Raw genomic sequence first — 56,386 nt, forward strand, 5'->3', positions numbered from 1 at the left:
CGGCCCGAACCCTTCGGGAGGTCGGCGCCATAGGCTGCGCGAATGGCGGCGGCGAGCGCATCCTTCTTGCCCTTGGCGGCGGCGAAGCTCGCCATCGTCAAGGTTTCGCGGGGCTCCACGGTGAAGTTCAGGGCCTTCACCGGCTTCCAATGCAGAAAGGCGGAGGTCGCCAAAAGGGTCTGATTAGCCACGGACTCTCACTCCTTCTGGATCCACGAATACGGGGGAGACGACTTCGACCAACGTATCGCCGCCACGTACCGGATCGTAAGCGCGGACGATTTCACCGATGCGCTCGGGACCACGCTTCAGGAGGCCGAGGCCAACCCAGTGCCCGTTAGACGGCGAGTAGGCGACCGAGGTCATGTAACCCTCGTCGTTTTCGGCAGTCGCTTGCGCGTCACGCTTGAGGAAGTGGGCACCCGAGCGAAGGCGTTGCGAACGGTCCAGCGGGCGGAAGCCGATCAGCGCTGGGCGCTCCGGATCGACTAGGCCCGGACGCTTGCCGAGCACGTGGCCGATGAAGTCCTTCTTGGTCGAGACCATGCCGCCAAGGCCAACGTCGCGCGGCGTCGTCGTGCCGTTGAGCTCGGGGCCGCTGATGTGGCCCTTCTCGATGCGCATCACGCCGAGGGCTTCGGTGCCATAGGCACAGGCGCCGAACTCCTTGCCGGCTTCGGCCAGGCGGCGCATCAGGGCATCGCCGTAGCGAGCCGGAACGCCGATCTCGTAAGCGCGCTCGCCCGAGAACGAAAGGCGGAACAGGCGGGCCTTGATGCCGCCGCACACCGTGATCTCGCCGACGCCGAGATAGGGGAAGCCGGCATCGGTGATGTCGAAGGCGGGGTCGACGATCTTCTGGAGAAGCTCGCGCGACTTCGGACCGGCGACGGCATACTGCGCCCACTGCTCGGTGGCAGAGACGATCTGCACATCGAGCTCAGGCCAGAGCCACTGTGCACAGTACTCCATATGCTGGACGACCTTGACGGCGTTCGCGGTCGTCGTGGTGATGAAGTAATGGTTCTCGCCGAGACGGGCGACGGTGCCGTCGTCCATCAGGATGCCGTCCTCGCGCAGCATGCCGCCGTAGCGGCACTTGCCGATGGGGAGCGTCTTGAGGCCGTTCATGTAGATCCGGTCGAGGAAGGCGGCCGTGTCGGCACCCTGCAGGTCCACCTTGCCCAGCGTCGAGACATCGCAGATGCCGACGGCGTTGCGGACGGTGGTGACCTCGCGCTTCACGGTTTCAAGCCAATCCTTTTCGCCCGGACGCGGGAAGTAACTCGGACGCAGCCAGAGGCCGGTCTCGACAAATACGCAGCCGTTCTCCTTCGCCCAACGGTAGGAGGGCGGCAGGCGCGTCGGCTTGAAATGCTTCTCACGATGGTGACCGGCGAGCGTGCCAAGCGAGACCGGCGTGTATGGTGGGCGTGCCACCGTGATGCCGGTTTGCGGAATGGTTCTGCCGGTGATCTCGGCCATGATCGCGAGCGCGTTCACGTTGGCGGTGCGGCCCTGGTCGGTCGCCATACCGAGCGTGGTGTAACGCTTCAAATGCTCTACCGCGCGGAAGCCTTCGCGCTCGGCGAGTTCGATATCGCTTTCCGTGACGTCGTTCTGCTGGTCGACGAAGGCCTTGCCGTTCGGCGACTTGACGCGCCAGAGCGGGGCGACGGCGTCGCTCTCGTCCGCAGCCTTCGGCACCGGAACGGAGACGGCAGCGTATCCGGCGGCGGTAACCGCTGCCGAGCCTGCGCTGGTGCCGCCGACGAGCGTCTTGCCAAGCGTAAAGTCTCCAGCCACTGCACCCGCAAGCGACATGCCGTGGGGAAGCGTTCCGGGCAGGAAGCAGAGAAGCTTGTCGTTCCAGGTCGGCTTGCTGCCGAGATGGGTCGTGAGCTGGATGTTCGGGTTCCAGCCGCCCGACATTGCAACGAGATCGCAGTCGAGGCGTTCTTCCTCGCCGGTGCGGGTGTGGATGGTCACGCCGGTGACGCGCTTTTTGCCGAGCGTGCCAGTGACAACGGCGCCCAACAGCAGACGGGCTCCTGCTTCGCTCGCAATGCGCTTCACTTCGTCAGAAATCTGCGCGCGGCTGTCGACCAGCGCAACGACCTCGGCACCCGCGCGCTTCAGGGCAGCGACGGTGGATGCACCATAGTCGTTGTTCGTGAAGACAACCGCGCGCCGTCCAGGGAGGACGCCGAAACGATTGATGTACGTGCGGACCGCGCCCGCGAGCATGACGCCCGGGCGGTCGTTGCCGCCGAATACGACCGGCCGCTCGGTCGCGCCGGACGCAAGCACGGTTTCCTTGGCGACGATGCGCCATAGCCGCTGGCGGGGGACACCCTGGGCGGCGACGGCGAGGTGATCGCTCACGCGCTCGACCGCGCCATAGGTTCCGCCGTCGTAAGTGCCAAACGCCGTGGTGCGGCGCAGGATGCGGACATTCGGCGCGCTGGAAAGCTCGGCTTCCACGGTGCGCACCCATTCGTGCGCCGGATTGCCGTTGATGTCGGCGCCATCGTCGACGCCGCGCCCACCGAGGGTGGCGTTTTCATCGACAAGGATCACGCGGGCGTTGGTGCGCGCCGCAGCGAGCGCTGCCGCGAGGCCCGCTGTGCCGCCACCGATGACCAACACGTCAGCGAATGCGGTGGCCTTATCGTAGGTGTCGGGGTCGGCTTCGTCGCTGGCGCGACCAAGGCCTGCGGCCCGGCGAATGGCGGGCTCGTACAACTTCTCCCACAGCGCAGACGGCCACATGAAGGTCTTGTAGTAGAAGCCGGCGACGAATATCGGCGACAGCAGCGAGTTGACCGCCATCACGTCGAAATCGAGCGACGGCCAGCGGTTCTGGCTGCGGGCGACGAGGCCATCGAACACCTCGGCGACGGTTGCGCGCGTGTTGGGCTCGCGGCGTGCGCCTTCGCGCAGCTCGACGAGGGCGTTCGGCTCCTCGGAGCCGGCGCTCAATATCCCGCGCGGCCGGTGGTATTTGAACGAGCGCCCGGTCAGGCTCACGCCGTTGGCGATCAGCGCGGAAGCCAGCGTGTCGCCGGGGTGGCCGGTGTACGTCTTGCCGTCGAAGGTAAAGCGAACGATGCGGCTGCGGTCCACCAGTCCGCCGGTTTCGAGGCGGTTTGGCTGCGAACCCGTGCCGGAGCCCTGTCCTGGCGTGGCCATTAGATGCTGTCCTTCGTTGCAGGCTTTTCGTTGAGAGCGACGTCGCGGGCAACCTCGACCGAGGTGATGGCGTGGGTCGCTATTCCGCGGGTTACGACGAGCCAGGCGTGGCAGCCGGCCGAGTGGTACCAAAGCTCGCGGTGCATGCCAGGAGGATTGGAGCGCTCGTAGGTGTAGCTCACGAACTCATTGGCGGCGGTGGGGCTCGCGAAATCCGGGCGTTTCACCGTTGCGTCGCCCGAGTACAGGAATTCGTCGAGGCTTCGTTCGCCGCAGTAGGGGCATGCGATGCGCATCGCTGGGGCTTCCTATCAGGTTGGATGTCAGTGCAGATTGGGGTGAGGGCCCATGCCCTTCTCGTCGATGGCGTGGCCGGTCGCGAAGCGGTCGAGGCGGTAGGCCTTGGCCACGGCATGGGGTTGGTCGTGCGCGATCAGGTGGGCGAAGCAGAAGCCCGAGGCGGGCGTTGCCTTGAAGCCGCCGTAGCACCAGCCGGCATTGATATAGAGGCCGGACACCGGCGTGTGATCGATGATCGGGCTGCCATCCATCGACATGTCCATGATGCCGCCCCAGTGACGGAGCATGCGGACGCGGCCGATGCGCGGCATCAGCGCCATGCCGCCTTCCAAAACATCCTCCACGACCGGAAGGTTGCCGCGCTGGGCGTAGCTGTTGTAGCCGTCGAGATCGCCGCCAAACACCAGGCCGCCCTTGTCCGACTGGCTGATATAGAAGTGTCCGGCGCCGAAGGTGACGACGCCATCGATGAAGGGCTTGATGGATTCGCTGACGAAGGCCTGCAGCACATGGCTTTCGATCGGGAGGCGGAGCCCGGCCATAGCGGCGACACGAGACGAGCTGCCGGCGACGGCCATGCCGACCTTCTTGGCGCCGATGTAGCCGCGGGTAGTTTCGACGCCGACGATCCGATCGCCCTCGCGCTTGAAGCCTTTGACCTCGCAGTTCTGGATGATGTCGACGCCAAGCCGATCGGCCGCGCGTGCATAGCCCCAGGCAACAGCGTCGTGGCGGACGGTGCCGCCGCGCCGCTGCAGAAGGCCGCCGTGAATCGGGAAGCGGCCGTTCTCGAAGTTGAGGAACGGAACCATCTTGCGCACGGCCGCTTGGTCGAGCAATTCGGCATCGACGCCGTGCAGGCGCATGGCATTGCCGCGGCGGGCGAAGGCGTCGCGCTGGCCGTCCGAATGGTAGAGGTTGAGGACGCCGCGCTGGCTGACCATGGCATTATAGTTGAGCTCATGCTCGAGCCCTTCCCAGAGCTGCATCGAAAGCTCATAGAACGGGATGTTGCCCGGCAGCAGGTAGTTCGAGCGTACGATCGTCGTGTTGCGGCCGACGTTGCCGCCGCCGATCCAGCCCTTTTCGAGCACGGCAATGCGGAGCGGGCCATGATGTTTGGCAAGGTAGAAGGCGGTGGCGAGGCCATGGCCGCCGCCGCCGACGATCACGACGTCATAGTCGGGCTTTGGCTCAGCTTCGCGCCAGGCGGGACCCCAGCCCGTATGTCCGCGAAGGGATTCGCGCAGGACGGAGAAAATCGAATAATGGGCGCGTGACATAGGCGGTGCTCGCTCCTCAGATCCAGGCCTTCATACTTACTGTCGAACGGCGTTGTATGCGATATAAGTATCGCTTATAGTATGGGCATGCGCGATCCTGTTCCCGCCCTGCCGTTCGACCTCAGGTCGCTCGAAATCTTTCTCTCCGTCTGCGAAACGGGGGCCATGTCGTCGGCGGCCCGGGCGTTGGGGTTGACGCAACCCGCGGTATCGCTGGCCGTCTCCGAACTCGAACGAAAACTCGGCTATGAGCTGTTCGACCGTACGGTTCGTCCGCTGGCCGTGACGCTGGCCGGCGGCCTTTTGCGCCAACGCGCCAGCGCGCTGATCGCGGAAGCGCGCCAGATCGGGCCTCTGCTGCGCGAGACGGAGCACGGCAAGCTTCCGCTAATCCGGGTCGGGCTCGTCGATTCGTTGGCGCGGGCGCTGACGGCGCCGCTTGCCGCCTATCTTTCTTCGAAGGCGGACGAGGTGTCGATCCTGTCCGGTCTCACCGCTTCGCATGCGAGCGATCTCCTCACGCGTCGGCTCGACCTTTTTCTGGGCGTCGACGACCTTTCCGATTGGGAGGGCCTGGAGCGTTGGCAGCTCGCCAAGGAGCCGTACATTCTCTTGCTCGCGGCCGGGATGGAGATACCCAAAACCGTGGCGGCGTTGCGGAAATTACTGCAGTCGCGGCCTCTCATTCGTTTCAGCAGCCGCTCGCAGACAGGGCTCGACATCGAAGCGCACATTCGCCGGCTGGGGCTCGAGGCGCCGCGGTCGTTTGAGTTCGATACGCCCTATGGTGTCGCCTCGATGGTGGCGGCCGGGCTTGGGTTAGCCGTTACTACGCCGCTCTGCGTGACTGAGGCCGGCCTTCCTGAAGCCAACTTGGTCACCGCGCCGTTGCCGGGGCCGCAAATCACCCGGAAGCTGACGCTCGTCGCCCGGCATCGGGAGCTTGGTCGCATTCCGCGCGAGCTTGGTGAGGTGGCGCGCCGGGTGCTGCTGGAAGCCGGGGCGTTGCAATAGCCGGGCGCTCGGACGCTTGCGTTCGCGACCGGCGCGGGCGCTCTGGTAATGGCCCTCGATGCAGAGAACTTTTCGGCAATTCGTCCGTTTGGTGCATTGGATTCTGTACGCTGTCTCACCGAGAAAGCATCGTCAATTTCGTATCATCGTTCAATTCTCGCGAGCGGAAAGAAGCGGCGCTCAGTCCAGTGATTTGATGTTTCAATCATATGATCATTTTAAACAATGATCATGTAACGTTGTTTTGTCATTCTTTGGCGAATCGGCAAATCGTTTCATTTTCGTGAATCTTGACCCGGCTCGCGGCATGTTATTTGACTGAAACAATTGAATATTTTTGTTGTCTGCGCGGATTGGTTGATTTATCATCTGTGGGCATCGTGTTTTTTGCGGTGATACGGCAGTCAAAATTTATACGGTAGAGCAACACCATGAAGCGCATTGCTTTTCTGGTGCCGATGTTTGTTGTTGTAATTGGGTATTGTGCTGCGTCCCGGGTTATGGCGGCGACCGACTCGGCAACTTTTCAAGTCACCATTGAAATTCAGGCCGCCTGCGAAATCGCGGCGGCGAACAATCTCGACTTTGGAACACACGGCGTGCTTTCCGCTTCCATCGATGCGGCAACGACCGTCGATGTGCAGTGTTCCAACACGACTCCCTACTCTTTGCGTTTGAGCCAGGGAACCGGGGTCGGCGCTTCGGTGGCTACGCGTCGCATGACGGGGCCGGGTGGCGCCACCATTGCCTACACTCTCTACAGAAATGCCGGTCGCACGCTCGTGTGGGGCGATACGCCTGCGGTCGATGCGGTGGCTGGAGTGGGTAACGGATCGGTTCAAAGCTATCAGGTTTTCGGGCGTGTTCCGGCGCAGACGACTCCCGTCCACGGCTCGTTCCTCGACACGGTTACGGCAACCATCGAATTTTGAAGAGGCCAGACATGAAGGCCTTAAACTCATTTGCTCCTCTCTTGATCGGTGCGGCCTTTGCCGTGGCGACCTGGTCTTCGGCTGCGGTTGGGGGCTCGCTTCGTGTCGCGCCGACGTCGCTGACATTCACTGCGCCGACAAGCGCCGGGACGCTCACGCTACGCAACGACGGCGCAACGCCGATCAGCGTTCAGATGCGCCCGTTCGTATGGTCTCAATTCGATGGAGCGGACGAGCTTCAGGCGACGCGCGATGTGGTGGTCAGCCCGCCGATCGCGACGCTGGAGCCAGGGGTGGACTACGTCGTCCGCGTCGTACGCGTCGTCAAACGGCCGATCGTCGGCGAGGAATCCTATCGCATCCTGATCGACCAATTGCCCGCTGTGGGGCTCGGACAAGGCAACGTGTCGCTGCTCATCCGGTATTCGGTGCCGGCGTTTTTCACGGCCCCGTCCGCGGCCCGCGCGGATGTGACGTGGAGCCTGAAATCGGATCGCAACGGCGTGCGGCTTTCGGCGGTCAATCAGGGCGACAGGAATTTCAGGGTTGCCAATCTGAAGGCTCGCCTTCCGCAGGGGGTGACGCGCTCATTGCGCGACGGGCTCGTGGGCTATGTGCTCGGCCGTTCGGAGGTCGTTTGGCGGCTCCCAGGCAGCTTGCCCGCTCCGCTCGAAGGCGAGCTGGAACTCATGGGTGACAGTAGCGAAGGAAGCTTCGATGACACGGTTGTCGTCGGCAACGTGCGCTAGTCTTGTATTGTTTTCCGCGCTGTCCATTTCAGTGGTCCAGGTTTGCTCGACGGGAGGGGCATGGGCTCGCGCGCCCGCAGGTCCGGCGCTGCCGCCCGGCGCGCACGGTGCGGGGCAAGACCTTTATCTCGACGTGATGATCAACGGTGCGCCGATCGGGCTCATAGCCGCGTTTCGGCAACGGCCGGATGGCACGCTCGCCATCGCTCCCGACGAACTCGGCGAGATCGGGCTCAAGAGCCTGGGCGCGGGAGGATCGACAGATGGGATGGTCGACCTCGACCGGGTGCCGTGCCTTTCCTATCAATACGATTCTGTTCTGCAGCAGATCCGGATTGCAGCGGAGGATGGGTGCCGCAAAGCCCGCAGCTATTCCGCCGGCGCGAGGGAGAGGCTCGACGCCGAGATGGCGGATGCGCCGGGCTCGGGCGCAGTGCTCAACTATTCGGTGTTTGCCTCGTCCTACAGCGACCTCGACAACATTTGGGGGTTCAACGATCATCAGCCGACGCTTTCACTCGGGATCGACAGCTGGGCGTTCGGGCCGTGGGGCGTCTTTTCGCAGTCCGGGACTTTCACCACCAACAGTGCCGACCTCTACGACTCCGTGCGGCTCGATACGCGGTGGAGCTTTTCCGATCAGAGCACGCTGCTCACCTACAGTGCCGGCGACGTCGTGGGTGGCGGGTTGGCGTGGACGCGGCCGATCCGGCTTGCGGGCGTGCAGGTTCAACGCGATTTTGCGTTGCGCCCGGATCTCATCACCATGCCGGTGCCGACGCTTTCCGGCAGCGCGGCGGTGCCGTCCACCGTCGATGTCTATGCCAACAATGTTCGTGTGTTCTCGCAGCAAGTACCCGCCGGGCCGTTCGAGGTTTCGAACTTTCCGGTCATCACCGGCTCCGGCATGGCGCAGGTGGTGGTGCGCGACGCGCTCGGCCGGGATACGGTCACCAACGTTCCGTATTATGCGTCGTCGCAATTGCTCAAAGGGGGCCTTTACGATTTCTCGATCGAGGGCGGCCTTCCCCGTACCTATTACGGCACGCTTTCGAACAGCTACGACGACCGCGCGGCGCTGGTCGGGTCGCTGCGCTACGGGGTGTCGAATTCGGTCACGCTGGAAGGCCACGCCGAGGGTTCGGGCGAACTCGTCAACGGCGGCGTGGGGCTGGTCGGCAGTCTCGCTTCCGTGGGGCTCGTATCCGCGGCCCTGGCCGGCAGCAAGACGGATGACGGAGCGGGCGCGCTGCTTTCCGGAGGTCTCGAATTCCGGCACGGCATGATGGCATTCAATCTGCGTGGCCAGTACACGCTCGGCGACTATGCCGACCTTGCTAGCGTGACGGCACCCCGGCACGGATCCGCGAACTTCCCGGATTTCGGATTGCCGGATCGACTCGTGCAGGCGGTGTTCTCGTTCGTGCTGCCGTTCGATCCCTCGACATTCACGCTGAGCTATACCGAGCTTTCGTCGCGGGATTTCAACCACAGCATCATCGGTGCTTCGCTATCTCGAACCGTGTTTTCCGATTGCTCGCTGATCGTCTCGGCGGCCTTCGACGTCGCGAACAGCGAAACCGGCCTCATCTACGTCGGGCTCTCGCGGCCGCTCGCGCCAGGCTTGTCGTCCAATGTCAGTGCGTCGGCCAACGGCAATGACACGGTAGCCGGCGTCGATCTCGTGAAGTCCGAGCGGATGGAACCGGGTAGCTACGGCTGGCGCCTGAGGGAGCGCGAAGGTTCGGCTCCCGAGCGAATGGCGGCGGCGAGCTATCGTGGCGAGGTCGGTCGCGTGGAAGGACGCGTGCAGCAGTTCGGGGACGCGGTGTCGCTCAGTGGGCAGGTCGAAGGCGCGATCGCCGTGGCCGATGGCAGCTTCTTCCTGGCGCCGACGATCAGCAACGCATTCGCGGTGGCCGATACGGGCATGGCCGACACGGAGGTGTTTCTGGAAAACAGGCCGGTCGGGCGGACGAACAGCAAAGGGCAGCTGCTGGTTACCAATCTCAACGCGTATCAGGGCAATGCGATTTCAATTGATCCGCGCTCGCTCCCGCTCGATGCCGATATTCCCCAAACGAAGACCGTCGTGGTTCCGGGCGCGCGCCAGGGGTCGACGGTGCGTTTCGGGATCACGGCTTCGGCGCCTTCGGCGCTCATCGTCATGACGGATGGAGGCGGAAAGGCTCTTCCGGCAGGCTCGAAAGTGACGCTTGCGGGCCAGGATGAGCCGTTCGTGATGGGCTACGACGGAGAAGTGTATCTGCGCGGGCTTCAACAGGCCAATACTGCGGTCGTCAGTCTCGCCAGCGGCGGAACATGCAGTGCGGCGTTCGCTTTCGAGCGCGTGGCCGGCGAGCAGGTCGTGATTCCAGCGGTGTGCCAATGAGAATGCTCGCCCTTCTTCTCGCGGCTTTCGTTCTCTGGTTACCCTGTTCAGGGGCGCGGGCGCAAAGCTGCACGTTTACGATCGGAGACGTGGATTTCGGCGCCGTCGATGTTCTTTCGGGCGGGCAGGTTTCGCTGGGGACGTCGCTGCACATTTCCTGTAGTGGGCTCTCGCTGAATACGGTGAGGGTCTGTGCCAGCATCGGCTCGGGGAGCGGCGGAGCCGTCTCGGGTGCGCGTCGTCTTTTGGGGGCGAGCGGGACGCTCGACTACCAGCTCTATTCCAGCGGCACGACGGTTTGGGGGTCCAACTACTGGGGGCTGCCCGGGGCGCCTCCGACGATTGATGTTCCGTTAAATCTCGGCGGATCGGGTAGCGCGAACGTGCCGATCACCGTCACGCTGTTCGGCGCGCAGCAGACGGCGCATGTCGGGGCGTATCAATCAAACTTCACGGCTTCCGACAACCGGTTCGTTTACGGATACACGTTTCTCGGCATCGTCGGTTGCCATCTCATTCCAGTTCTTCCGCAACTCGGCTCGACGACTTTCAAGGTCCAGGCGCACATCGACAACACGTGTCATGTGACGGCTCAGGACATCGATTTCGGGACGCGGGGTATTCTTTCGAGCAATGTCGACGCGACGGGGGAAGTTTCGGTTCGCTGTACGAACGGGACGCCCTATTCGATCGGATTGAACGGCGGGCTTGCTGCCGCGCCTCCGACCGCGCGGCATATGACGGGGCCGGCGACCATTCTCTATGGAATTTATAGGGACGCGGCGCGGACGCAGGCGTGGGGCAATACGGTCGGAACCACTATGGCCGGGAACGGAAGCGGGCTTTCGCAACCGCTGACGACATATGGACGGGTTCCGCCGCAGGCTGCCGCGCCCGGCACCTATACCGACAGCGTGATCGCGACGGTGACGTATTGAGCGGCCGAAGTGTTGTTTGTCGCTTTAGCCGCGCTGGGCGCGATGGCGGAGCAGGTGATCGGCCAGCACCAGCGCCATCATCGCTTCGCCGACGGGGACTGCGCGGATGCCAACGCAGGGATCGTGGCGGCCCTTGGTGATGATTTCGGTCTCGTGGCCTTGTGAGTCGATGGTCTGGCGCGGGGTCAGGATCGACGAGGTCGGTTTCACGGCGAAGCGACACACCACGGGCTGGCCGGTCGAGATGCCACCGAGGATGCCGCCGGCGTTGTTCGACAGGAAGCGCGGCTTGCCGTCCGGGCCGATACGGATCTCATCGGCGTTGGCTTCGCCGGACAGCTCGGCTGCGGACATGCCGGCGCCGATCTCGACGCCCTTCACCGCGTTGATGCTCATCATGGCGGAGGCAAGATCCTGATCGAGCTTACCGTAGAGCGGCGCGCCGAGCCCGGCGGCGACGCCCTCGGCAACCACCTCGATGATGGCGCCGACCGACGACCCGTTCTTGCGCACGCCGTCGAGATAGTGCGTCCACTCCGGCACCATGCCCGGATCGGGGCAGAAGAACGGATTGCTGTCTACGGTCTCCCAGTCCCAGCGGGACCGATCGACTTTCAGTTCGCCGACCTGCACCAATGCGCCGCGGATGACGACGTCGGGGCCGAGCACTTTTCTCGCAACGGCGCCAGCGGCCACACGCATCGCCGTTTCGCGCGCGGACGAGCGCCCGCCGCCGCGATAGTCCCGGATGCCGTACTTGGTCCAGTAGGTGATATCGGCATGGCCGGGGCGAAACGCATCCTTGATCTCGCCGTAGTCCTTGCTGCGCTGATCGGTGTTGTGGATCAGGAGCGAGATGGGCGTACCGGTGGTGACCTGCTGGCCTTCGGCGTTCGGAAACACGCCCGACAGGATCTCGACCGCATCGGCTTCGCGGCGCTGGGTCGTGAAGCGGGATTGGCCGGGCTTGCGGCGGTCCAGGTGGACCTGGATCTCTTCGGCCGTCAGCGGCAATCCAGGGGGGCAACCGTCGACCACGCACCCGATGGAAGGCCCGTGGCTCTCGCCCCAGGTGGTTATGCGGAAAAGATGGCCGAAGGTGTTGTGTGACATGGAAGCCGCGGTTGAGGTCGGTGCGCCGTGGGATCGACGGCCGCCTTTTGACGATTCAATCAGATAGCATCGGCAACTTTTCCCGACGCAGAATACCTTGATCTCTCATAAGAGGCGGGGGCGTTGGGGGCAAGGGGACGCGACCTATCGGTTTTGGTTTGCATGCGCCCGCGACGCAGTTAATCAGGCAGAGTGCCTGCGTGTTGCACGCCTTTGAAAGGAGGCAGCATGTGGCGTGTCGGGAGCGCTCGGCTTGGCCGAGATCAGCGCTCTCTGTACGTTGATTTGTGAGTGTTTCCTGCGTTTAGCGGATGGCTCTTTACGGTCTGAGCAACCGTGGTCGAGGTATCTGCCCTTATGTTCATTTGCATAGAAGGGAGCTGGAGCGCCGCTGCTCTGGCTCTCTTTTTTTATGAGCCGGCGTCTGCGAGCAGATGGCTCATAACCAGCGCATGGCGCCGCCGGACAGGATCAGCACGCGATCCTGCGGGCATTCGAGCTCCGGTATCAGTTCCGGCGCGAGGCCGAGCAGGTGGGCTTGCAGGCAGCGCGAGACGCCGCCGTGGGAGACGACAACGCAGTCCTGCCGGATCGCACCGCTCCAGAGCTTCACCCGGGCCAGGAGATCGGCGTAGCTTTCGCCGTTTTCGGGACGCCAGCGGAATGGATCCTGGCTGCGGGCGGCAAAGCCGTCGGGATCGTGCTCGGCGAGGTCATCCTGCAGGGTTCCCTCCCAGGCGCCGTAGGACAGCTCCATCAGCCTTGGATCGATGTCGTAGCGGTCGGCGGGGAGCCCAAGCTCCCGGCGCACGATCTGCATCGTCTCGCGCGTGCGGCCGAGCGGGCTCGCCACGAAAGTCGCTTCGGCGATGGACGGCAAAAAAACCCGCAGCGCGAGGCCGTTGCGCTGGGCCTGGGTACGGCCGGTCTCGTTGAGGGGAACGTCCTGCTGGCCCTGGTAACGCCGGTCCCGGTTCCAGTCGGTCTCGCCGTGGCGAATGAAATAGATCGTCGGGTGGTCCGGCATGGGATGATCTTGGCATCGACGCGGGCAAGATCAGGCCGATCTCGCCCCGGGTTCAGCCCTCGCTCTTGACGACCGAGATGTCGGGTGCGTCCTCGTTTTTCATGCCCTGGACGTGATAGCCGGCGTCCACATGATGGACCTCGCCGGTCACGCCCTTGGAAAGGTCGGACAGGAGATAGACACCTGCGCCGCCGACGTCCTCGATGGTGACGGTCCGGCGCAGGGGCGAATTGTACTCGTTCCACTTGAGAATATAGCGGAAGTCCGAGATGCCGGCGGCGGCCAAGGTCTTGATCGGGCCTGCCGAGATGGCGTTGACGCGGATCGCGTTCTTGCCAAGGTCGGCGGCGAGGTAACGCACGGACGCTTCGAGAGCGGCCTTGGCGACACCCATCACGTTGTAGTGCGGCATCACCTTCTCGGCACCGTAGTAGGTGAGGGTGATGATGGAACCGCCGTCGGTCATGAGCTTCTCGGCGCGCTGGGCGAGCGCGGTCAGCGAGAAGCACGAGACCAGCATGGTCTGGGTGAAATTTGCTTCGGTGGTGTCGACGTAGCGGCCGTCGAGCTCGTTCTTGTCGGAGAATGCGATGGCGTGGACGAGGAAGTCGAGCTTGCCCCAGACGCGGGAGAGCTCGGCGAACAGCGCGTCGACGGAGGCCTTGTCGGAGACGTCGCACGGCAGCACGACCTTCGAGCCAAGCTCGGCGGCGAGCGGCTCAACCCGCTTTTTGAGGGCGTCGCCCTGATAGGTGAGTGCGATCTCGGCGCCCTGGGCGACGGCGGCTTTCGCGATGCCCCACGCGATCGAACGGTTGTTCGCGACCCCCATGATGAGGCCGCGCTTCCCGGCCATCAGAGTGCCGGTAAGCGTTTCAACGTCCGGCGCCTTTTCCGTCATGTGCTCGCGTTCCCTTAGTCTCTCAAATTTGCGCGCATCCTACACAAAAGGGGATGCGGGTCCAGATGGCGACTGCAGCGCGCCCACCGGGATGATCGCCGCATGCACAAATACCGCCCGGGGACTGTGATCTCCTCGGGCGGAAATTAGGTAAATTCTCGATGTTTCAGAGTCTTAGATTTGGCTTTCGGCGCGGTTAGACCTTGGTAGTCTGTGCTTAACCTTCGAGCACCCAGCGGCGGTCCGGGCTCCGGCAGGCGATTCCCTCGGCGGTGCGGGTCTTGAAGCCGGTGGTCAGCAGCACGACCACGTGGCGGCACAGGTTGCCCTTGGCGTTGCGGAACGAGGCGGTTGGGCGGACGATGCCGGACAGCTTGCCGTTGGCACGGCGCCAGACGAACGGGGTCCCGTCGTCCATGCGCGACAGGCCCATCTGGATGCTTTCTAGGGCTGCGACCTCGTCAGCTTCGTCGAGGCCGTACATCTTGAGCTCGGCGAACTTCGGGCGCGCCGACTTCTTGCTCGCGTCGGGGCAACTGCAACGGCTCTCCTCGGAAGAAGCCGAGCCGGGATCGGCCCTCACATCCGAAAGAAAAACCGAAGCCACAAGCAACACCCCAGTTGCGGCGGCAAGGATCCAAGTCTCCAATACGGGGACGTGACGCATGACAGACCAACTCCAGGACACAACGAACAAATCCGGACGGCTCAAACAGGCCGACCGGTTCATTGTGGTCCCTCAGGGTTAAAAGGTGCTAAAGGAGCGTCCCGAATTTGATGGGTAGCAACCAACAGGCAGCAGTGACGTGACGGACGAAGAAAGCGAAAGCGGTGCGTTCGAGGCAGCGGCAGCCGCAGATTTCACAGCTTCCGACGATCCATTCGCCCTGTTCGAGGCTTGGCTCGAGGAGGCGACGGCATCGGAGGTCAACGATCCGAACGGGATGGCGCTCGCCACCGTCGATGCCGCGGGCATGCCGGATGTGCGCATGGTGCTGCTCAAAGGGCTCGATGGCGCCGAGCATCCCGAGCGCGGTTTCGTTTTCTACACGAACCTGGAAAGCGCCAAGGGCGAGGAGCTTGCCCAGTCTCCACGCGCGGCGTTGCTGTTTCACTGGAAGAGCCTCAGGCGGCAGGTGCGTGTGCGCGGGCCGGTTACTCCGGTGACGGCTCAGGAAGCTGACGCCTATTTCGCCTCGCGGCCCCGCCTGTCTCGCATCGGGGCTTGGGCCTCGGATCAATCGCGCGCACTCGAGAGCCGGTTCGCGCTCGAAAAGAAAGTTGCGCGCTATACGGCGCAATTCGGCATCGGCGATATTCCGCGCCCGCCGCACTGGTCGGGATTTCGACTGACGCCCGTTCAGATCGAGTTGTGGCACGACCGACCATTCCGTTTGCACGACCGGGTGGTGTTTCGGCGCGCCGATGCCTCGCAGGCTTGGACCAAGACGCGCCTCTATCCTTGAGGCGTCACCCCTTTGGTTCACGTTGCGAAGTGTTGCGATGTCTGCGGAGACGGTGATGTGTGTCAAAATTGGCGCTTAACTTCGTCATTTGTGCGCCAAGATCGCGTGCGTCGCAGCAACGACTGTGTTTTCCGTCAAACGTCATGGTTTTTTCTATACTGCTCCGGTGGAATTTGATCTGAGCCACTTGCGGAACAAGAAGCAGCCTGCAAGTGTGCCTCGGCAACCAATTGGGGAGTCGCCTCGGCGGGCGCGCTCGACCGGGAATTTCCACGGGGGGTCACTTGGCTCAGACTTTAGCGTCCGGCGCATCTGCGTCCGGGTCGTCGGCGCAGCCTCAGAAGGCGCGCGATTGGATCGAGATCCTGCAGCGTTACCGACATCCCGACCCGGCGCGCAGCGTTTTCGAAGTTTTCATCACCTTGGTTCCGTTCGTGGCTTTGTGGGCCGCGGCCTGGGCGTCGCTCTACGTCGGATACTGGCTGACGCTGCTCATCGCGGTGCCGGCGGCGTTCTTCCTGGTTCGCCTGTTCCTTATTCAACATGATTGCGGGCACGGCGCGTTGTTCCGCAAAAAGCTGACCAACGATTGGGTCGGCCGGGTCATGGGCGTCTTGACGCTCACGCCTTATGACGCGTGGAAGCGGAGCCACGCTATCCACCATGCGACGCACGGCAGCCTCGAAGATCGCGGCACCGGCGACATCGATACGTTGACGGTGCGCGAATACGCAGCGCTGTCGCCCTTCCGCCGCTTCCTCTACCGCGCCTATCGCCATCCGGTGGTGCTGTTCGTGATTGGGCCGCCGCTGCTGTTCATGGTGCAGCACCGTCTGCCGTTCAGCATGTTGCGCGGCGCAGACTGGCGCTCGTGGGCGAGCGTGATCGGTACCAACATCGGTCTCGTGATTTTGAGCGGCGTGCTGATCTGGCTTGTCGGTTGGCAAGCCTTCCTGGCGGTGCAACTGCCGATCGTCGCGATCGGCTCGTCGATCGGCGTTTGGCTGTTCTACATCCAGCACCAGTTCGAGGATACCATCTGGGCAGAGAAGCCCGAATGGAACGTGCATGAGGCCGCGCTGCACGGCAGCTCGCACTACGATCTTCCCGGCTTCCTACCGTGGCTCACCGCGAACATCGGCGTGCATCACGTGCACCATCTCTACAGCCGTATTCCCTATTATAATCTGCCGAAGGTTCTGCGCGACTTTCCCGAGCTGGCGGAGGTGCATCGCATCACGCTTTGGGAGAGCTTCAAGTGCGTGAAGCTGCGCCTGTGGGACGAGACTGAGCGTCGATTGGTTCCGCTCGCGGAAGCCCGCGCCACGCTTTAGGTCCTTTGAGTTGCGCTTGTGGATTGCGAAGAAGGCCGCCCTTTGTGGGGCGGCCTTCTTCGTTTGACATATCAGGCGCTTGATGGATCAGGCGCGCTCGACGGATTTGATCGGACCCCGCGAGCGGCCGGAGCGCTCGGCGATCTCGCGGTCCTGCGCTTCAATGGCCTCAAGCGCCGGGCCATCGCCATCGAGGCCGCCGAGAAGCTCGCTCGGTACCTTGCGGTTCGAGGTCTGCGATCCGTCCTCGTAGAGCACATTGAACAGCACGAATTCGGCTTTGGGGTTCGGTTTCTTGCGAGCCATCGGTGTGGTCCTTTCACAAATGCGAAGGCGGCCGGTCGCTAGAACGGGATTGCGCTTCGGTCGCAACCCCGCTTCGGATCGATAGGGTCCGGGTCTAGACGCTGACCGCTCGTTTCGACTGCTTCGATTTCAATCGTGTGAAGCGAAGCCGCGCCACAATTGTGGGCGCGGCTTGCTCGATCAACCCGCGTCGCGGGTGCGGGGGGCGCCTTGGCGGGCGGGCTTGTTAAAGCCACCCTGGCCGCGCTGGTCCCGGTTGCCGCCGCCGTGGCTGCGGCCATGGCCGTTGTGGTCGCGATGGCCGTGCGGACGGTCGCCGTGTGCGCGGTCGCCGTCGCGGCGTGCGCCGTGAGTGGGACGGGCGAGGAAGCCGACGTCATGCAGCGAGCCGGTATCCGAGTCAAGCGCGCGATCCTGATGCGGGCGCTGTTGCGACCGGCGTGGTTCGCCCTGGCGAGAGGCGTCTTCTCCGTGGCGTGCCGAAGACTGCTGGCGTCCGCCGCCGGCAGCGTGGTCCGGACGGCTACGGCCACGTTCCGCGTGACCCTGATGGCCGCGGCCATGACCGCGCTCGTCGCGGCCGCCGCGGTGTTGTGACTGGCGCTGGCCACGATGCGGACCCGAGGTGCGCTCGCCGTCATCGCGACGCGACGGCGTGCGATCGGCGACGATTGCCGGATCGTTGCGGCGATCCTCGTGGGGGATCTGCTGGCGGGTCAGTCGTTCGATGGCGCGGAGCAGTTCGCGCTCCTCGGCGTCGCACAGCGAAATGGCGATGCCCGAAGCGCCCGCACGGGCCGTGCGGCCGATACGATGGACGTAAGCCTCGGGGACTTCCGGCAGCTCGTAGTTCACGACGTGGGTCACGAGGTCGACGTCAATGCCGCGGGCAGCGATGTCGGTCGCCACAAGCACGTTGATGCGAGACTGCTTGAAATCCTCAAGCGCGATCTCGCGCTGACGCTGGCTCTTGTTGCCATGGATGGCCGCGACTTTCGTGCCGCCTCCTTCGAGGTGGCGCGCCACGCGGTCGGCGCCGCGCTTGGTGCGCGTGAAGACCAGGGTGCGCTTCATCTCGGGATTGGCGAGCAGTTCGGCGAGAAGTGCGCGCTTCTTGCCGGCTTCGATGTGAATGACCTGCTGGCGGACGCGCTCGGCCGTCGTGGAGACGGGTGCCACGGAAACCTTGACGGGATCCTGCAGCAGCTCGTTGGCGAGACCCGCGATCTCGCTCGGCATGGTGGCCGAGAAGAACAGGTTCTGGCGGCGGTGCGAGAGGTGAGAGACGATCCGGCGGATCGGCTTCACGAAGCCGAGGTCGAGCATCTGGTCGGCTTCGTCGAGTACGAAAATCTCGGTCCCGGAGATGTCGCAGGCGCGCTGCTCCATCAGATCGAGCAGGCGGCCGGGGGCGGCGACGAGCACGTCGACGCCGCGCGACAGGGCCTGGATCTGCGGGCGGTGTCCGACGCCACCGAAGACGACGGCAACGGTCACGCCGAGGTGGCGGCCGTAGGCGCGGAAGCTCTCGGCAATCTGGGAGGCGAGCTCACGGGTCGGCGAAAGCACCAGCACGCGGCAGCCCTTGCGGGGCGCGGGACGGCGGTCTGCTGCCAGGCGGGTCAGAATCGGCAGCGCGAAGGCCGCGGTCTTGCCGGTTCCGGTCTGAGCGATGCCGAGCAGGTTGCGGCCTTCCATGACGGGTGGAATAGCCTTTGCCTGGATCGGGGTGGGCGTGTTGTAGCCTTCTTCGGCGAGCGCTTTGAGGATCGGCTCGGCGAGGCGAAGATCTGCAAAAGTTGTCAAAGTAACAGTCTTTCTCATGATGCCGCGCGTATGCGGCTGAGCGTCCGCGCCAGCTCCCTAAGGGAGCCCGGGCGAGGTGCAGCTCGTTTTTCGATGACGCCCCGCGTGGCCTGGGCAGTCGGATGGGGATTTTTCAGGGCGCTCAACAGGGGGACGAATTGGACCGACATCTGGTCATAATGACCTAGGTCCGAGACATGTCCCTTCACGCGGCTGGAGCACCGGAAGACGCTCGACTTTTTCGAACGTTGGAGCGGCTTGTCTCATGTTGCGGCTGCTAAGTCAAGGATATGGCTCGGAGCGCGGAGTCGCAGCCGCTTCGGGTGGGTTCTCGTTAACGCTCAGTTGCACTGGCCTTGGCTATGGTCGACATTCGGACCATGCATCCAGCTTCGACCGAAATCATCGATCTTTACGAGCGCAATGCGCAGGCCTTCGACGAGGCGCGCGGGCGCTCGTTGTTCGAGCGGACTTGGCTCGACCGTTTCCGTGCAGCCATGGGCGCCGATACATCCGTTCTCGATATCGGTTGCGGGGCCGGAGAGCCGATTGCGCGCTATTTCATCGACGCGGGCTCTCGTGTCACCGGCGTCGATTCTGCGCCTTCTCTGATCGAGATCGCGCGTGCGCGCTTTCCCGATCACGCCTGGACGGTTGCGGATATGCGAAGCCTGGACCTCGGCGTGCGCTTCGGCGGAATTCTCGCCTGGGATAGTTTCTTCCATCTCCGGCATGAGGACCAACGGCTGATGTTTCCGATTTTTCGGAAGCATGCGGCGCCGGACGCGGCGCTCATGTTCACGAGCGGGCCGTCGCATGGGGAGGCTATCGGCTCGTTTCATGGCGAGGCGCTTTATCACGCGAGCTTGGCGCCTGAGGAATACGAGGGTCTGCTGACGGCGAACGGGTTCAACGTCGTCGACCACGTTGCCGAGGATCAGAGCTGCGGTGGACACACCGTTTGGCTAGCGCGTCTCGGCTCGAAATAGAAAAGCCGCCGGCTGCAGCCGGCGGCTTCGCGGGGCCCTATCGGACCCGAATCTCTGCGCTCTCTGCGCTGAAATCAGACGAGCTGGACCTGGCCGGCCTGCTTGCCGCGACCCTTGCGGTCATCTTCGAGCACGAAGCTGATCTTGTCGCCTTCGTAGATGCCGTTGATGCCGGCCCGCTCAAGAGCGGAAACGTGAAGGAAGACGTCCTTCGAGCCGTCCTCAGGCTGAACGAAGCCGAAGCCCTTGGCGGTGTTGAAAAACTTCACGGTGCCCGTGATGCGATCCATAGTGATGTTCCTTCGATTGCGTGCAAAATAAGTAATCAGCCAGTCCCGGACGGCACGCCGTACGCCCGAGATCTCAGTCAATCAGGAATAAGGCAAACGGCCGGTGGCACGCTCTCTCATTTCAAATTCGTGAGGGTACGATCCACCTCGGAGCGCACCGGCACCGGGTATATGCAAATAGTCTGTGGCGAAAGCAAGGTTCATTATGGCGGTGCAAATTCGGCACACTGTGATGCGCATGCCTCCATAAACATTACCACCTAGGTATACATTGCGCCTGACCCCTGATATTGCAGCGGATGAATGAGCGAGCCAGCCCGCAGCGTGACGCTGTCAGCCAGCCAGCCAACAATCAAATCTCGCGTGTGATGTCGGCCATCCCCGGCGAGATTTTTTCATTGGGGGTTGATGGGAATGGCTAAGCGTACGTCTGTATACCTGCTTGTGGTTGCGGGGTTGGCTCTGACGGCAGGGCGCGGTTGGGCACAGGAGGCGACCGGCGCCCAGCCGGCGACGCCAGCGGCTCCTGCGGAAGGGACGGTCGAGCTTCCCAAGATGACCGTCGAAACGACCACCGCGAAGAAGGTGGCCAAGAAGCCTGCACCGAAAAAGCAGGCGCAATCTGCAAGCACGGCGACTCCGACGCCGCAGCTTCAGACACAGCCCTCTGGCGCGTCGCGAGCGGAGACGGCGACCGGACCGGTGAGCGGCTACAATGCCACTCGCTCGGCCACAGGCATGAAGACCGATACGCCGCTCAAGGAGACACCGCAGTCGATTACTGTGGTTGGTGCCGAGCAGATCAGGGATATGGGCGCGCAGTCGGTACAGGATGCGCTGCGCTATGTGCCGGGCGTCGTTGCGGATGCTTATGGTCTCGACAGCCGCAGTGATGGTTCCTTTATCCGCGGTACGGATCCGGGCGAATTTCTGGACGGCCTGCGCCGTACATCCAATTATTACAGCTACAACTACCGCATCGACCCCTATTTCATGGAGCGCGTCGAGGTGCTGCGCGGGCCGGCTTCGGTGCTTTATGGCCAGGCGCCGGTTGGCGGCATCATCAATTCCGTTTCCAAGCGTCCACAGGACGTGCAAAGCGGCGAGATCAGTGTCGAATACGGCACGTTCGATTTCAAGCAGGTCAAGTTCGATACCACCGGCCTCGTTACGTCAGACGGCAAGTGGTCGTATCGCCTGACGGGTCTTGCGCGCGATTCCGAGACGCAGGTCGACTACGTCGATGATGACCGCTACGCCATCCAGCCTGCGATCAGCTTCCGTCCCGATAGCAATACTTCGATTACTCTATTGGGCCATTTCCAAAAGGATCAAACCGGCTCCAGCTCGCAGTTCTACCCCATCGTTGGCACTCTATTTCCCAACGTCAATGGTCGGACCATCCCGCGTGACCGTTTCGTCGGCGAGCCAACCGATCACTACGATACAGATGTCGCGTCGGGCACGCTGATCGCGGAGCACAGGTTCAACTCGGTGTTCAAGTTAAGTCATGTGTCGCGCTATGCGGATATTCACAACGACTATGACAGCACCTACGCCGTTTTTTGGGGTGGCTATACTGACCCGGGCGTGGAGGAAACCGTGAATCGCACGAGGTGGAGAGCGATCACCGACACGCAGATTTTCAACCAGGACACCAATCTCGAAGCCAAGTTCTCGACCGGCATTCTTAGTCACAAGGTTCTAGGCGGTGTCGATCATATGAATTTCAGGGCCAGCCAGGGCACGGCTTCCGCATACGATCTCAGTGGTTTCAACGTCTACAACCCGGTCTATGGCCAGGGAATGTGGGCGGGAAAGGATTGCAGCGGAAATACCTATGACGGCATCAGCACGTCGTTGCCTAGTCTGGAAATCTGCTCCTTCGCAGATCAGAAAGTCACTCAGACCGGCCTATATATTCAGGATCAGATTAGGCTCGGAAACTGGATCGCAGTTCTTGGTGCGCGCAAGGATTGGATCGAAAACGAGGCGGATGGGACCGCTACGCAGAAGGACGACGCTGTCTCTTACCGCGCTGGTCTGATGTATGAGTTCGCGTCTGGTTTTACACCTTACGCAAGCTATGGAGAGTCGTTCGTTCCAGTGGTCGCGGCGGGCGGTCCCTTCGATCCGCAAAAGGGTCGCATGTATGAGCTGGGCTTCAAGTATCAGCCGGTTGGCGCGAACTTCGCTATCAATAGTGCCATTTACGACATCGCTGAGAGTAACCGACTTGAGTATTTCCCCGGCTACGCTGTGCAAACCGGTGCCGTTGCTATCAGGGGCTTCGAGATCGAGCTGACTGGCAAGATCACGCAAAACCTCAAAGTCGTGGGCGGCTATTCCTATACCGACGCGCAATACGATGGCGAAGAGAACAAGGGGAACCAACTCGAGTCGGTGCCGAAGCACCTGGCCTCGATGTGGGGCGTCTGGGAGTTCGACCAGCCGTATCTCAAGGGCTGGTCGGTCGGAGCGGGTGTCCGCTACGTTGGCGAATCCTGGGATAGCAGCAACAAGATCGAAGTGCCCGATGTGACACTATTCGATGCGATGATCGCCTACGAAGAGGACGACTGGCGCTGGTCGATCAACGCCAAGAATCTCGAGGACAAGGAATACATTTCGACGTGTCTGAATCGCGGCGACTGCTGGTACGGCAACGCCCGCACCATCACCACGGGCCTGACCTACAAGTTCTAAGCCCTGCTTTGCCAATGCGCTCCGGGCGGCTTCGGCGGTCTGGAGCGCGTTGCGTTTGTGTGGACGTCAAATTTGTATTCTTTTAGGGTCATAATTCTGAAGCGCGATGCGACCGCGAGCTCGGGGAACTGAATGCGAGCGACGTTCACACTCATTCACCGCTGGGCGGGCCTTTTCATCGGCGTTTTCCTGTTCATCGCGGGGGTGACGGGCGCGGTGATCTCGTGGGATCACGAGCTCGACGAATGGCTCAACCCGCATCTGTTCGATGCCAAGAGCACAGGCGCGCCGCTTCCTGCGCTCGAGCTTGCGCGGCGCGTCGAAGCCGCGGATCCGAAGATCCAGGTGACCTACTTTCCGTTGTCGTTCGAGGACGGTCACAACGCCGACTTTTTCGTCGAACCTCGGGTCGATCCCAAAACCGGCGAACTCTATTCCGTCGACTACAATCAGGTGTTCATCGATCCCGTCAGCGGCGAGGTGGCGGGCAAGCGTTTTTGGGGTGCGATCTCGCTCAACAGCGAAGACATTCTGCCGTTCCTCTACAAGCTGCATTACTCGATGCACATTCCGGACTTTTGGGGCATCGACCGGTGGGGTTATTGGTTCATGGGGCTCGTCGGCATCGTCTGGATGTTCGACTGCTTCGTCGGTTTCTACCTGACACTGCCGCGGCGAGCGGGGCAGGGCACCAGCGAGCCCGGCGGCGGTCCGGTGGCGGCAGTCGCGGCGCCGCGGCGTACATGGTGGGAGAGGTGGAAGCCCGCCTGGAAAATCAAGCGCGGGGCGAGCACGTACCGCCTAAATCTCGATCTGCATCGGGCCTTCGGTTTGTGGCTGTGGGCGGCCCTGTTCATTCTCGCTTTCACGTCGATTTCGATGAACCTCAACAACGAGGTGGTGCGGCCGATCCTGAGCCAGCTATCTTCCCTCACGCCCGACGCCTTCGATGATCGTGCTCCGGCGCCACTCAACGAGCCGATCGATCCCAAGCTGACATACGCGCAAGCCATCGATGTCGCGAGCGCGGAGGCGCGCCGGCGCGGCTGGGAAGAGCCGGCGGGCGCGGCTTTCTACGGGCGCCTGCACGGGCTCTATTCGATCAGCTTTTTCCATCCCGGCGAAGAGCATGGCTCCGCAGGTATGACCAAAATGCTGTTCCTCGATGCGGCCAACGGCTCTCTGCAGGGCGGGCGGGTGCCGTGGGAAGGCACGGCCGCCGACGTCTTCATGCAGCTTCAGTTCCCACTCCACTCCGGGCGGATTGCCGGGCTGCCGGGGCGCGTCTTCCTGTCGTTCATGGGGCTCGTGGTTGCGCTGCTTTCGGCGACGGGGATCTACATCTGGTTCAAGAAGCGGGCGGGGCGCCTCGTCCGGCAGACCGCTTCCAAGGGCACGACGCCGGGTCTGGAGCGGCTGGCGCCTTAGCGAACGTGGTTTTGCGATCCAGTCCACATAAAGCGGGTTTGAGATATTCAGGGGCTGGTGATAGTCCGCCGTCCGTCATTGTGGGAGCATGTCCGGCTTGTTACTCATCTAGCCGGCGGGACATGTTTTCGATGAACGGGGAGCGGGGCGGGCATGCAGACGGGAACGCGGGCGGCTAGGTGGGCCGGGCTTGGTGTGCTGGCGCTTTCTCTCGGAGGCTGCGCGGACGGTATCGCGGGGCTCGATACCGCGTCGATCAAGCCGGCTGCAGAGAACGTTTCGGCGGGCTTCGTGCCGGGGGTGCCAAAGGGCTACCAGTGCCCGCTGGTCCCGAATGGGTTCGATCCCGCGGGTTCGATCTACCGGCTCGAAAAGGACGGCACCTATTTCCGGGTCAAGGATTTCACGACCGATCCGGCAATCACGGCGCTCGGCAGCGTCAAGCGCGAGGTTCCCATCTCCAACTACGTGCTGTCGGACACGCAGCAGGCGAATGCCGGGCTGTCGTTCGACCTTTTGCAGAAGGTGGTGCCAGGCCTCGCAGCGAGCGGCGCGGCCGACTACAAGAAGGCCATGACTGTCGACATCGCGGTCGAGGATATGGTGGGTGAAGTGATCGACGATCATGTGGCCGACAAGATCGTCGATCTGTTCAAGGCGAGCATGACTCCGAAGCGTGGCAGCAAGTATTTCCTTGTCCGCGAGACGGTGCGGGCCGGGGCCGTCAGCTACAAGCTGAAACACACAGATCTCGCCAAGCTCGGGGGCAAGGCGGAGGTCGAGAAGCTCGCGCAGGGCGCGGCCAACGTGACGGTGCGCGACAACGACGGCGTGTTCGAGATCAAGCAGACTTTCAAGCCGGATCGGATGGCCATCTGCATCAAGTCGGCGGAGATCGTGATCGAGGGGCCCGCGGCGGCCAGCACGGTTGCGCTCAAAAGCGCGGACGAGACGCCGGTTCCGCAAATCAAGCGGATCGGCAACCAGTAAGGCGCCACGCCTTTCTGCCGGTTTTTCTTCTTTGTTGCCGTCTCTCGCACTCGGCTGTCCGTGTTGCGTCGCAATATTGCGTGCGATCAAACGCGTAGCGTGAAGTTTCTGCAATGCTTGTTGTCGAGATCTGCTTCGGGACTTCTTGTCCAAAAGGCGACGTCGGATTATCTTCAAAGAAAACGCTGAAGAATTCGAGGAAGCGACAAATCTGAAGGTGGGTGCGATGGCCGATACGCTGACCCGCGACATTACCAAAGCCGACGTGGACAAGTTCCTGTTCGGCAAGCATCTGACGAGCTGCGCCGTTTGCGGGCGGTTTCGCTCCAAGTGCGATCTCGACGTCCATACGCTGAGTTGTCAGCGCGGTGAGACCGCCGATTGTTCGTCCAGCTCGACACTCAACGTGTTGATGATCGTTTGCCAGAACTGCGGCGCGATTGAATTCCACGACCGTACGATCATCGCAAAGTGGCTGGACAGCCAAAAGTTGGTGCCGGTGCGCTAACTCTTTGCTGAGACCGAGGATTTGCGCTTCAGGGCTTTCCTGCGCTGCCGATTCACGCCGCGTCCGATAGGGGCCGCGACGATCGGAGCGCGTGGGCCCGAAGCGATCATGGTGGTTTTTAGTGAGACCAATGATTCACGCTTCGGGCTGGTAGGGCCCGAAGCGATCATGGTCAGCTGTTGCGTTTCAGCTCGGACAGCAAAACGCCGACGAGGGTCGATGCGTCGTAAGGTTTCCTGATTACGGGGACTTCGGCCATCGCATCGGGGATGATCGCGTTGTCGCCGTAGCCAGTGGCGAAAACGAACGGAATGCGAAGCTTCGCAAGCCTTTCGGCAATCGGCATGGATGTGCCCACTCCCAAGTTGACATCCAGGATGGCAATCGAAGGTGCCTTGCGCGCGAGCACACGCAGCGCTTCGGCGGAGGTTGCGGCCGTGTCGATGACGCCGGCGCCGTGCTGCGCCAGGATGTTTTCGACATCCATCGCGATCAGAAGCTGATCCTCGACGACCAGCACCGATAGTCCGGCCAGTGCAGCCGGCTCATCGAGCGACGTCTCGGCTTTGTGCGCGGGCCCGATCGGCTTTCCAGGCACGAGGGCGGATACGAATTTGGCGGGAATGAGAAAGTGGGCAACAACGCCGGTTTTCTCGAATCTGAGGTCGCTCTCGCCGCCGAGATCGAAGGGTACGCTGCGGTCGACGAGGACGACGCCGAAACCGCGCCGGTGGGGCGGAGAAACGCTTCGCTCGCTGGTTTCTTCCCAGATGACGGCGCAATCCTGATTGGCCGTGTAAGACCAACGCACAGCGAGCTTTCCGTTTACGCCCGAGAGAGCCCCGTATTTTGCGGCGTTGGTTGCAAGCTCGTGGAAGACGAGCGCCATCACCGAATACGCGCGGGAGTCGAGGCCAGTATCAGGCCCTTCAAGGGAAATTTCGCCTGTGCGCCCGCTGTAGGGTGTCAACTCCGCTTCCAATAGCGTGCGCAGGTTGCCGCCGCCGTCGTTGCGTACGACCTGATCATGCGCCAAGGCGAGTGCCATGATCCGCCCTTTCAGTGTCGCGACGTAGTCGTCGATCGATCGTTCCTCGGCCGGTTGCGAGATGATGGATTTGATGAGCGCGAGGATGTTCTTGACGCGATGATTGAGCTCCTCGTTCAGCACCTTGAGCCTGAGGTCGGCCTTGCGCCGTTCGGCCGATAGCAGCTCCGTCTGGCGCATGATGACTTCGAGAAGGGCCGTGCGAATGGCCTCGGCGGTTTCACGGTCCTCGGCGGTCCAGGGTTTGGATTGATGCTGGACCGTTTCCTTCCAGATGGCGAAGCTCCTGCGCGGCGTGAGGCGCTCGCCAAGTGGTCCGGTCGCATAGGTTTTGGCGGGGTTTCCTGCCCATTCGACTGTTTGGATGACTTCCTTGCGGAAGAAAATCAGATAGTCGCGGGGGATTTGCGACAGGGGGATGGCGAGCACGCCTGAAGCGTCGGCGCTGAACTTCTCGGTGCCCGGCAGATGCGTGGCGAGTTCGTGCGTGGCCCAGACGCGGTTTTCGGATGCTGAAACGAGAAAACGCGCAAGGGCCGGGATGTCGTCCTCGGGCGGCGCGTGGCCAAACGCCGTCCATGTGCCGTTGATCCACAAACCAATGCCGTCGCACGGCATCAGCTTGGTGAAGGTGCCGATTTTCTCGCGTAAGAACGACTGAATGTCGTTGTGGTAGGTGATTTCACGCAGAAGCCCATCGAGCGTACGCCGCGCCATGATCGCAGCTTCCAGGCGGGTCTTCTGATTCATGGCCTGCAGATGCAGCGAAAAGAACTCGCCGAACATCTCCGCGGCGACGCGCTGGGCCATCGACATGGTCTTCGGCGCGTAGTGGTGACATGCAATCAGCCCCCATAGCTCGCCTCCGACGATGATCGAGATCGACATCGAGGCCGCGACGCCCATGTTGCGCAGATACTCGCAATGGATCGGCGACACGCTTCTCAAGTGCGCAAAGCTCAAATCCAACGGCTCGCCGGATTTGTCGAGCTCGGGTTCGATGGCAATGCGCGGGCAGGAGGCATCGGAAATGATGCGGATGGTGTTCTTGAGGTAAAGCTCGCGTGCTTGCTTCGGGATATCGCTTGCCGGAAAATATTGGCCGAGGAAGCTCTCGAGATCGTTCTGCTTGGCTTCGGCGATGACCTGGCCTGCGCCGTCGTAGGTGAACCGGTAGATCATCACGCGGTCATAGGCGAGGAACGCCCGCATCAAGCGAGGCGTCTGCTTCAGCATTTCATCGACGTTCGCGTAGCGCTTCAGCCGCGCTATGAGCATGCGCGAAAGGGCAAGCGGATCTACGTTGCGCTCTTTCGTGACGGGCTCGAATTCAATGATCGCGTTGCCCTTGTGGTGGTGAACGGCGACGTCAAACGCGCGGGAGTCATCGAGCGCGAGCTGCATGATGATACCGGGCCGCGAGGCATCCGTCGCGCCGGTCAGCGCGTTGCGCAAACTGTGGACCGCGCTTCTGCCGATGACTTCGTCGAGCAGCTTGCCGATGAGTTCCTCGTTCGCGAGCCCGAGCGCTTCTGCGGCATTCACAGAATGACGCCGGACCGTGGTTAGCGTCGCGTCACAGGCAATGAGGAAACCGTGAGGCTGGATGCTGCCGGGAATGTGAATCGGCTCGCGGTCGCAGTTGGTAAGATTGACGCTTTCGGTGCGCTGCATCGAGTGCTTTCAGAGGTTTCGGTGCGGCTTCGGTTGTTCGTCAGGCGGGCCGGGGACTTCATCGAAATGACGACCGCCGGTGTTGCTCCGTGCGGAAAGACGGGGAACACAACGTCGCAGAGGCGCTCCGGGTTCCCGCCATTTTCCGGGGCGTATCCTTTTGCACCGGGACCATTCTATCCGATCTTTCGCAGCGTGTGCGGAGCGTGGTCAATTTTCGGCACACCAGAGCCATCAATTCGTCCCGTTGGAAAGGCCCACTTCGTGAGATCGAGTCTCACTAGTTTCACGCCTTTGTGTGTGGGCGCGCCAATCCGACGCCGCGCCCGATCTGAAACCAATCCTCTGCTTCCAAGTTAATTCAGGCGATGGCGGATCATATCCGTTCATCACGGGTTCAGAGACGATGTGAGATATCGACATCATGCGTGAGGGCCCTAAAAAGGAACGCGACCTGCGGATCGATTTTTTCCGCGGACTGGCGCTCGTCTTCATCTTCATCGATCACGTGCCCAACAACACGTGGGCGCTGGCGACGCTGCGGAACTTCGGATTCGCGGACGCAAGCGAAGTGTTCGTGTTGCTCGCCGGTTATTCGGCGGGACTTGCCTACTGGTCGATCAGCGAGCGGGAGGGCTTTCGGGCGACCGTCAGCCGGGCGAGTCGCCGCGCGCGCGAGATCTATCTTTGGCATCTGGGCGTGTTTGTCGTGTCGGCCGTTCTGCTCTATTCGGCAGCGCGTGTGTTCGGAAACCCTGACTTCGTCAATCACGTGGCGCTCTCGGAACTCGCCAAGGATCCGATGCGCACGCTCGCCTCGGCTCTGGTCCTGTTCTATCAGCCCAACATGATGAACATCCTGCCACTCTACGTGGTGCTAATGCTCTGGCTCCCGTTCGTCGTCGCGATGTTGAGGCGCAGCGTTCTGCTCACGCTCGGCTTGTCGTTCGGGATCTGGCTGATCGCGACGTCGTATGGCTTTAACCTGCCGACGCATCAGCGCACGGAGGGCTGGTTCTTCAACCCGTTCGCCTGGCAGCTTCTGTTCACGACCGGGGCGGCGGTGTCGGTGTTGGCTCGGCGTGTCGAGGCGCGCCCTCGGGTCGAAATTGCAGTACCGGCCGGTCTGTATGTGCTCTTCGCGTTCGTTGTGGCTGCGCCCTGGATTCCGGTTCCGTGGTTGCCTAGCGAACCTTTGGTGTCACGCGATATCGTCGGTTCGATCAACAAGAACGACCTTTCGGCCTGGCGTTTCGTGCATGTTCTCGCACTCGCCTATCTGGTGGCGAGTGTGGTGCCCAAAAATGCACCATGGCTTAAGAAGCAGTGGGCGCATGTTGTTGAGCTTTGCGGAAAAAATTCGTTGGAAATTTTCTCGCTTGGCACACTCTTGTCATTTTTAGGTTGGATAGCCCTGGTTCAGCTCGGGTCTAACCAAATGACAGTGCTGGCGGTCAATGTGACCGGCATCGCGATTATGAGTGTGACCGCATGGCAGTTGTCCAAATCCAGACCGATCCGCGCGTTGCCGCAGCCGCGAACCGCTGCGCCCGTTCTCGCTTCCTAGTTTCGTTGGTTGGCGCGGCGTTGCTCGGCATCGCCGCAACGGTTCCCGCATCGGCCGGGGGATGCACGGCGCCCCCCGATCTCGTCGATCTCGGCGCGCCGCTTCCCAAATTGCTGACGGCGGTTCGCACGAACAGCCCGGTACGCATCGTGGCGCTCGGCTCGTCCAGCACGTGGGGTGCTGGCGCGAGCAGCCGTGCGCACAGCTATCCGGCGCGGCTCGAGCGCGAGTTGCGCGTCACTTGGCCCAACAACGATGTTCGCGTGATCAACGCAGGCGTCAACGGGCAACTTGCGCGCGATATGGTGGCGCGTATCGACAAGGATGTCGTGCCGCACAAGCCGCAGCTCGTCGTGTGGCAGACCGGCGTCAACGACGCCATCAAGGAGGTGCCGCTCGACGCCTATGGGCAGCTGCTACAGACAGGCATCGAGCGCTTTCGCGCTCTCGGCGCAGACGTCGTACTTATCGACCAGCAGTTCTATCCGCGCTTCGCGAAGCTCAAGAACGGCGCTCTCTATATGGCTGCAATGCGGGAAACGGCGCTCAAGCTGAAGGTGCCAGTCGTGCAGCGCTACCGCATCATGCAGCATCTGATCGCGAGTGCGCAGTTCACGACTGCCACCTTGCTCGCGCCGGATCAGTTCCATCTGAACGATCAGTCCTACGATTGCATGGGACGGCTACTCGCGCAATCGTTGCGGTCGGCGGCCGCGTTGCCACCTGCGGCACCCGCTGTCGCTCCGGCTGTAGCTGTGCCAGCGGTCTCCAAGCACGAAGCGAACATGTAAGCGCCCTACCCAGCTTCCGGCCATGCCTGGAGCTTTGGGCGGTGCCCGCTTTCGGTGCGATGAACAATAATGCGTATTCGAGGGTCTTTCGCAGAACGGGCTATTGAATTGGCGCGCTTCTCGACGCACTTCAAATGTAAGGCGCTCTCGATGCGTCTGCCACGCATTGCGGGTGCGCCACCAGGCTGCTCACTCCGAGTCGAATGGATGTGAAAGTCCGGCTTTTTTTGTTCGCCGTCGCATTTTCTGCGACGAACCGGTTGCTCCGCTGGCCCCCCGCGCGTTCGGAGGAACGTGCGTTCTGCGCGATAGGGGCGAGCTGAAAACGTGCGGAGCATGGCTCTGTCAAAGATGCCTCGGTGCCAATTCAGGAGGCACGGCCATGGCGACCACTCAGGGCATTTCCAACGCGCACATTTCCATGCATCAACCCGGCGTCGATTTGAGATGGCCGGCGTCCGCGATCTGGCGCTCTGGCGAGCCGGCGGTTCGCAAGATCGGTATCGGGGACTTGAAGGATGCGCTCGCCAAAGGCTTCGCCGATTTCATGGCGGTGCCCACGCACGTGCTGTTCCTGTGCGTGTTCTATCCGATCGTCGGTCTGATCCTGTTCAGGGTCGCCTTCGGTTATCATTTGTTGCCGCTGGTGTTTCCTCTGCTCGCTGGTCTGGCTCTGATAGGGCCGGTGGCGGCGGTCGGGCTTTATGAATTGAGCCGGCGCCGGGAACAGGGGCTCGACGTGTCGGCCAGTCAGTTGTTCGAGGTGTACCGCTCGCCGTCGATCGGGGCCATCGTCCGGCTCGGGCTCGTACTGTTTGCGATTTTCGTCGCCTGGATGATGACCACACGCGCGCTTTACATGCAGACATTCGACGGTGCGTTTCCGGCTTCCGTCGCGGATTTTACCCATCAGATGTCGACGACCCCGGCTGGCCGGGAACTCATCCTCACGGGCAATGCGATTGGGTTCTTGTTCGCACTCGTTACGCTGGTCATCAGCGTCGTTTCGTTCCCGATGCTGGTCGACCGGAACGTCGGCGTGGCGACGGCGGTGCGCACCTCGGTGCGGGCCGTTCTCGAAAATCCCGTCACAATGGCGGCCTGGGGGCTACTTGTCGCCGTGCTGTTGCTGCTCGGGGCGCTGCCGTTCTTCTTCGGGCTTGCCGTGGTGTTTCCGGTGCTCGGGCACGCCACGTGGCACCTCTATCGCAAGGTGGTGAGTGCCGACGAGGTCATTTGAGCTCTGAGCGAGAGGGCTCATCTCGGTCCAGGCTATTGCGGCTGAAGGCCGAAGCCGCCGCCCAGCCCGCGCAACGTCTCGAAGCCCGCGGGCTCGTTTGCGAGCGTCGTTGTCGGCGGAGGCGTGAACGTCTCGTTGTTCCCGCCGTCGTCCGAGAAAGATGCCTTGGGGGTCGGTGAGGATGCCGGGGCAGTAGCCTGCTTGGTTTGGCCCTGGAACATTTCCAGGAGGGTTGCCGGTGGCTTTGACACTTCGACCGCCTGTACAGGCTGCGGCTGGGGCTTCACCTTCTTCTGCTGGCGTACCTTCGCCTTGAGCGGCTTTGCTGGCTTGGCAGGCGTGGTCGCAGGAGCAGCTTCCTCGTGTTCAGTCGGCGGCGTCACGCTGGTCTCCTCGATCTTGTCGTCCTCGAGTGTGACGATGGGATCGATGGGGGCCATCGACAGCAGCGGGTCGGCTGCAGCCGGCGCGGGCGGCGCTTCGCGTTCGATCGTAAGGCCGAGCGAGGCAATCGGCTCGCCGGCGGCTTTCCGGATTTCGATGTTGGCGCGGACCGGCCCGGCGTGGTCGTTCGGCACGACGATGGCGATATCGTTCAGATCGCCGGCCGCGAGTGTCCATTCGGTGTCGGAAGTTTTCTGGCCGACAGAGAGCCGGACGCTGGGCGGAAGACCGGTCACGGTGACCGTGTCGAGAGGGTTCACCGTGGTGGGGTCTTCAGCAGACGTGCCGGGATTGGTTGCGAAGACGATACCGGGGCCGACACTTTCGGCGGATTCGATCGGCATGCTCGCAATGGTGCGCGGGATCGCCGTTGACAGGGCGTCGCACGGGGACTGGTCGCAGTGCATTTCACCGAGGAAATTCAAACGGACTTCCGGAGGCGTGGGCTCGGCGACGCTGATGACAGTCTCCGGCCGCTTTGGAACGGCACGCTCAAAGTCATAAAGTTCGAGGCCAACGAGGAGCGCGGCGGAGCCCATGACCGTTGCAATGAAGAACATCCATTGCGCGCGCTCATGGCCGCTTAACACGTTGAGGGTTTCACGCCACGTCGTGTTGGTGTTCGTTTCCACCGGCAAGGCGTCTCCGGCCCCGTCGCCATCCAGCAGGAACTTGGGCATGGGGACTTGGGGGGCGACATCGGGTGCGGTGGCTGTCTCGGGCGTAGGAGCGAATGCGGGATGCGGTTCAGCGCGCGAGGCGTCGAGGAGTTCTTGCAGGGCTTCCAGCCTGGCGGCCAGATCGGGAGCATCTGGGTTGGGTGCGTCGTAAAGCAACGGTTCTGCCTGCGCGCCCATGCGCGAAGACACCCAGTGGGAGGACTTTCCAAGTGGTGCCGGAGGCCAATTATCCCAATGCGGCGCAGCGCCGTTCTCAGCGCTTTCGTGGGATGGGATATCCCCCTGATGGTCCGACATTATCGAGGCTCCGCTCGCGCAAACGATGCGAGAAGTTCAAAAATTCCGTGACGTCCCGCCCGATGAAATTATGGGCATGTCCGGGTTCACGATATTTGGACCGCTGGTTGCAAAATGCACAAGCTTTGGAAGCGGTTGCGGAGTGCTAATCGAATTTCATAGTTACGATCGTCGCTACGGGACGTGCCATTTCCTATCGGTGCGTCGAGGTGCGCTCTTTTGCTCGATGAGAGGTGAAGGCCGATCTGCGACGATATCTGCATCTCGCACCGCATGTTTGCGCGTGCACGATGGGGCAGGCGTCCTTAACTAAGTTTCGACGCAAGGGGATGTGCAACGAAGCGATCGGCGCGATCCTTGTTGCGCGATGACTCAAGCTCGGAATGGGCCGTCCCGCCGTGGCAGGCGGGACCGACCTCGGGTGAGCGCTACCGGACGGCTTCTCAGAAACCGATCCTCAGGCCGAAACGAGGGCCATAGAAACCATACCCGTAGCCGTAATAGCGCGGACCGTAGTAGGCGCCGTAGTACGGGTAATAAGGCCGGTAGTAGTAAGGCCGATAGTAGGAGTAGTAAGATGGCCGGTAGCGATAGCGCGGATAATAGGCGTAATAGCCCCGGCGCCAGCGGCGATGAACTTTCTCGACAAGGCTGTTTTCCGCCTTGTTCGCCGCGGAAGGGCCAACCGGGCCGATCGCGTTAGCCGGATTCCAGGCTGCGACAACGACTATCGCGCCGACCATTGTTAAAGCAGCAAGTGCATATTTCAAACGCATGGCAACTACCTCACAGGTTCAGATCGCTCGTTCCCCCGGGTCGTGCCCAGCAAATGTAGCACGGACTTCGACCGTTGTCCGTGCGGGCGTGCGGCGCCGGAGCTGGAGGCGGCATCGTGCGGTCATGGAACCGACCAGAAGCGTGCACGTTTCCGCGAAGGCAAGGAGCCTCGCCGTGCATCCGCTTCTCATGCGATTTGCCAGTCTCTCGATTTATCTGGTGTTCGTCGCCGGGCTCGGGGCCGCGTGCTTCCAACTTTCGCGGCATGTCGGCGTCGAGGCCATGGCGTTTGCTTTGACCTACGCCAAGCCACCAGCCCAGGCTCAGGTTCAACGTCGTCTTACGCTCGTCGAGCGGCGACAAGTCGAGCTTCCGTCGGTTAATTCAACCGCGCCTGCCATTACGACAGCGACTTCGGTGCCGCCTGCTCCCGAGACCCCGCTTCCAGCGTTGGCCGCTCAAATGGATCTGGCCGAGGCCAGCCGCCTCGAAGATCTCACGCCTGCCGTGCGGCGCGCGGGCCGCTCGCGCGCGTTGGCTGCATCCAAGGCGGCCGGGCGATCGGCGGGCGAAGTGTTCGGCAGAAACTTCGGCGTGTTGCTGGTGGCGTCGCGTTAGGCGGCGTTGTGCCGGGCGCGGCGCTACTTGAACAATGACGTCAGTGAGAACGATGACGCGACGATCACGGGTGGGGCTTCGGCCACCTGCGGGTGGGGCTCGTCGATGTAGACATTGATCCCGGTGGCGCGGCCGTCCTTGATCAGGGAGGCGACATAGGCCCACCCCTTCGGCTCCAATCCGATGCAGGCTTCCGACATCTCACCCTTCAGGCGCACATGGATTGCGATATTGCCGCGCTTCAGGATGGCGGCGGTGTGCTGAGGGCTGAACCGATCCTTGTTCCAAAGCTTTTTCAGGTAGATGCCGGCCACATGCCGCTTGGTTCTAGGCCCCCAGCTCACGCGTTGGCTTTTATCGCCCGCGAAGGCGTATTCGCCAGGCGGTAAGGGGCCGATCGCGCGTGCCGCAAAGCAATCCGGATCTGGATTGTTCCGGCAGACGTCGCGTCCCGATAGGCCCCAGGCGACGGTTTGCCCATTCAGCTCCGAGCCTTCGGCGATGACGAAGAGGCGCCCGGTCTTGATCGTGTAGCCAAAGCGGAAGCTTGGCAGCGAAGCCGGCACCTCGCGCACGACATCCTGGAACGGATTGCAGATTTCGCCGCCGGTCAGCTTTCTCGCGTAGCCGTTCAAGTGGATGGTGACGTAGTCGACGCCGTCAGCGCAATCCCACTGCGGGAGCCCCTGCTTGCCGGCGAGGGTGATGACGGGCGGCGGCTGCTCGGGCACGGCTTTTGGGGCTGCCGCGATCACCGGCTTTTTCGGGATTTGGACTGTCGTGGTCGTCCAATCCATTGGCGGCGGTTCGGGTTTGGCGGGCGGTGGTTCGATTGCCGCGACTTGCTTGTCCGGGGCCGGCTGCGCTTCGGGTGCAGGCTTCGTTCCCGGAGAAGCCTCTTGGACTTCCGGCGCGGCGTCCTGTGGTTCAGGAGAAGCGACTTGGGTGTCCGGTTGAGTTTCTTGTGCTTCTGACGAAGCCTCTTGTGTTATCGGCGAAGCCGGGGGCTCAGGCGCGTGTCTCACCTGCTCGCACTTGGCCGAGAGCTTGGGTGGCTGGATCTGGGCCGCTGCGAGCTTCCGCGCGGCCGGTCCGCTGGCGCCCTGCTGGATGTAGGCCTGGATCAGCGCGGCCTGGACGTCGACCTGCTCTTGCGAGAGTTCAAAGATGCAGTCCTCGTAGAGCTGATCGCCGAGCTCGCTGAAGATGTCGGCGATCTGGTCGGCGGCCGTGGCTGCGCCAGCTGCGGCTTCCGGCGGCACTGCTTCCTGGGCGTGGCTCTGGCCTGGCGACAGGATAAGCAGGCTCGCCGCTGCCGCGAGCAGCGCCTGTTTCACCTTTTCTGCGCGTGTATTGCCAGCCACGTGACGCCTTTGCCGGTTCGGGCTCCAGATCCCGCTCATGTTTTATCACGGCATTGGTATGGCGAGAGTCGGGGCGAGAGGAAGGCGTTACGAAGGCGCATCGACGGGCCGTGTCGCAAAGGCGTCGCCGCGCGGGGCAAAAGCGTGAACGCTTCGGGCCGGTTCCGCTTTGGGTTGCGGCCTCTCCCGCTGTTCCCCACGGCGATAGATCGCATCGCCGTAATGCTGACGCGCAGCCTATCCTTTCGCGCTGGGCCGGTATGCTGATCCCGTTTTCTTAGCCGGACTGCTTCTTATCCGGACTTCTGGGCCAGCGCCCTGGGACGCGCCGATCCAAAATACTCCTTGAGCGGGATCACGCGCGCCGAGGACAGGCCGACTTCCTCCGCGCTGAGCGCGCGCACGGCAAATACATGCTCGCCCGGCTCGGCATCGTCACGATTGCGGACCGCCTCGACGGCGGCCTCGCGATCGGCAATGCCGACGCTGAGGAAGATCGAGGAGTTGAGGTCCGTCTCGCAGAACTGGGGACGCACCTGGATGCGCCATCCGGCGATAGCAGTCATTTTTGGATCTCGCACTGGAAGTGGGGTTTGACCGGAGTCTTTCAGGTTCCAGCCCCCCACGCCATCAAGTCCGCCGCTAACTGTGAATGTCGGTGGGCCTCTGCAACACGTGGGTTTGGTTGAGGGACGATGAGGGGTGGCGTGACGCCAGGATTTGCGGGCTTCCGGTGCGATTAACCAAGTGGCGGAGGTGGGGAAGCGGGATGCATGGGGAGCGCGAAGGTTAATGGATGGAGGGGCAACAGGAGCGGGCAGGCGGCAGCGGGCAGGTGGCAGCAGGGCGGCAGCGGATAGGCCGTCCGCTTTGGAGAGGCTGCCACCGTTCCGAGAGGCGAGGATAAGTGATGTGCGCGGGGGCGCTCGAGGTGCTCTAAGAGCGATTGGCGCTCCAGGTGCCCGAGCAAAGACCCGAGGGTCCGCGACCTTTCCACATCCCGCTGGCCTCGGTGTGCCTGAAGCGCCCGGTTCCGTTCGCGGTGCGTGGGCCTGCCACGGCATTGATGCGCGCATTGCCCGTGGCAGAAACGCGGCCGCCCAGCCTGATCGCGTAGAACGCGAATGAACCGCCCGTCGCGTAGATGCGGCCTCCCTTAATTCCGAGACCCATCGGGATGGTGCCGCAATGGCCGCGGGTCGTCACCGCGACCATGCTCCAGCTGCCATCGAATTTGGCTGCGACTGCGGGTGGAGCGAAGCAGGCCATCGCGGAAGCCGCCGTCAAAGCGAGAACGCACATTCGATTGCTCGTCATGGGTTCCTCCTACGTGTTGAATGCTCGTCACGTCGAGATCTCGCAATGGAGAAGCATGTGCTGATGCCTGCCGCATTTCGCAATGCTCCGTGCCTTGACGGCAAGAATTGAACGGCATTCCCGCGACGGCGTCGTTCGCTTGCCGGTTATCCCAGCGGTTCGCAGTCGAGTGAGAAGCCCATGGCCGGGTCGGTGGGCGTGTGGCGCTTCACGCAGCTTTCCAGCTGGTCCGCCGGGGTGAGGCCGGGCGTGCCGGCGCAGAAGACATCCTTGCGCGTCGTGACCGAGGTTGCGACGCTGTCCGCATTCAAGGCGCACCAGAAATTCGTCGTGTCGGCGGGGTGCGGACCGCAGGCTGCGTAACAGGTGTCGAAGGTCGTACGGCAAGGCTCCAATTCGGCGGAGTGGTTGGTGTTGCAGGCCCTCAGCGCCGTGGTCAGGCACTTGAATTTCTCCGCAGCCACCGTGTTCGCGCATTGCTTGTTCGCTGCGGGCTTGCAGGCATCGTACTTCGCGTGGGATGCGCCCATGCAAGTCTGGGCGGTTGCTTCACATGCGGTGATGCACGCGGTGCGCGGGTCGGCCTGTGCAGGGCAGGCGAGGACTGCTGCGGCGAGTGTGACCAGTGCGATTGTGACCAGTCGTGACAGGGCCGTGCGCATGGGAGCCTTCCAGCGGAACGTGTCGCGTGTGAGATCAAGCAAGTCTTCGTATGTCGTTCGGGCGAATACATCGCGAGTTCGGCGTGTGCGTTCTGACGTGCCGAAAACGTGAAGGGAGAGTTCCGGCCGGGAATAAACCAATGCTTTTGCGGCCGGCTCGCTCGCGGTATCGTTCGCCGACTGACAATTTATTTTGAAGGACTGACGTTTTCAATGATGTGTTGATGATGGAGTGCAGCGATGCGTGTGTTTCTCCTCGTCCTGGCGACCTTGATCGGCGCCGCAACCTTGGCTCAGGCCGGCTCCGATGCCGAAGTGCCAGCCCAATACAAAGAGTTCTTCGCCGATTTTTCGGCGCTCTCAAAAAAATATCCCGAAGCTGCCAAACGGTTTGGCTTGTTCGATCGGGAACCCAAAAGCTCTCCGGCTTTGCGGTCCGCCTTTTGCACCGGGCCTGGCCAATGCTGCCTCAAGTATGTCGACGAGGGTGGCCCGTTCCTGCGCTGCGTCGAGTGCGGGACGTGTCTGCCGTAGCGGTTTCGTCGTTCGGATCGGCATGACGCATTGAGGCTTCGTCACTTCTGCAACGTGGCGCGGCTCGATAGCCGCGCGGCGCGGGGCCTGCGGCTGGACTGCCGGAGCATGTCAAAGAGCGGGCTTAGAAGTGAAAACTCCGGGGAGCGGAGCGGCAGGCCGTGGGTAGAACTCGGGGATGCGGCCAGGCCGCTCCACTGCTGCTGCGCATCACCGCGAAATTGATGCCGGCGCGCTGGGTATGACGCCAGCACGGGGACGGCCCCACGGTGATGCAACCTCACCGGCGCGAAGGCGCGTGCCCGAACATCCACCGTGCACGCGTTGGCTTCCCGGTCCATCAAACCGAGAGTCCGCTCCGAACCTTTCCAGCCTAGCTGATGGTACCAGTGTTGAGGGAGGCGCAGCTCCTGCTCACCAAACGCCCAGCTCGCGCCGGCCCCCGGTTGAGCGGGATGCGGAGAGGATAAGTGGGCGGCTGGGAGCGGGGATAAGATTTTCAGTGGCCAATAGTAGGGTCGCCGGTGACCGCCGTCCAGAGCGCGCTCCAAAGTTGGACGCCAACACCATGAAAAATTCCAGCAACAATCATTCCAAGCACAGTCACAATCGTACCGATGCCTAGGAGGCGACCGCTGTTATTTGGCTTTTCTTCCTGTGCTTCGAGCGGCGGCAATGGCGGAATTGGAGCTAGCGCTGGCAGCGTTGTGAAACTAGTTGTCGCCGGTGCAGGTTGGCTGCCGGTGGGCGGATGTAGAATGTCAGCGAAGCGGACTTTGTGAGGGCGCCCCCGTCCTTCTTTCAGCTTCACATTCAGTGTGTTGTCGTCATTGTACCGTGTGACCTTGCCGGTCCGGCGAACTTCAATTTCTGAACCGATGGTGGGTGGTGACATACGCGGCCCCCCGAATACGCGACATCGTAATAGACTACTATCGAATCCGGTTGTGCCTTTGGCAAGGCGCGACAGTTGAAGACGGCGCGGAGCAGAAAGACTTCAGCGAAGTCCGCGATGCTCACGGAAGAATGGCTGAGGTCGGGGTGTCTAAGTCGGGTCGCCTATATTCGGATGGGATTGCATCGCGTTGGGGTATAGCCGTTCAGGCGGTTGGCTCCCCCGCCTCTCCTTTTCGGAGACGTTGGAGAATGATGTTTAAAATGGGCGCGGGACCGTTGCTATCCTGCAGTTTCGCGTCCATCCGTTCGGCAGGATTAAATGCAAGCTGTTCCAGGACTGTCGCAGCTACTTCAGAAGCGTACTCAGGTGCCTGTTTTTTGAAGCCTTCGACCGAGACGGCCATTGAATATTTGTAAGCGTAGTGCTCGCGAAGTTTAAACAAGGAGGCATGTCTACGAGCAGAGAACGATACGAACCAAGCAGCCGGAATTAGGAAGGCTATCCGTCCGATCAATTGTACAAGGTGTTGTAAATGGCTGGGCTCAGGCTGGAGGCCGAGTTGCTCGCCTGCTCCGATGGTGTCAGGAAAGAATAAGTTTAGAATTGGGGCTAGAATATATATGGCCAATGGAATTGCAGACAAAGCCAGCATGGCAATTGCGAAGTAGAATGCCCTCCGGGCGCCCCTCAGTTCGCTAGCGATTTCGTTTTTCAATAGAAAAAAGTGTTGAGCTAGTCCTGCAACGGTGGCGGACGAAAGCATTGCCTCAGATCTGGCAATAGTTTCATCAACTGTCAGGATGGTTCCCTCCAGTCGCTGAATCAGTTCCTTGACGGACGCTTTTCCTTTCCTGATTTCATCCTTTTGACCATTGAGTGTGGTCTGAAATTCTTTGAAGGTCGTTTCATACTCGCCAACGATTCCCTCCAGAGAAGAGGCGCTGTCATGTGTAGCTCGGATTGAAGTTACTTTTTCCGTGCTTTCCGATGTGTACTCGGTGATTGTTTTTCTATCGTTTGCGGCTTGATCTTTTAGGCGTGCGATCTCGTCCTGTTCGGACTTCATGGTGGTTAATATGGCGGCCGCTCGCTCTTCTGATTCTGCCAGGGATTGCCTTATTTTTCTCGCCTCGTCGGTGTCGAGAGAAATTGTTTGAACCAATTCGGAAAGTGATTTTGTTGCTGACTGGAATGATTTTGCGCCGCGAATCCCAAGTGTGCTGGCTAATTGATGGTATGATTGCAGCAGTGCCTCTAGTCGCTTGTTCAACGTTGAAAACGGTCCGTTGAGGTCCGCTGCTTGACCGCCGTTAGTGACTGCCTGGAAATCATCGTAATTGATTGTTTTTAAGCCGCCGTGTTGCAGAATGGTGGTTTCAATGTGACTCTCGACACCTTCCAGCGCAGATATGGCGCTCTGTAGATTGGATTTGTTGGATTCTAAAAAGCTTTTTGGGACGAGATCAATTACCTCTCCGGCCTCAAGACCTTCTATAAGGCCTGATACAACAATTGCGCGGGTTAGTAGGTCGGAAACGGAGTCGTTGAGTTGAGGTGGCTTCGCTTTTAGGTCAAATGAATTATCGTCTTCATCTGCTATGCTGGATAAGAATTTTTGGGTTTTTGCGGTCGCGACGCCGAGCGCGCCAGCCAGGGTGTGTATTTCGGATAGGTCTTCGGTTCTCATTGTGTCGCCAATGTCAAATGATGAGAAAACGCGCGGAAGTAGTGCGCACGAAGAATTTTCGACTCAATGCAGTTTAAGGTTGAATGGTGAGGCGTACTGAAGCGGGAAGGATCTATCCACAGATTAAGCCGATAGTAGTTGGTGCTTTTAAACCAACCGGCTCCACTCAACGGCTGCCGCGATGAAGCTGCGGAGCAGGGGATTCGGCTCGAACGGGCGGCTCTTCAATTCCGGGTGGACCTGGACGCCGATGAACCACGGGTGATCCGGGTTCTCCCCCGTCTCGCGCAGCGGGCCATCCGGCGAGGCGGCTTTGGCGCTCGCACCCACGTTGCGAGCTTTGCTCCTCACTCGCATGTCTCGCAACGTCGCGCGGGATTGCCGCCGAACGGTAAGGCCGGAGCGCGCGTGTTCGATTGGGCAATGATCGTCTGAGCGCCCAGAACCGCGCGCGTGAGCTTGACGACGTCCACGCAATAAAAGCCTTGCCGCTCCAGCTCATCGAACAGGGCGGCGTGGGTGCGAGCGAACTCCGGCACGATCTCCGGCACAAATTCCGACATGGGGGACCTCCGTTGTGGATTGCGGAACTTTTGTGTTCCTGTTTTGTTCTTATTCCGCTACATAAGTCAAGCCGCTCGCCAACGGTCTCGACTGCCGTTACCCCGCCCCTCAAGTCCTGACCTCGTTGGCGAGCGGCAAAGATCGTCGCGAGGTGTGGACGTGCGTGAGGAAACTCTGAGCAATTATCCTGCAGCGGTCATCGAGGTCGCGTGCCGCTACTGCAAGCGCCGCGGGCGCTACCGCCGCGACCGGCTGATCAAGCAGCATGGCGGCGGGCTGCCGCTCGATCGCTTCGTCCGCATGATCTCGGCCGATTGCGGGTTCGCGGAGGTGCGCAGCGGTCGCAAGGCCTGTCTCGGGCCGTATGTCGTGCCGCCCGAGACGCGGCCGCTCCAAGTTTCCAAGGAGTGCATGCTGATTAAGGAAAAGAAGCTGTTCTGAGAGCGCTTAAACCAACCGGCTCTGCTCCACGGCCGCGGCGATGAAGCTGCGGAACAGGGGATGCGGCTCGAACGGGCGGCTCTTCAATTCCGGGTGGAACTGGACGCCGATGAACCACGGGTGATCCGGGTACTCCACCGTTTCGGGCAAGAGGCCGTCCGGCGAGAGGCCGGCGAAGCGGAGGCCCGCGTTTTCCAGGCGTTCGCGATACTGCGTGTTCACTTCGTAGCGGTGGCGATGGCGCTCGGAGATGTCGTTGGCGCCATAAATCTCAGAGATGCGGCTGCCCTTGCCGAGGTGCGCCGGGAAAGCGCCAAGCCGCATGGTGCCGCCGAGGTCGCCGCCCAGGCGGCGGCTCTCGAGCTCGTTGCCTTTCATCCACTCGGTCATGAGGCCGACGACGGGCTCCTGCGTGGCGCCGAATTCCGTCGAGCTGGCGCTCGCGATGCCGCAGAGATTGCGCGCGGCTTCGACGGTCGCCATCTGCATGCCGAAGCAGATGCCGAAGTAGGGCACGCGGCGTTCGCGCGCGAATTTGGCGGCGAGGATCTTGCCCTCGGAGCCGCGCTCGCCGAAGCCGCCGGGCACGAGAATGCCGTGCACGCCTTCGAGATAGGGCGCGCTATCCTCGCGCTCGAAGATCTCGCTCTCGATCCATTCGAGCTTGACCTTCACGCGGTTGGCGATGCCGCCGTGGACGAGGGCTTCGATCAGCGATTTGTAGGCGTCCTTGAGGCCGGTGTACTTGCCGACAATGGCGATCGTCACCTCGCCCTCGGGGGAGGCGATGTTGCGCGAGATGTTGTCCCAGCGGGTGAGATCGGGCTTCGGCGCGCCGGTGATGCCGAACGCTTCCAGTACCTGCTCGTCGAGGCCTTCGCGGTGGTAGGCGAGCGGCACATCGTAGATGGACGGCGCGTCGAGGGCCTGGATGACGGCTTCCTCGCGCACGTTGCAGAAGAGGGCGATCTTCTTGCGCTCGCCCTTCGGCACTTCGCGGTCGGAGCGGCACATCAGGATGTCGGGCTGGATGCCGATCGAGCGCAGCTCTTTGACCGAGTGCTGGGTCGGCTTGGTTTTGAGCTCGCCCGCCGACGGAATGTAGGGCACGAGCGTCAGATGGATGAAGATCGACGAATGGCGGGGCAGCTCGTTGCCGAGCTGGCGGATGGCTTCGAAGAACGGCAGGCCTTCGATGTCGCCCACCGTGCCGCCGATCTCGACGAGCACGAAGTCGATGCCCTCGTTGCCGGTGACGACGAACTGCTTGATGGCGTCGGTGACGTGCGGAATGACCTGCACGGTGCCGCCCAGATAATCGCCGCGCCGCTCGCGGGCGAGGATGTCCTGGTAGATGCGGCCGGTGGTGATGTTGTCCGACTTTTTGGCCGGAACGCCGGTGAAGCGCTCGTAGTGGCCAAGGTCGAGGTCGGTCTCGGCACCGTCGTCGGTGACGAACACCTCGCCGTGCTGATAGGGGCTCATCGTTCCGGGGTCGACGTTCAAATAGGGGTCGAGCTTGCGGAGACGGACGGAGTATCCGCGCGCTTGCAGAAGCGCGCCGAGGGCGGCTGACGTCAGGCCTTTTCCGAGGGAGGAGACCACGCCGCCGGTAATGAAGATGTACCGTTGCATGGGCTTTAACATTACAGCTCTACCTTCGTGATTCGAAGCGGTTTTCTTGTCTCATCCACGATTGTCGCGGAGATCGGTGCTGGAGGGCGAGCCCACTTACCGCACCGGATGGAGAAAGTCTCGTTTCATGAGCGCGCACGCCCAGGCGGAGGGGCCGGCTCGGGGATTTCCCACAGCGGAGACGCTTAACGGGTTTGGCAGCGTCGACTTAACCGCATTGGGCGGTCGCGGGATCGACAGGGAGGCTGCCGGCCTGGGGCTGGTCGAGCTGGCTGCGGTATTGGTCGAAGGCGGCTTTCGATTCGACGTAGCTCGGGTCGGGCGTGTCTTTCGTGTAGACCACGTTGGCGTTGAGGACGGCAAAGCCGGTTTGCTTTTTCTCGGCACCCGAGCCGCCCCGCTGCCCGCCGGCGATGTACTTCTGGCACGTGGTCGCGTGCTCGAAGCCTTCGATCTTGAAATACCTCAGGTGGTTGTCCTTGCCGATTTCGGCAGCACGCGTCGTCGCGACCATTTCCATGCGCTCGCGCGGCGTGTTCAACGGACCTTTGACCTGGATACGGTAGCGGTCCGGCCCGAGCTGGGTTTCCGAATAGCCCGCGTTCATGATGGCGTTGGAATGCTGATAGGGCAGCGCGCCGGTGCTGCCGAGGCTACCGACGTTGCCGATGCCCGTGGAGCAGCCGGCAGCCAGTAGAGCGCCGATCGCTGCAAGCGCGCCCGCGGCCGTGTCGCGCAACCGTGTCATGGCTTTCTCTCCGCTCCTGAACGCAGGGACGCTAGCAAGTGCAAGCGTCCCTGGCCAGTTGCGGCCGGGCCACATCCTCAGCTCTCTGAAGCCCTCGAAAGCGTTATTGCAGCTTGTCGAGAATGCCGCCGCGCGGAGCGTTGTCAGCCGGTGCGGCGGGAGCCGCCGGAGTTCCTTCCGCAGCAGGTGCCGAGGCCGGGGCCGTCGTCGACGCAGCCGGTGCGCGATCGAATGCGGAGCCGGTCGGCGCCGAGCGCTGGGAGACCAGCGTCAGCAGGATGCTGGTGAGGAAGAAGCCAGCGGCAAGGATTGCCGTGGTCCGCGTCAGCAGGTTGGCAGTTCCGCGGCCGGTCAGAAAACCGCCACCGCCGCCGCCGCCAATGCCGAGCGCGCCGCCCTCCGAACGCTGCCAGAGAACGACCGCGACGAGCGCGGATGCAACCATAAGGTGAATGACGAGTAGAACCGTGGTCATGATCGGATAGGCTCCATGCCCTTCCCGGAGGGCGAAACACAGGGATTTTGCTGGGCTTCTACACCACCGTGCGTCCGAGAGCTAGATGGGGCGTGGTTTTGAGGGTGGTGAGCGCCGCGCATAGCTTTTTTCAGGGGGCTTTTGGGGCGTCGGCGCCCGCATTCTTGTTCTTGCGGACCGGAGGGGGGATCGAGCTGATCTTGCCGGCCCCTGCCTTGTTCGATCCGGTGCCGGCTGCGGTGGCATCGGCATTCAGGACCTGAGGGGGCTTCGGCTGCTCCTTGAGGGCGGGGCGCGCGGTCAGCACCTCGCCGCAACGGAAGCTCAGTTGCTCCTCGACCGTGATCAGACGTTCGATGGCGCCGAGCCGGTCCGGCTGCAGGTTCGATTTAGCCCATTGCGGGCCCTTTTCCTTGTCGGATTTGGCACCAGCGGCGACGAGGCTCTGGTACTCCGACTTCAATGTGGTGCAGGCCTGGGGATCGAGCGGCGCGGCTGCTGCGGGCGAGGCGGCCAGTAAAACGGCTGCCAGGACCGGGAGGCGGTCGACCCGCTTGCCTCTCACTGGGTTCGTCGTTGTTGCCAAACGATAGGCCTTCATGGCGGGCGATCCGGGCTGATGCAACACAGGATGCGGTTTCGTTCGATCTCCTAGAGCCGCGGCTCTAGGTCTTTGTTTGATCGTGCTTCTTATCGGACTGGGTTACTCGCATGGCTCTGCCATGACCAGTCCCCATCCCGGATCATGTCCGGGACAGGCTTTTTCCGGAAGCACGCTAGCCGCGTTTGGCGGATTTGGGAATTCGAATAAGGCGCCAGCCGTGAGCCTCAGCCGTAAGCCCGGATGATAGCGAGAAAGTCGACCGCCTTGAGGCTTGCGCCGCCGACGAGCGCACCGTTGACGTTGGGCAGAGACAGAAGCTCGCGGGCGTTGGTGGGCTTGACGGAGCCGCCGTAGAGAATGCGGATGCCTTTGCCCGCGGGGCCGAAACGGCTCTCCAAATTCTTGCGGATCGCGGCGTGGATCTCGGCGACGTCCTTCGCCTCGGGCGTGAGCCCGGTGCCGATGGCCCAGATCGGCTCATAGGCAACGACGGTGTTGTGCGCGGTTGCCGTATCGGGCAGCGAGGCGGCGAGCTGGCGGTTGACGACATTGAGCGTGAGATCGGCCAGGCGCTCGCCCTTGGTTTCGCCGATGCAGACGATCGCGGTGAGCCCGGCGCGATGGGCGGCTGCGGCCTTGGCTTTGACGATGCGGTCGAGTTCGCCGTGGTCGGCGCGACGCTCGGAATGTCCAACGATCACGGCCGTGGCGCCGGCATCCTTCAGCATTTCCGCGGAGATATCGCCGGTGTGTGCGCCGGAGGCGGCCGCGTGACAATCCTGGCCGCCGACCGCCAACGCCGACCCCTTGCTTGCCGCTGCGAGCTGGGCGACCAACGTCGCGGGCGGGCAGATCATGACGTCGGGGGCGCTTTTCCCAAGGGCGGGAAGGGCGTCGCGGACCTCGGCTGATTCGCCGAGGGCGGCGCTCAAGCCGTTCATTTTCCAGTTTCCGGCAACCAAAGGGCGGATTTCGCTCAAGGTTTCGGTCATTGGCGTGGCAACTCCCCGTCAAAAAATCGTTATGTCCGTTGCGCGCTACCGGCCGCGGCCGGAGATAGCTCCCCCTGCTTAAGAGGCTGACGGCGCTATCGGAACCTTGTTTACCCTCGCGGCCTCACCTCGGCCTTGCATTCACGAGCCGGGTGGGCTTCATATCAGCCCCGTGCGTCCCGTCATGGACGGGATAAACGTTTTCTGCAAGCGGTGGCGGCGGAGCCTGAACGACCCGAGTGCTCGCCGGCACGCATTTAACAGGAAGATCACTTTCTATGCTCGACGCCCTCCGACGCGGCGCCCAAGGCTGGCTGGCCAAGCTCCTCTTCGCCATTCTCATCGTGAGCTTCGGCGTGTTCTGGAACGTGGCCGACGTATTCCGCGGCTTCGGGCGCGGATCGATCGCCAAAGTCGGCGACACGGATGTGACGGTCACCGATTTTCAGCGCGCCTTCCAAAACAAGATGCGTTCTCTGACGCTGCAGGATGGCGGCCGTCTCACGACCGAGCAGGCGCTGATGCTGCGGCTCGACCGGCAGGCGCTCAATGAGCTGATCGCGCAGGCGGCCGTGAAGAGCCACGCCGAGAAGCTCGGGCTTTCGCTTTCCGACGAGACGCTGGCGGAAGGCGTGCGCAACGATCCCAATTTCCATGGCGCGGACGGCAAGTTCTCGAAGCTGGGCTTCGATGGGCTGTTGCGTCAGCTCGGCCTCAGCGAGCAGGGCTTCCTGGCGATCCGGCGCGACGACGAGGTGCGCGGGCAGATCTCGGATGCGCTGTCGTCGGCGGTGGTGGTGCCGAAGCCGGTCGTCGAGGATCTTCACAAATGGCGCGAGGAGACGCGTACGATCGAGCAGGTGCAGATCGATCCGATGAAGGCGGTGGTGCCGGATCCGGACGAGGCGAAGCTCCAGGAGACGTATGAGGCCCAGAAGGCCGACTTCATGACCCCCGAGTATCGCAAGGTTGCGCTTCTCGTGCTTTCGGTCGATGCGCTCAAATCGGACATCAAGCTCACCGACGACGAGCTCAAGTCCTATTACACCGATCACAAGGCGACCTACGACACGGCCGAGCAGCGGCGCATCCAGCAGATCGCCTTCAAGGACAAGGCGGCCGCGGAAGCTGCCCGCAAGGAACTCGTCGAGGGCAAGAAGAACTTCTTCGACGTGGCGAAAGCGGCCGGCGCGACGGAAGCGGACGTGAGCCTTGGCATGATCTCCAAGAGCCAGCTGATCGACCCGAAGATCGCGGATGCGGCCTTCAGCCTCGAGCGCGACAAGATCTCGGACGTGATCGAAGGACGCTTCGCAACCGTGCTCGTGCGTGCGGTCGAGATCGCGCCCGGCAAGGAAAGCACGTTCGAAGAGGTCAAGGAGAAGGTTCGCGACAAGCTCGCGGGCGAGCGCGCCGAAGCGCTGATCCAGGAGAGGTTCGACCTCGTGGAAGAGGGCCGTAATGCCGGCAAGACGCTGAAGGAGATCGGCGAAGAGCAGAAGCTCCGCTTCTTCGATGTCGAAGCCGTCGACCGGGACAACAAAACGCCCGACGGCAAGACCGCGATCGACATCCCCGACGCGGCGATCACGCTCAAGGAAGTGTTCGCAACGCCGGTCGGCACGCAGCCCGAGGCTGTCGAGCTTCCGGGCCCGGCCTTCGCCTGGTTCGACGTGCTTTCGGTGACGGAGCCGAAGCAAAAGCCGTTCGAGGAGGTAAAGGACCAGGTCAAGACGGTCTACATCGACAAGGAGAAGTCGCGGCTCCTGAACGAGCTTGCGCAGAAGTTCGTCGATCGGCTCAAGACCGGTGAAGCGTTCGAGAAGATCGCGGCGGATGCCGGCGGCAAGGCCGAGGTTTCCGAGGGGATCAAGCGCAACCACTCGCCGCCGGGATTGACCACAGAGGCCGTCAAGCAGGCGTTCTCGCTTCCGAAGGAAGGCGCAGGCTACGCCGAGACCAGCGATCGCGGCAGCCGCATCGTGTTCCAGGTCAAGGACATCACCGCTGCGAGCGCTGCTACGAAGGAAGAGGCCGACAAGCTCTCGAAGGAGCTGGCGGAGCAGATCGCCAACGACGATCTGATGGCCTACGTCAATGCGCTCAAGGCGGACCTCAACGTCCAGATCAATGAAGCGGAGCTGGCGCGCGCAACCGGCGCGGCTGCGGGAACGGACCAGTAAACGGGAGGGCCGTTCTCTTGAGCACGCTCTCGCAGAGAACAGCGGAAATCGAGACGTTGCCGTCGCTCGACGCTTTCACGCGGCGCTATCGGGCCGGCGAGCCGCAGGTCGTGTGGACGCGCCTCGTCGCGGATCTCGAGACGCCGGTCTCGGTCTATCTCAAGCTCGCGACGGGGAAGCCGTTCTCGTTTCTGCTCGAGTCGATCGAGGGCGGGGTTTCGCGCGGGCGCTATTCGGTGATCGGGCTCAACCCGGACGTGGTGTGGCGGGCAGCCGGCGAAACGGCGGAAGTAAACCGCGATCCTGTCCGCAAGCCCGACGCGTTCAAGGCTGAAGCAGAGCCTGCGCTCTCGTCCTTGCGCGGGCTGCTTTCCTGCTCGCGGCTGGCGCTGCCGCCGGAATTGCCGCCGATGGCGGCGGGCGTGTTCGGCTACATGGGCTACGATACGGTGCGGCTGATCGAGAAGCTGCCCGATGCCAAAGACAACGAGCTTGGCGTGCCCGATGCCGTTCTGATGCGGCCGACGGTGATCGTGATCTTCGATTCAGTGAAGGACGAGATCAGCATCGTCACGCCGGTGCGCCCGGACGGGAAAACCGAGGCCGACAAAGCCTACAAGGCTGCGATCAAACGGCTCAAGACGACGGTCGAGGCGCTGGATCAGCCGTTGCCGCACAGCGCGGCCGTGGCGTCGAAGAAGCTCGCGCAGCCGGAGCCGCGCTCCAACACGACGGCGCGCGAATACAAGACCATGGTCGAAAAGGCCAAGGAATACATTCGCGCAGGCGACATCTTCCAGGTGGTGCTGTCGCAGCGTTTCTCGGCGCCGTTCGCGCTGCCCCCGTTCGCGCTCTACCGAGCGCTTCGGCGCACCAACCCTTCGCCGTTCCTGTTTCATCTCGATCTGGGCTCGTTTGCCCTCGTCGGATCGAGCCCGGAAATTCTCGTCCGGCTCAGGGACGGTGAGGTCACGATCCGCCCGATCGCGGGTACGGCGCCACGCGGCGCGACGGAAGCTGAGGACAAGGCGCTGGCGGATGCGTTGTTGCGCGATCCCAAGGAGCGCAGCGAGCATCTGATGCTGCTCGATCTCGGGCGCAACGACGTGGGCCGCGTCGCGGAGGTCGGTACGGTTTCGGTGACGGCCAAGTTCGTCATCGAGCGCTACAGCCATGTCATGCACATCGTCTCGAACGTGATCGGCAAGCTTTCGGGCAAGCACGATTCCATCGATGCGCTGATGGCCGGTTTTCCGGCTGGCACCGTCTCGGGCGCGCCCAAGGTGCGCGCGATGGAGATCATCGACGAGCTCGAGAAAGCCAAGCGCGGACCCTATGCGGGCTGCGTCGGTTACTTCACCGCCGATGGCGAGATGGATACCTGCATCGTGCTGCGCACCGCTCTCGTGAAAGACGGCCAGCTCTACGTGCAGGCGGGCGCGGGCATCGTGTTCGACAGCGTTCCTGAAAAAGAGCAGCAGGAATGCATCAACAAGGCCAAGGCGATCGTGCGGGCGGCCGAGGAAGCGGTGCGCTTCGCGGCACGCGGGACCAAGAAGGCGCGCTAGCCAAGCCCTGATGAGACGATCATCGTAGGTAGGCCTCGGCCTGCGGCTGCGCTTGTCGGATCATGGAGCTAACTCTGTCCTGCCTGTTCGGGAATTTTTGGTAGGGATCCACGCGTCCCTGTCCGTCGGTTTATTCCCCGTATTCGTGCGCAAGCGCACTTTCCATCGCGTGATTCCTTCGGCTAAAACGCTTCTGCCGTGAACGCGGATAGGACGTCGGGGGACGGGGATGAAGACGAAAAGCGCGGTGCTTTGCGCCGTAGTTGCACTTGCGGGCTGCGCTTCGTCCGGTCCCACAGGTCGCGAGCTGCTTACCGGTAGCATCAATCCTCAGGTTGCGAGGCTCGTCATCTACCGGACGAACGCAATGGGGCTTGCGGTTCAGCCCGACTACAACGTCGACAACAAAAAGGTCGGCGCAAGCACGCCGAATGGTTTCGTCGTTTGCGAGCTTCCTCCGGGTCCGCATCGGGTCTCGGTTGGAAACTTCGCGCTCAACGTCAACTTGGGTGGCGGCACCGACTCGTGGGAGCTCGACCTCAAGCCCGGCACGACGACCTACATTCAGGCCGAACCGAAATTCGGGCTCACAATTGGCGTCATCACCCTCAATCAAGTGACCGAGGTGCAGGGCCGCAACGAGACTGCGGGGCTCCACAAGCTGGAAAGCAACTGCTGAGGCTAGCCCTCGTCCAACGGTGTATTTCTTGGAGCAAAGCGCGCCGCGCCTAGTTCGTTAGGAGGCCCGAGTGCGGGGCCTCGTTTTAGAGCGGCGCGAGAGGAACAGAACGTCTCGGAGCACCGGCGTTCTTGTTCAGGGCAGTTCGAGGTTGCCTTTCTTTCTGCCGCCATAGAGCGTCGTCGTCAGCTCGTTCGTCTTGTACGTTCCGCCGCCTTTCGCGCCCTTATATTTTCCGGTGCCGCCCGTGTACTCGTACTTGTAGTCCTGGAGGTGAGATCCCTCCTCCCAGGTCAGAGATATCGTGTCTCCGGCTTTAAGATCGACGCTACAGGTTCCGGCGCCCTTCCAGCTTCCGTCAGGCATGTACTCATAGTTTCCCGCGCAGTCCTCGACATAGTTTTTTGCGTTGGAATCGTTGGGAATGACGACGCATCGGCCGGCGTATTCGGCCAGCTTGTGCCCTTTCTCAGGTTCCGTCTCGTTCCACTTGTCGTTCACGCAGGCCATCGTGGCCGCGACGTCAATCGTCTGTCCGGCATTTGCCATACCGTGGCCGAGAACGAGTAACGGCAGGGCAAAGATGATAGATTTGAACATTGCTTTCCTCCTCGGTTTCGACTGTCCGCGAGCGTGGTGCAGCGATGCGGATGCTGGAGGGAGGTCGAACAAGGATTTCGGCGGTATGACCACCCACGGCGGAAACGTGACAGTTCGGGCCGGTCAATCGTAGTATGTTACGGTATGCGACTGCCCCGATGCCGGCGTGAAAGGCCCCGTTCCGGCTCGTTCGGAGTGATGCATGACGGACGCCGCACACAGTGATACCGGCGGGAGGCCGAACGAGTCCGACGAGACGTCCGTTCGCGCGCAACTCGACCGCATCCTCAACAGCGGACCGTTTCACACGTCGAAACGACGGCAGCGGTTTTTAGAATACCTCGTCAACGAAACGCTGGCGGGGCGCGGCGAGAAGCTCAAGGCCTATACCATCGCGTTGGAAGTCTTCGAACGCCCCGCATCGTTCGACCCGCTCGTTGACCCGATCGTGCGCATCGAGGCGGGGCGCCTGCGTGACAAGCTTCGCGAGTACTATGAGGTCGAGGGGCAGGACGATGCTGTTCGCGTCGAACTTCCGAAAGGCAGCTACGCGCCGAAAATCGAGTTCCGACAGGCAGCGAGCTCTGCGCCACAACCTGAGCAGGCGGTCCGGACCACTCCCGATCGACACGTGGAGTTTCTTCAGGCGCGAGCAACACCTGAGGATGAGCAGCAGGCCAAGGATATTTCCCGTTCTAAAACTGGCTGGATGTCGGCGGGAACGGCAACCGTTGCCGTACTGCTGATCGCTGCGGCAAGCTTTCTATGGATGAACGGCTCGTACTTCCGTCCGGCTCTTCCGGAAAAGCCATCGATTGCCGTACTTCCGTTTGAAAACATTGGGGACGATCCCGAGTGGGAGCGGTTTGCGGATGGCGTCACCGAGGACATCATCACAGATCTCTCGCGCTCCAAGGATCTCGTCGTCATCGCTCGAAATTCGACCGAGGTCTACAAGAACAAGCCGATCGATATCCGCCAGATCGGCCGCAACCTCGGTGTGAAATATGCGCTCGAGGGCAGTATCCAGTCGATGGGCGAAAGGATGCGGGTGACGGCACAGCTCATCGAAGCCGCCTCCGGTCGTCACGTCTGGTCCGAGCGTTATGACCGGCCTGCCGATGACCTGTTCGAGGTCCAAAACGATGTTACGCAGCGGATCGTCGCCACGCTCGCCGGCTACGAAGGCGCCGTCGCGGAGGCCGAGCGAAGTCTGCTGAGGCGCAGGCCGCCCGCAAACCTGACCGCTTTCGACACGTACCTGCTCGCCATGGAGGCGAAACACAAGGTGACGAAGGAAGGGCTGATCGAAGCGGAAGGCCTGTTTCACAAAGCGCTCAGGCTCGATCCGCAATTGGCACGCGCGTACGTCGGGCTAGCGACTGTCCAATTCTATTTGATTGATCTCGGTTTGGCGCCCTCTGTCGAGGAGGCGGTGTCAAAGATGAGGGATGCGGCCGATCACGCGGTCAAGCTCGATCCCCACGATGGCCTGACGCACCAGGTTCTTGGCATGGCCTACGGCTATCAAGGAAAGCCGGAGCAATCTCTCGCCGAGTTGAACAGGGCGGAAACGCTCGCGCCTTCCGATGCCGACCTGCTTCTAAGCATCGCCTGGTCTCTTCCGGCGTTTGGTGAATCGGCCCGCGCAGTCAGTTTGGCCGAACGGTCTCTTCGGCTGAATCCTCACTATCCCGACTGGTACAATCAGGGGCTTAGTTTGGTGTTTTTCTTTGGGGGTCAGTACGACCGGTCCGTGAGGTACAGGCTGCTCGTGAAAGAGCCGCTGGCCCTCGACTACGCATTCCTGGCAATGGCCTACGCGTATATGGGTCGTGCTCCGGAAGCAGAAAAAGCCGCGGCCATCGTTGAAAGTCTCGATCGCACGTGGATCGCCGAGAAGTATCTCGGCGAGGCGGGCGGCTTCGCGGATAAGGAGGCTGACGTGTTTGTCAGCGGGGCGAGGAAGGCTGGGCTTCCGGATTGCGTGCCTTCCGACAAGCTGAAGGACTTACCCAATCTCATTCGCGTCAAGTCTTGCGACCAGAAACGTGCTGGGATGGCCGGATAGCCGCGGCACGTCCGCTGCGGCGCGCCCAGCCGATCCGGCTCGATGGCTGTCGATGATCGTTGTTGAGCTTGGAGCCGCGCTTAGTGCGCGAGGAGCGGGAGCAGCGCCTTGGTGATGGACTGGTTGCCGGCGAGCACGTTGCCGCTGTCGAGCGCCTTGTCGCCGCCGTTGACGTCGCTGACGAGACCGCCCGCTTCGCGGACCATCACGATGCCGGCTGCCAGATCCCATGCCTTCAAACCGCGCTCCCAGTAGCCGTCGTAACGGCCGGCCGCAACATACGCGAGGTCGAGGGCGGCCGAACCCGAACGGCGCAAGCCTGCGACTTCCGTCATCACGGCCTTCATCTCGTCCATGAAACGCGGGTGTCCGGGGCGTCCTCGATGAGGAATACCGGTGACGACCACGGCGTCGGCCAGCGATTTGCGGGCGGCCACGCGGAGACGGCGTCTATCGTTCAAGAAGGCGCCTTTGCCCTTCTCGGCGGTGAACAGCTCGTCGCTCGCCGGATTATAGATGACGCCCGCTACCAGCACGCCCTCGCGCTCGAGGCCGATCGAGATCGCGAAATGGGGAATGCCGTGCAGGAAGTTGGTGGTGCCGTCGAGCGGATCGACGATCCAGCGATGGGTTTTGTCGTCGCCTTCGATCTCGCCGCGCTCTTCCATCAGGAAGCCGTAGCCGGGGCGCGCCTTCGAAAGCTCCTTGAAGATGATGTCCTCGGCCTTGTGGTCGGCGGCCGAGACGAAGTTGGCGGGGCCTTTGACGGAGACCTGCAGGTTCTCGACCTCGCCGAAATCGCGGGCGAGCGAACGGCCCGCCTTGCGCGCGGCGGCGACCATCACGTTCATCAGGGCTGAGGCTGGCATGATCGGCGCGATCCGAGGTGAGGGGCGGGTTTCTATCGGGGTTCGTTGGCGAGGCTCTGACGGGTTCGGGCCGGAACGTCAACCCTTTTCGCCGCCGATCGCAGCGAGGTGCTTAACGGAAAGCGGGCCAAGCCCCGATCAGGGCATGATCTGCTTTCTTTCGCGCCATTCGGTCGCGGAGGTCTCGGCTTTGGTGCGGTCAGCGTCGGGGAGGGCTGCGACGTAGAGATCGAACTTGTCGTCGACGATGCCGCCGGCCTTGGCAATGTATCGCCATTTGGCGGCCTCGACGGGATCGGCGGCAACGCCCGCGCCTTCGGCATAGACATGCCCGAGCCGGTTCTGGGCGCCGGCGACGCCCTTCTCGGCTGCGGACGTGAGGTAGCTGATGGCCTTGCCCTCGTCGGCCTTGAGACCGCGCCCCTGCAGCAGCATGACGGCATAGTCGTACTCGGCGGCGGTCAGGCCTTGAGCCGCGGCCTTGGAACTCCAGCGGGCGGCTTCGAGAGCATCGTTGGTGACGCCTTTGCCTTCGAGGTAGAGGGCGGCCAGATCATATTGGGCGGCGGCGATGCCTTTCTGGGCCGCGTATTCGATGTGCTTTGCGGCGCGATAGAAATTCTCGGGCTTGCCGGTGCCGCGCAGGAACATCAAACCGAGATTGTAGTTGGCGAGCGCGTCGCCGGTGACCGCAGCCTTCTCGAACATCTCGGCGGCGAGGTTCATATCCTTGGCGACGCCGCGGCCTTCGGCGAGCATCGTCCCGAGCGCGCGCATGGCGGCGATGTCGCCCAGCTCGGCGCCGCGTGCGTACCAACGTGCTGCGGTGCCCTCGTCCTTCGGCACGCCGAGGCCTTCGGCGTAGATGCGGGCAATCAAGGTGTGGGCCTGCGGATCGTCGCGGGTGGCCGCTTGCTCGGCAAGCTCGAGCGCGGTGAGGTAGCGGCCTTGATCGAAGGCGGCGTAGGCGGTGTCCTCGGCGGGAAGAGTTTTCGGCTCGCTTTGCAACGTGGGCGAGGCGGTGTTGAGCGCGCCGGGCAGATAAGGCGCGAGCGAGCCGGTGGCGAATAGCGCGCCGAGAACGCCAACGACCAGGCCGAGAATGCCGAGGATGATGAAATGGCTCGTTTTCACGGTCGTCTTCCTCAGGCGGCGTCGGCGGGCGCCCGCAGGGCAGCGCGCAGGTCCGCGGCCCAAGCCGGGATCGTCGTTGCGCCGGTGGCGTCGTCGGGCAGGCGCACGGCGATGAAATCGGCGCCGGCGCGGGCGAGCTGCGCGACGTCGTCGAGGCGGTTCGCTCCGAAGGCTACGACGGGCACCACGAAGATTTCCGCCCACCACGTGACGAGTTCGGCACGTTCCTCCGCTGTGTCGGTTTCAGCCTCGGCTGCTGGAGGCTCTCCGAATGCGACGTAGTCGGCACCTGCTTCGCCAAGGGCCATGGCGTCGTGGCGCGAGAAACCTGCGTCGGCGCCGACGATGGCCTCGGCTCCGAGCGTTTTGCGGGCGGCGACGTAGGCTTCGTCGATCTCGGGACGCCACGAGAGATGAACACCGTCGGCTCCGATTGCGCGGGCGGTGACGGCGTCGTCGACGAGAAGGGCCGCAACTTTCTTCTGCTGAGCCAGCTCGACGAGCGGGCGGGCGGCGGCCTGATCGATCGTGGTGTCTTGCGGGGCGCCGAGCACGAGCGTC

General features: G+C 62.4%; 52 protein-coding genes and 1 pseudogene (2 of these 53 running past the window's edge). 22 read left to right on the forward strand and 31 right to left on the reverse strand.

Translation table 11 applies throughout. The annotated features are described in order from the left end of the window. The 4 genes in view from RCO24_RS18360 to RCO24_RS18375 are tightly spaced (at most 27 nt apart) and all read right to left on the reverse strand, a layout consistent with a single transcriptional unit that may run on beyond the window. Positions 1-191, reverse strand: partial view of a sarcosine oxidase subunit gamma family protein gene (locus RCO24_RS18360; RefSeq protein WP_308964136.1) — the beginning only. 385 nt of this gene lie to the left of the window's left edge; 191 of the gene's 576 nt are visible here — the first part of the coding sequence; the start codon lies at positions 189-191; the stop codon falls past the left edge of the window. After that, positions 184-3,192, reverse strand: a complete 3,009-nt coding sequence (locus RCO24_RS18365) for a sarcosine oxidase subunit alpha family protein (protein WP_308964137.1) — start codon at positions 3,190-3,192, stop codon at positions 184-186. Before RCO24_RS18365 ends, RCO24_RS18360 begins: the two co-directional genes overlap by 8 nt. Further along, positions 3,192-3,488 (reverse strand): sarcosine oxidase subunit delta, encoded by a 297-nt coding sequence (locus RCO24_RS18370; protein WP_308964138.1) that lies wholly within the window; start codon positions 3,486-3,488, stop codon positions 3,192-3,194. Before RCO24_RS18370 ends, RCO24_RS18365 begins: the two co-directional genes overlap by 1 nt. A gap of 27 nt (positions 3,489-3,515) precedes the next feature. Further along, positions 3,516-4,775, reverse strand: a complete 1,260-nt coding sequence (locus tag RCO24_RS18375; protein WP_308964139.1) for a sarcosine oxidase subunit beta family protein — start codon at positions 4,773-4,775, stop codon at positions 3,516-3,518. Between the two features lie 87 nt (positions 4,776-4,862). Here RCO24_RS18375 and RCO24_RS18380 point away from each other — a divergent pair, with 87 nt between their 5' ends. From RCO24_RS18380 to RCO24_RS18400, 5 genes are all read left to right on the forward strand, one after another. After that, positions 4,863-5,789 (forward strand): LysR family transcriptional regulator, encoded by a 927-nt coding sequence (locus RCO24_RS18380; RefSeq protein ID WP_308964140.1) that lies wholly within the window; start codon positions 4,863-4,865, stop codon positions 5,787-5,789. Between the two features lie 431 nt (positions 5,790-6,220). Beyond that, the gene (locus tag RCO24_RS18385) at positions 6,221-6,721 is read left to right on the forward strand and encodes a spore coat U domain-containing protein (RefSeq protein ID WP_308964141.1); all 501 of its coding nucleotides are present in this window, start codon (positions 6,221-6,223) and stop codon (positions 6,719-6,721) included. Between the two features lie 11 nt (positions 6,722-6,732). Next, entirely contained in the window at positions 6,733-7,470 is a 738-nt protein-coding gene (locus RCO24_RS18390) for a fimbria/pilus periplasmic chaperone (RefSeq protein WP_308964142.1), read from the forward strand. Continuing rightward, complete coding sequence (locus tag RCO24_RS18395; protein ID WP_308964143.1) at positions 7,439-9,862, forward strand: fimbria/pilus outer membrane usher protein; 2,424 nt, start codon at positions 7,439-7,441, stop codon at positions 9,860-9,862. The genes RCO24_RS18390 and RCO24_RS18395 overlap by 32 nt, the downstream gene beginning before the upstream one ends. Positions 9,863-9,864: 2 nt before the next feature. Then, positions 9,865-10,800 (forward strand): spore coat U domain-containing protein, encoded by a 936-nt coding sequence (locus tag RCO24_RS18400; protein ID WP_308964144.1) that lies wholly within the window; start codon positions 9,865-9,867, stop codon positions 10,798-10,800. A gap of 24 nt (positions 10,801-10,824) precedes the next feature. On the opposite strand, the gene aroC is transcribed toward RCO24_RS18400, so the two are convergent. The 4 genes from aroC to RCO24_RS18420 all read right to left on the reverse strand — a co-directional run bounded on the left by aroC (position 10,825) and on the right by RCO24_RS18420 (position 14,508). After that, the gene (gene aroC, locus RCO24_RS18405) at positions 10,825-11,913 is read right to left on the reverse strand and encodes a chorismate synthase (RefSeq protein ID WP_308964145.1); all 1,089 of its coding nucleotides are present in this window, start codon (positions 11,911-11,913) and stop codon (positions 10,825-10,827) included. 439 nt (positions 11,914-12,352) lie between these two features. Next, entirely contained in the window at positions 12,353-12,940 is a 588-nt protein-coding gene (locus RCO24_RS18410; RefSeq protein WP_308964146.1) for a histidine phosphatase family protein, read from the reverse strand. 52 nt (positions 12,941-12,992) lie between these two features. After that, complete coding sequence (gene fabI, locus RCO24_RS18415) at positions 12,993-13,841, reverse strand: enoyl-ACP reductase FabI (protein WP_308964147.1); 849 nt, start codon at positions 13,839-13,841, stop codon at positions 12,993-12,995. Between the two features lie 217 nt (positions 13,842-14,058). Continuing rightward, positions 14,059-14,508: an SWIM zinc finger family protein gene (locus RCO24_RS18420; RefSeq protein ID WP_308964148.1), complete on the reverse strand. Its 450-nt coding sequence runs from the start codon at positions 14,506-14,508 to the stop codon at positions 14,059-14,061. A gap of 139 nt (positions 14,509-14,647) precedes the next feature. Here RCO24_RS18420 and pdxH point away from each other — a divergent pair, with 139 nt between their 5' ends. Then, complete coding sequence (gene pdxH, locus RCO24_RS18425) at positions 14,648-15,307, forward strand: pyridoxamine 5'-phosphate oxidase (protein ID WP_308964149.1); 660 nt, start codon at positions 14,648-14,650, stop codon at positions 15,305-15,307. A 284-nt stretch (positions 15,308-15,591) separates the two neighbouring features. After that, positions 15,592-16,641 (forward strand): fatty acid desaturase, encoded by a 1,050-nt coding sequence (locus RCO24_RS18430; RefSeq protein ID WP_308964150.1) that lies wholly within the window; start codon positions 15,592-15,594, stop codon positions 16,639-16,641. An 87-nt stretch (positions 16,642-16,728) separates the two neighbouring features. On the opposite strand, the gene RCO24_RS18435 is transcribed toward RCO24_RS18430, so the two are convergent. Further along, the gene (locus RCO24_RS18435; RefSeq protein ID WP_308964151.1) at positions 16,729-16,947 is read right to left on the reverse strand and encodes a hypothetical protein; all 219 of its coding nucleotides are present in this window, start codon (positions 16,945-16,947) and stop codon (positions 16,729-16,731) included. A gap of 180 nt (positions 16,948-17,127) precedes the next feature. After that, a complete protein-coding gene (locus RCO24_RS18440; RefSeq protein ID WP_308964152.1) occupies positions 17,128-18,753 on the reverse strand; it encodes a DEAD/DEAH box helicase in 1,626 nt (541 codons plus the stop codon). Between the two features lie 380 nt (positions 18,754-19,133). Between RCO24_RS18440 and RCO24_RS18445 the strand changes: the two genes are divergently transcribed. Then, positions 19,134-19,742, forward strand: a complete 609-nt coding sequence (locus tag RCO24_RS18445) for a class I SAM-dependent methyltransferase (RefSeq protein ID WP_308964153.1) — start codon at positions 19,134-19,136, stop codon at positions 19,740-19,742. Between the two features lie 74 nt (positions 19,743-19,816). Here the strand turns inward: RCO24_RS18445 and RCO24_RS18450 are convergent, their stop codons facing one another. Beyond that, complete coding sequence (locus RCO24_RS18450) at positions 19,817-20,032, reverse strand: cold-shock protein (RefSeq protein WP_308964154.1); 216 nt, start codon at positions 20,030-20,032, stop codon at positions 19,817-19,819. Positions 20,033-20,446: 414 nt separating this feature from the next. Between RCO24_RS18450 and RCO24_RS18455 the strand changes: the two genes are divergently transcribed. The 4 genes from RCO24_RS18455 (at position 20,447) to RCO24_RS18470 (ending at position 25,664) form a co-directional block, all read left to right on the forward strand. Then, positions 20,447-22,738 (forward strand): TonB-dependent siderophore receptor, encoded by a 2,292-nt coding sequence (locus RCO24_RS18455; RefSeq protein WP_308964155.1) that lies wholly within the window; start codon positions 20,447-20,449, stop codon positions 22,736-22,738. 132 nt (positions 22,739-22,870) lie between these two features. Next, the gene (locus tag RCO24_RS18460) at positions 22,871-24,166 is read left to right on the forward strand and encodes a PepSY-associated TM helix domain-containing protein (protein WP_308964156.1); all 1,296 of its coding nucleotides are present in this window, start codon (positions 22,871-22,873) and stop codon (positions 24,164-24,166) included. Between the two features lie 153 nt (positions 24,167-24,319). Further along, positions 24,320-25,156, forward strand: a complete 837-nt coding sequence (locus tag RCO24_RS18465) for a hypothetical protein (protein ID WP_308964157.1) — start codon at positions 24,320-24,322, stop codon at positions 25,154-25,156. A 226-nt stretch (positions 25,157-25,382) separates the two neighbouring features. Next, on the forward strand, positions 25,383-25,664 hold the full coding sequence (locus RCO24_RS18470; protein WP_308964158.1) for a hypothetical protein: 282 nt from the start codon (positions 25,383-25,385) through the stop codon (positions 25,662-25,664). Positions 25,665-25,836: 172 nt separating this feature from the next. On the opposite strand, the gene RCO24_RS18475 is transcribed toward RCO24_RS18470, so the two are convergent. Then, positions 25,837-28,386: an HWE histidine kinase domain-containing protein gene (locus RCO24_RS18475; protein ID WP_308964159.1), complete on the reverse strand. Its 2,550-nt coding sequence runs from the start codon at positions 28,384-28,386 to the stop codon at positions 25,837-25,839. A gap of 424 nt (positions 28,387-28,810) precedes the next feature. Here RCO24_RS18475 and RCO24_RS18480 point away from each other — a divergent pair, with 424 nt between their 5' ends. The 3 genes from RCO24_RS18480 to RCO24_RS18490 all read left to right on the forward strand — a co-directional run bounded on the left by RCO24_RS18480 (position 28,811) and on the right by RCO24_RS18490 (position 31,984). After that, positions 28,811-29,953 carry an OpgC domain-containing protein gene (locus RCO24_RS18480; protein ID WP_308964160.1) on the forward strand — a complete coding sequence of 381 codons (1,143 nt, stop codon included), beginning with the start codon at positions 28,811-28,813 and terminating at the stop codon, positions 29,951-29,953. Further along, positions 29,878-30,744 carry an SGNH/GDSL hydrolase family protein gene (locus RCO24_RS18485; RefSeq protein WP_308964161.1) on the forward strand — a complete coding sequence of 289 codons (867 nt, stop codon included), beginning with the start codon at positions 29,878-29,880 and terminating at the stop codon, positions 30,742-30,744. The genes RCO24_RS18480 and RCO24_RS18485 overlap by 76 nt, the downstream gene beginning before the upstream one ends. A 382-nt stretch (positions 30,745-31,126) precedes the next feature. Further along, complete coding sequence (locus tag RCO24_RS18490) at positions 31,127-31,984, forward strand: DUF2189 domain-containing protein (protein ID WP_308964162.1); 858 nt, start codon at positions 31,127-31,129, stop codon at positions 31,982-31,984. 32 nt (positions 31,985-32,016) lie between these two features. Here the strand turns inward: RCO24_RS18490 and RCO24_RS18495 are convergent, their stop codons facing one another. Both RCO24_RS18495 and RCO24_RS18500 read right to left on the reverse strand, forming a co-directional pair. Further along, positions 32,017-33,285: a hypothetical protein gene (locus tag RCO24_RS18495; protein ID WP_308964163.1), complete on the reverse strand. Its 1,269-nt coding sequence runs from the start codon at positions 33,283-33,285 to the stop codon at positions 32,017-32,019. Between the two features lie 563 nt (positions 33,286-33,848). Continuing rightward, positions 33,849-34,148, reverse strand: a complete 300-nt coding sequence (locus RCO24_RS18500; RefSeq protein ID WP_308964164.1) for a hypothetical protein — start codon at positions 34,146-34,148, stop codon at positions 33,849-33,851. A gap of 208 nt (positions 34,149-34,356) precedes the next feature. On the opposite strand from RCO24_RS18500, the gene RCO24_RS18505 reads away from it, so the two are divergent. Further along, entirely contained in the window at positions 34,357-34,800 is a 444-nt protein-coding gene (locus RCO24_RS18505) for a hypothetical protein (protein WP_308964165.1), read from the forward strand. 23 nt (positions 34,801-34,823) lie between these two features. Here RCO24_RS18505 and RCO24_RS18510 read toward each other — a convergent pair whose 3' ends face one another. The 4 genes from RCO24_RS18510 to RCO24_RS18525 form a co-directional block, all read right to left on the reverse strand. Then, a complete protein-coding gene (locus RCO24_RS18510; protein WP_308964166.1) occupies positions 34,824-36,164 on the reverse strand; it encodes a DUF2778 domain-containing protein in 1,341 nt (446 codons plus the stop codon). Between the two features lie 293 nt (positions 36,165-36,457). Then, entirely contained in the window at positions 36,458-36,730 is a 273-nt protein-coding gene (locus RCO24_RS18515; protein ID WP_308964167.1) for a hypothetical protein, read from the reverse strand. Between the two features lie 370 nt (positions 36,731-37,100). Further along, entirely contained in the window at positions 37,101-37,481 is a 381-nt protein-coding gene (locus tag RCO24_RS18520; protein WP_308964168.1) for a hypothetical protein, read from the reverse strand. Positions 37,482-37,627: 146 nt separating this feature from the next. Continuing rightward, entirely contained in the window at positions 37,628-38,185 is a 558-nt protein-coding gene (locus tag RCO24_RS18525; RefSeq protein WP_308964169.1) for a hypothetical protein, read from the reverse strand. A 198-nt stretch (positions 38,186-38,383) separates the two neighbouring features. Here RCO24_RS18525 and RCO24_RS18530 point away from each other — a divergent pair, with 198 nt between their 5' ends. Further along, positions 38,384-38,677 (forward strand): hypothetical protein, encoded by a 294-nt coding sequence (locus RCO24_RS18530; protein WP_308964170.1) that lies wholly within the window; start codon positions 38,384-38,386, stop codon positions 38,675-38,677. A gap of 499 nt (positions 38,678-39,176) precedes the next feature. On the opposite strand, the gene RCO24_RS18535 is transcribed toward RCO24_RS18530, so the two are convergent. The 4 genes and pseudogenes from RCO24_RS18535 to RCO24_RS18550 form a co-directional block, all read right to left on the reverse strand. Further along, positions 39,177-39,572 carry a hypothetical protein gene (locus RCO24_RS18535; RefSeq protein ID WP_308964171.1) on the reverse strand — a complete coding sequence of 132 codons (396 nt, stop codon included), beginning with the start codon at positions 39,570-39,572 and terminating at the stop codon, positions 39,177-39,179. Positions 39,573-39,777: 205 nt separating this feature from the next. Beyond that, entirely contained in the window at positions 39,778-41,262 is a 1,485-nt protein-coding gene (locus RCO24_RS18540) for a hypothetical protein (RefSeq protein ID WP_308964172.1), read from the reverse strand. Between the two features lie 147 nt (positions 41,263-41,409). Further along, a pseudogene (locus tag RCO24_RS18545) lies at positions 41,410-41,571 on the reverse strand (CTP synthetase); the annotation flags it as partial. Positions 41,572-41,609: 38 nt separating this feature from the next. Continuing rightward, complete coding sequence (locus tag RCO24_RS18550; protein WP_308964174.1) at positions 41,610-41,825, reverse strand: hypothetical protein; 216 nt, start codon at positions 41,823-41,825, stop codon at positions 41,610-41,612. 160 nt (positions 41,826-41,985) lie between these two features. Between RCO24_RS18550 and RCO24_RS18555 the strand changes: the two genes are divergently transcribed. Then, complete coding sequence (locus RCO24_RS18555) at positions 41,986-42,267, forward strand: hypothetical protein (RefSeq protein WP_308964175.1); 282 nt, start codon at positions 41,986-41,988, stop codon at positions 42,265-42,267. A gap of 6 nt (positions 42,268-42,273) precedes the next feature. Here RCO24_RS18555 and RCO24_RS18560 read toward each other — a convergent pair whose 3' ends face one another. From RCO24_RS18560 to tpiA, 5 genes are all read right to left on the reverse strand, one after another. Beyond that, positions 42,274-43,902, reverse strand: a complete 1,629-nt coding sequence (locus tag RCO24_RS18560; protein ID WP_374990980.1) for a CTP synthase — start codon at positions 43,900-43,902, stop codon at positions 42,274-42,276. A 208-nt stretch (positions 43,903-44,110) separates the two neighbouring features. Beyond that, a complete protein-coding gene (locus RCO24_RS18565; RefSeq protein WP_308964177.1) occupies positions 44,111-44,650 on the reverse strand; it encodes a hypothetical protein in 540 nt (179 codons plus the stop codon). 103 nt (positions 44,651-44,753) lie between these two features. After that, positions 44,754-45,125: a preprotein translocase subunit SecG gene (gene secG / locus RCO24_RS18570; protein WP_308964178.1), complete on the reverse strand. Its 372-nt coding sequence runs from the start codon at positions 45,123-45,125 to the stop codon at positions 44,754-44,756. Between the two features lie 130 nt (positions 45,126-45,255). Then, complete coding sequence (locus RCO24_RS18575; protein WP_308964179.1) at positions 45,256-45,726, reverse strand: hypothetical protein; 471 nt, start codon at positions 45,724-45,726, stop codon at positions 45,256-45,258. A 227-nt stretch (positions 45,727-45,953) separates the two neighbouring features. Next, positions 45,954-46,721: a triose-phosphate isomerase gene (gene tpiA, locus RCO24_RS18580; RefSeq protein ID WP_308964180.1), complete on the reverse strand. Its 768-nt coding sequence runs from the start codon at positions 46,719-46,721 to the stop codon at positions 45,954-45,956. 278 nt (positions 46,722-46,999) lie between these two features. Between tpiA and RCO24_RS18585 the strand changes: the two genes are divergently transcribed. From RCO24_RS18585 to RCO24_RS18595, 3 genes are all read left to right on the forward strand, one after another. Next, on the forward strand, positions 47,000-48,904 hold the full coding sequence (locus RCO24_RS18585) for a SurA N-terminal domain-containing protein (protein WP_308964181.1): 1,905 nt from the start codon (positions 47,000-47,002) through the stop codon (positions 48,902-48,904). A gap of 17 nt (positions 48,905-48,921) precedes the next feature. After that, positions 48,922-50,472 carry an anthranilate synthase component I gene (gene trpE / locus RCO24_RS18590; RefSeq protein WP_308964182.1) on the forward strand — a complete coding sequence of 517 codons (1,551 nt, stop codon included), beginning with the start codon at positions 48,922-48,924 and terminating at the stop codon, positions 50,470-50,472. Positions 50,473-50,701: 229 nt separating this feature from the next. Then, positions 50,702-51,151 carry a DUF2846 domain-containing protein gene (locus RCO24_RS18595; RefSeq protein ID WP_308964183.1) on the forward strand — a complete coding sequence of 150 codons (450 nt, stop codon included), beginning with the start codon at positions 50,702-50,704 and terminating at the stop codon, positions 51,149-51,151. Between the two features lie 135 nt (positions 51,152-51,286). On the opposite strand, the gene RCO24_RS18600 is transcribed toward RCO24_RS18595, so the two are convergent. Further along, positions 51,287-51,751 (reverse strand): hypothetical protein, encoded by a 465-nt coding sequence (locus tag RCO24_RS18600; RefSeq protein ID WP_308964184.1) that lies wholly within the window; start codon positions 51,749-51,751, stop codon positions 51,287-51,289. Positions 51,752-51,953: 202 nt separating this feature from the next. Between RCO24_RS18600 and RCO24_RS18605 the strand changes: the two genes are divergently transcribed. Next, complete coding sequence (locus tag RCO24_RS18605; RefSeq protein ID WP_308964185.1) at positions 51,954-53,822, forward strand: hypothetical protein; 1,869 nt, start codon at positions 51,954-51,956, stop codon at positions 53,820-53,822. Between the two features lie 80 nt (positions 53,823-53,902). On the opposite strand, the gene RCO24_RS18610 is transcribed toward RCO24_RS18605, so the two are convergent. The 3 genes from RCO24_RS18610 to RCO24_RS18620 all read right to left on the reverse strand — a co-directional run. Then, entirely contained in the window at positions 53,903-54,691 is a 789-nt protein-coding gene (locus tag RCO24_RS18610; protein WP_308964186.1) for an inositol monophosphatase family protein, read from the reverse strand. Positions 54,692-54,829: 138 nt separating this feature from the next. Beyond that, positions 54,830-55,825: a hypothetical protein gene (locus RCO24_RS18615; RefSeq protein WP_308964187.1), complete on the reverse strand. Its 996-nt coding sequence runs from the start codon at positions 55,823-55,825 to the stop codon at positions 54,830-54,832. Between the two features lie 11 nt (positions 55,826-55,836). Beyond that, on the reverse strand, positions 55,837-56,386 hold the 3' portion of the coding sequence (locus RCO24_RS18620) for a thiamine phosphate synthase (RefSeq protein ID WP_308964188.1). Its footprint extends 107 nt past the window's final position; the window shows 550 of its 657 coding nt (coding positions 108-657); its start codon lies off the right edge, out of view; the stop codon is at positions 55,837-55,839.

The organism is Hyphomicrobium sp. LHD-15, assembly GCF_031157355.1.
In the GTDB taxonomy this organism is placed as follows: domain Bacteria; phylum Pseudomonadota; class Alphaproteobacteria; order Rhizobiales; family Hyphomicrobiaceae; genus Hyphomicrobium_C.

What these genes read in the sequence shown, in the direction of transcription:
- RCO24_RS18365 (WP_308964137.1), bottom strand. Translation starts at nt 3,192, where the DNA reads ATGGCCACGCCAGGACAGGGCTCCGGCACGGGTTCGCAGCCAAACCGC.
- RCO24_RS18370 (WP_308964138.1), bottom strand. Translation starts at nt 3,488, where the DNA reads ATGCGCATCGCATGCCCCTACTGCGGCGAACGAAGCCTCGACGAATTC.
- RCO24_RS18375 (WP_308964139.1), bottom strand. Translation starts at nt 4,775, where the DNA reads ATGTCACGCGCCCATTATTCGATTTTCTCCGTCCTGCGCGAATCCCTT.
- RCO24_RS18380 (WP_308964140.1), top strand. Translation starts at nt 4,863, where the DNA reads ATGCGCGATCCTGTTCCCGCCCTGCCGTTCGACCTCAGGTCGCTCGAA.
- RCO24_RS18385 (WP_308964141.1), top strand. Translation starts at nt 6,221, where the DNA reads ATGAAGCGCATTGCTTTTCTGGTGCCGATGTTTGTTGTTGTAATTGGG.
- RCO24_RS18390 (WP_308964142.1), top strand. Translation starts at nt 6,733, where the DNA reads ATGAAGGCCTTAAACTCATTTGCTCCTCTCTTGATCGGTGCGGCCTTT.
- RCO24_RS18395 (WP_308964143.1), top strand. Translation starts at nt 7,439, where the DNA reads ATGACACGGTTGTCGTCGGCAACGTGCGCTAGTCTTGTATTGTTTTCC.
- RCO24_RS18400 (WP_308964144.1), top strand. Translation starts at nt 9,865, where the DNA reads ATGCTCGCCCTTCTTCTCGCGGCTTTCGTTCTCTGGTTACCCTGTTCA.
- aroC (WP_308964145.1), bottom strand. Translation starts at nt 11,913, where the DNA reads ATGTCACACAACACCTTCGGCCATCTTTTCCGCATAACCACCTGGGGC.
- RCO24_RS18410 (WP_308964146.1), bottom strand. Translation starts at nt 12,940, where the DNA reads ATGCCGGACCACCCGACGATCTATTTCATTCGCCACGGCGAGACCGAC.
- fabI (WP_308964147.1), bottom strand. Translation starts at nt 13,841, where the DNA reads ATGACGGAAAAGGCGCCGGACGTTGAAACGCTTACCGGCACTCTGATG.
- RCO24_RS18420 (WP_308964148.1), bottom strand. Translation starts at nt 14,508, where the DNA reads ATGCGTCACGTCCCCGTATTGGAGACTTGGATCCTTGCCGCCGCAACT.
- RCO24_RS18435 (WP_308964151.1), bottom strand. Translation starts at nt 16,947, where the DNA reads ATGGCTCGCAAGAAACCGAACCCCAAAGCCGAATTCGTGCTGTTCAAT.
- RCO24_RS18445 (WP_308964153.1), top strand. Translation starts at nt 19,134, where the DNA reads ATGCATCCAGCTTCGACCGAAATCATCGATCTTTACGAGCGCAATGCG.
- RCO24_RS18450 (WP_308964154.1), bottom strand. Translation starts at nt 20,032, where the DNA reads ATGGATCGCATCACGGGCACCGTGAAGTTTTTCAACACCGCCAAGGGC.
- RCO24_RS18455 (WP_308964155.1), top strand. Translation starts at nt 20,447, where the DNA reads ATGGCTAAGCGTACGTCTGTATACCTGCTTGTGGTTGCGGGGTTGGCT.
- RCO24_RS18460 (WP_308964156.1), top strand. Translation starts at nt 22,871, where the DNA reads ATGCGAGCGACGTTCACACTCATTCACCGCTGGGCGGGCCTTTTCATC.
- RCO24_RS18465 (WP_308964157.1), top strand. Translation starts at nt 24,320, where the DNA reads ATGCAGACGGGAACGCGGGCGGCTAGGTGGGCCGGGCTTGGTGTGCTG.
- RCO24_RS18470 (WP_308964158.1), top strand. Translation starts at nt 25,383, where the DNA reads ATGGCCGATACGCTGACCCGCGACATTACCAAAGCCGACGTGGACAAG.
- RCO24_RS18475 (WP_308964159.1), bottom strand. Translation starts at nt 28,386, where the DNA reads ATGCAGCGCACCGAAAGCGTCAATCTTACCAACTGCGACCGCGAGCCG.
- RCO24_RS18480 (WP_308964160.1), top strand. Translation starts at nt 28,811, where the DNA reads ATGCGTGAGGGCCCTAAAAAGGAACGCGACCTGCGGATCGATTTTTTC.
- RCO24_RS18485 (WP_308964161.1), top strand. Translation starts at nt 29,878, where the DNA reads ATGGCAGTTGTCCAAATCCAGACCGATCCGCGCGTTGCCGCAGCCGCG.
- RCO24_RS18490 (WP_308964162.1), top strand. Translation starts at nt 31,127, where the DNA reads ATGGCGACCACTCAGGGCATTTCCAACGCGCACATTTCCATGCATCAA.
- RCO24_RS18495 (WP_308964163.1), bottom strand. Translation starts at nt 33,285, where the DNA reads ATGGGCGCGCAGGCAGAACCGTTGCTTTACGACGCACCCAACCCAGAT.
- RCO24_RS18500 (WP_308964164.1), bottom strand. Translation starts at nt 34,148, where the DNA reads ATGGTCGGCGCGATAGTCGTTGTCGCAGCCTGGAATCCGGCTAACGCG.
- RCO24_RS18515 (WP_308964167.1), bottom strand. Translation starts at nt 36,730, where the DNA reads ATGACTGCTATCGCCGGATGGCGCATCCAGGTGCGTCCCCAGTTCTGC.
- RCO24_RS18520 (WP_308964168.1), bottom strand. Translation starts at nt 37,481, where the DNA reads ATGACGAGCAATCGAATGTGCGTTCTCGCTTTGACGGCGGCTTCCGCG.
- RCO24_RS18530 (WP_308964170.1), top strand. Translation starts at nt 38,384, where the DNA reads ATGCGTGTGTTTCTCCTCGTCCTGGCGACCTTGATCGGCGCCGCAACC.
- RCO24_RS18535 (WP_308964171.1), bottom strand. Translation starts at nt 39,572, where the DNA reads ATGTCACCACCCACCATCGGTTCAGAAATTGAAGTTCGCCGGACCGGC.
- RCO24_RS18540 (WP_308964172.1), bottom strand. Translation starts at nt 41,262, where the DNA reads ATGAGAACCGAAGACCTATCCGAAATACACACCCTGGCTGGCGCGCTC.
- RCO24_RS18550 (WP_308964174.1), bottom strand. Translation starts at nt 41,825, where the DNA reads ATGTCGGAATTTGTGCCGGAGATCGTGCCGGAGTTCGCTCGCACCCAC.
- RCO24_RS18560 (WP_374990980.1), bottom strand. Translation starts at nt 43,902, where the DNA reads ATGCAACGGTACATCTTCATTACCGGCGGCGTGGTCTCCTCCCTCGGA.
- RCO24_RS18565 (WP_308964177.1), bottom strand. Translation starts at nt 44,650, where the DNA reads ATGACACGGTTGCGCGACACGGCCGCGGGCGCGCTTGCAGCGATCGGC.
- secG (WP_308964178.1), bottom strand. Translation starts at nt 45,125, where the DNA reads ATGACCACGGTTCTACTCGTCATTCACCTTATGGTTGCATCCGCGCTC.
- RCO24_RS18575 (WP_308964179.1), bottom strand. Translation starts at nt 45,726, where the DNA reads ATGAAGGCCTATCGTTTGGCAACAACGACGAACCCAGTGAGAGGCAAG.
- tpiA (WP_308964180.1), bottom strand. Translation starts at nt 46,721, where the DNA reads ATGACCGAAACCTTGAGCGAAATCCGCCCTTTGGTTGCCGGAAACTGG.
- RCO24_RS18585 (WP_308964181.1), top strand. Translation starts at nt 47,000, where the DNA reads ATGCTCGACGCCCTCCGACGCGGCGCCCAAGGCTGGCTGGCCAAGCTC.
- RCO24_RS18595 (WP_308964183.1), top strand. Translation starts at nt 50,702, where the DNA reads ATGAAGACGAAAAGCGCGGTGCTTTGCGCCGTAGTTGCACTTGCGGGC.
- RCO24_RS18600 (WP_308964184.1), bottom strand. Translation starts at nt 51,751, where the DNA reads ATGTTCAAATCTATCATCTTTGCCCTGCCGTTACTCGTTCTCGGCCAC.
- RCO24_RS18605 (WP_308964185.1), top strand. Translation starts at nt 51,954, where the DNA reads ATGACGGACGCCGCACACAGTGATACCGGCGGGAGGCCGAACGAGTCC.
- RCO24_RS18610 (WP_308964186.1), bottom strand. Translation starts at nt 54,691, where the DNA reads ATGCCAGCCTCAGCCCTGATGAACGTGATGGTCGCCGCCGCGCGCAAG.